Below are 57,671 nucleotides of genomic sequence, written 5' to 3'. Positions count from 1 at the left end.
TCGCGATACGTCAGGCGCTGTTCGCCGTGGACGACCGCAAGAGCCTGCGGCGTAAGCTCGACTTGTGCTTCGAACAGCCCGTGAATGGTCTGCTGCTGCGGGTAATCCAGCGCGGTGTCGTTGAAATCCACCAGCAACTGATCACGTTCGACAGCTGGCAGAATCGACAAACCTTGCAACGGCGTTTCTGGCGTCTGCTCCAGTGCCGTCAACAGGTTTTCCAGCGCTGTGTGCATATAGCCGCACACACGTTGAGCACCGATTGACGAAGCCACCAACGCCGTCAGGCTGAACCCATCGGCCAGATCATCGACGTTCAACGTCAATGGGTAGTTGGTGCGTTCTTCGCCGCTGAGGACCGCAATGCCCTGCCATGCCTGCATGGCCTGGTCGGACACACTGCCGACCCCGCTGTGGCGATAGTTGAGCAGCGCGCTGAACAGCGGCGCGGGCGCGGCAACACCGCTGCAACGCTGGGCCAACGCCAGCGAGGCATGTTCGTGACCGAGCAAGGCAGTCAAGCGCTTATGAGTGGCCTTGACCCCGTCGCGTACGCCCTGCTCGCCTACCGAAACCCGCAGCGGCAAGGTGTTGATGAACATCCCCAAGGCTCGCTCGGTACCTTCGCCCCCCTGCATCCGGCCCATCAGGACGGTACCGAAGACCACATCCTGCTTGTTTGATACCTTGCCCAACACCTGAGCCCAGGCCAGGTGCACCAGACTTGCGGCACTCACCCCTTGTTGGCGGGCTTGAGCACGCAGGCGCAGGTTGAGTTGAGGATCCAGCGCCAGGCTGGCTTCCTCGATGTCACGACCTTCACCCTGCACGTCCAGCAGGCCGAACGGCAGCGTCGGCTCGTCGATATCGCCGAGCATGTCGCGGAAAAACGCTTCGTGATCGGCCTGGCTGACACCCAGGCGTGCCTGGGCCACATAGTTGCGATACGGCACAGGCACCGACGCTGCCAGGCTGTCTGCCTCGCCCGCCAGCCAGGCCTGCATTTCATGCTTCACCACTTCCAGCGCCACGTGGTCCAGCGCCATGTGGTGGAACAGCAGCATCGCGAAGATGCGCTGGTTGAGCGGGTCTTCGGCATAGGCCACGCGCATCAGCGGCGCCTGGCCGATGTCCAGACGGTAATGGCGCGGGTCAAAGCGGCTGTGCAGTTGTGTTCCTATATCGCCGTCTGCCGGATCAAACTCAAGCGCGTCCAGGTGCAACCGGGCCTGACGCCAGACCACTTGCACAGGTGAGTCCAGACCGTCCCAGACCACGCTGGTGCGCAGAATGTCATGGCGGTCGATGACCGCCTGCAAAGCCTGAACGAAGGCATTCAGACGCTCGCCGTCAGCAAAGGCGAACTGCGTCTGTAACACATAGGGGTCGCCGATTTCGGCGGCCAGGTGGTGATAAAGAATACCTGCCTGCAACGGCGCCAGCGGGTAGATGTCCTGCACATTGGCCACGCCGCCCGGCACGGTTGCCACGACTTGATCGATCTGCGACTGAGTCAGGTCCGCCAGTGGCAGCAGCTCAGGCGTAATGCGTTGGCAATCCTCGGTGATCAGGTTGGCTGGCACCACGATCTCGGTGCCACCGCCCACGGCTGCGGCCAGTGCTGCCAGCGTCGGCTGGCTGAACAGCACGCGTACATCGGCGCGAAGACCCAACTGGCGCATACGCCCGATCAGGCTCACCGCCAGCAACGAATGACCGCCGAGTTCGAAGAAGTGGTCGTGACGCCCGACCTGTGCGACGCCCAGCAGGTCTTGCCAGATAACCGCGATCTGCTCCTCGATTTCGCCTTGCGGCGCTTCGTAGCCACGGCTGATCAGCGCATCACCGTCCGGTGCGGGTAGCGCCTTGCGGTCCAGCTTGCCGTTCGGCGTCAATGGCATGGTATCGAGCAGTACGTAGATGGCCGGAACCATGTATTCAGGCAACTGCTGCTGCAGGTGACTGCGCAGGGTTTCGATATCGACAGCAGTGTGCTCGGCAGACTGCGTGTAGTAAGCCACCAGACGTTTGTCACCGGGTATGTCTTCACGAGCCGTGACCACGGCTTCATGGACCGCCGGGTGTTTGGCCAGAGCGGCTTCGATTTCGCCGATCTCGATACGCAAGCCGCGGATCTTCACCTGGAAGTCATTACGGCCCAGGTATTCCAGCGCACCATTGGCCAGCCAGCGACCCACGTCGCCGGTTTTGTACAGGCGGGCCTGCGGATCGCTGGAAAACGGGTCAGCGATGAAACTCTCGGCACTCAGCTGCGGCTGGTTAAGGTAACCCCGCGCCACGCCGATGCCGCCAATGTGCAGCTCACCGGCCACGCCCAGCGGTTGCAGCTGGCCCAGGGCATCCAGTACGTGCATCTGAATGTTGGCAATCGGACGGCCGATGGGCACGCTTTCGCCCGGATCTGTCGGACGGCATTCCCAGGCGGTAACGTCGATGGCCGCTTCGGTAGGGCCATAGAGGTTGTGCAGTTCGACGCCCTTGAGGTGTTGCTCGAAGCGGCGCTGCAACGCGCGCGGCAAGGCTTCGCCGCTGCACAGCACTCGACGCAATTGCGGGAAGTCGCGGGTTGAGCGGTGCTCCAGAAATACATCGAGCATTGAAGGCACAAAGTGCAGCAGGGTAATGCCCGCGTCACTCATGACCTGCGCCAGATAGTCAGGGTCCTGATGGCCACCGGGACGCGCCATGACCAGTTCGGCACCGGCCAGCAGCGGCAGGAAAAACTCCCAGACCGACACGTCGAAGCCGAACGGGGTCTTTTGCAGTACCCGATCCTGACTGTTCACTTTATAGGCGTCGCGCGCCCAGAGCAGGCGGTTGACCACGCCCAAGTGTTCATTCATCACGCCTTTGGGCGTGCCGGTGGAACCGGAGGTGTACAGCACATAGGCCAGATGATTGGGCTGCAGACCCAGGACCTTGGCATCCGTGTTGCCGCTCGGCTGCTTAGCCAGTTGCGCGAGGTCATCGCGGTAATCGAGCACCAGCACCGGAACGCTTAGGGCTGGCAGATCTGCAAGCAGATCGTTGCTGGTCAGCACCGCACGAGGGGCGCTGTCGCTGAGCATATAGGCCTGGCGAGCACTCGGCAGGTCCGGGTCAATCGGCACATAGGCACCACCGGCCTTGAGAATACCCAAGAGCGCCACGACCATTTCCGCGCCGCGACGCAGGCTTACTGCGACCCGCGTATCCGGTTCCACGCCCAGTTCGATCAGGCGATGGGCGAGCTGGTTGGCCTGTTGGTTGAGTTCGGCGTAGGTGAGCAGCGGTCCGCTGTCGCCGCGTACGGCGCAAGCACCCGGACGCTGGGCGGCCTGTTGTTCGAACAGTTGGTGAATCAACACGTCGCGAGGATAAGGATGGGCAGTGTCATTGAAACCCGCCAGCAACAGCTCGCGCTCGTCATCCGGCAGTATCGGCAGGCTGTTCAGCGCTGCTTGCGGGGTGTGTTCCAGTGCTTCCACGAGGCTGCGCAGTGCAACCTGCATGTACTCGCCGATGCGCTGAGCATTGATTTGCTGGACGGCCTGAATGGTGAGCATGAAGTCATCGCCCAGGTCATCGACGTTCAGGCACAACGGATAGTTGGTGCGTTCCTCCATGCTCAGGGTCTGAATGCCCTGCCAGGCTGACAATGTGTCGGCCGAGGCCGCACCGTTGTTGCTGTGGCGGTAGTTGAGCAAGGTGCTGAACAGCGGCAGCGAACTCGGCACGCCGCTGCAGCGCTGGGCCAGCGACAGCGAAGCATGCTCATGCCCCAGCAGTGCCGACAGGCGTTGGTGAGTGACCTTGACCGCCGCCAGAGCGCTCTGGCTACCGACGCTGATGCGCAGCGGCAAAGTGTTGATGAACATGCCCAACGCACGGTCGGCACCGTTGCCGCCCTGCATCCTGCCCATCAGTACAGTGCCGAACACGACTTCTTCGCGCCCCGAGACCCAACCAGCCACCTGAGCCCATGCCAGGTGGGCCAGACTGGCAGCGCTGACCCCCAACTGCCGCGCAATGCTGCGTATACGGCTGCTCAGCTGGCTGTCGAGTAACTGATTCACTTCCTCGATGCCACTGCCATCGCCCTGCACGTCCTGTATGCCGTAAGCCAGAGTCGGTTCGTCGATGTCGCCGAGCATGTCGCGGAAAAACGCTTCGTGTTCAGCCTGGCTGATACCCAGGCGCGCCTGTGCCACATGGTTGCGATAAGGCACGGGGGCCGGCAATTGCTCGATCTGACCCTGCAGGCTGGCCTGCATTTCCTCCACTACCACTTCCAGAGAGGTGTGATCCAGCGCCAGATGGTGGAACAGCAACATGCCGACCAGACGCTGGTGGGTGGTGTCCTCGGCATAGGCGATGCGCATCAGCGGCGCCTGGCCGATGTCCAGGCGATAGTGCCGTGGGTCAAAGCGCTCGCGCAGTCGTGTCAGCACGTCACCGTCGAGCGGATCGATGGCCACCTCTTCCAGACTCAGTTTCGCGTTGCGCCATACCACCTGCACCGGCTGCTCAAGCCCTTCCCAGACCACGCTGGTGCGCAGGATGTCGTGGCGTTCGACCACGCTCTGCAAGGCCGCGGCGAAACCGGCCAGGCACTCGCGATCATGGAACGCGAAGAGCATCTGCAAGACATAGGGATCACCTTCATCCGCAGCCAGATGGTGATAGAGAATGCCTTCCTGCAAGGGGGCCAGGGCATAGATGTCCTGAATGTTGGCCAGGCCGCCCGGCACGCTCGCAACGACCCGATCAATCCCTGTCTGATCGAGGTCAGCCAGCGGCAGCATGTCCGGAGTAATACGCTCGCAGCCCGGCACGATCAGGTTATCCGGCACTTGCACGTCGGTGTACCCGCCCACCGCCGCAGCGAGTGCGGCCAGGGTCGGCTGGTTGAACAGCACGCGCACGTCAGCCGACAGGTCGATCTGGCGCATGCGCTCGATCAGTTTGACGGCCAGCAGCGAATGCCCGCCCAGCTCGAAGAAATGATCGTGGCGGCCAACCTGCGGCACTTGCAGCAGGGACTGCCAGATCTGCGCGATGGCGATCTCGACATCGCCCTCTGGCGGCGCGTATTCGCGCATTGCCAGTGCCTGCGCATCCGGAGCAGGCAATGCCTTTTGGTCGAGCTTGCCGTTGGTGGTCAGGGGGACGCTGTCCAGTGCCACAAAAGCACTGGGCACCATGTAGTCGGCCAGAGACAGCAGCAACCGCGCACGCAAGTCAGCCGCGACGATCTCGTGGCCCGGCTCGGCGATCACATAGGCCACCAGGCGCTTGTCACCCGGTTGATCCTCGCGGACCAGCACCAGCGCTTCGCGGACCGTATCGCAGGCAGCCAGCACCGCCTGAATTTCTCCCAGCTCGATACGGAAGCCACGGATCTTGACCTGGTCGTCGTTGCGGCCCAGGTAATCGAGACTGCCGTCAGCCATCCAGCGACCCAGGTCGCCGGTTCGGTACAGGCGCGCTTGAGGATCCTTGCTGAACGGGTTCGCCAGGAAACGCTCGGCGGTCAGCGCTTCACGGTTCAAGTAGCCCCGCGCGACACCGGCACCGCCGACATACAACTCGCCGACAACACCCACCGGCACCGGCTCGCGGCGTGCATCGAGTACATACAACTGCAAATCGGGAATGCGCACACCGATAGGACTCACGCCCGCACGCTGCGCATCTGCCGCCACCAGGGGCTGATAGGTCACATGCACCGTGGTTTCGGTGATGCCATACATGTTCACCAATTGCGTACCGGCGTTGATCACCCTGGCGTACCAAGGCTTGAGCATCCCGGTGTCCAGCGCTTCGCCACCAAAAATCACCTGGCGCAAGGAATGTCGCTGATCGCTCTCGCCCTGGGCGTTGAGCAACTGGCGGAACGCGCTCGGGGTCTGGTTGAGCACCGTCACTTCGGCGCTGCACAACAGCGCGTAGCAGTCTTGCGGGGAGCGGCTGACCAACTGCGGCACGATCAACAAACGCCCACCGTGCAACAGCGCACCCCAGATTTCCCAGACCGAGAAGTCGAAGGCGAATGAATGGAATAACGCCCAGACATCCTGCTCGTTGAAACCAAACCAGCTCTGAGTGGCCGAGAACAAACGGGCCACGTTGCGATGCTCGACCATTACGCCCTTGGGCAGGCCGGTCGAACCGGAGGTGTAGATGACGTACGCCAGGTGGCGCGGGCTGAGCCCGGTCAGCTGTGGATTGTGACCCGGTTGGGCCTGCAACGCCGGACTGTGCAAATCCACGCGTGGGCCATCGAACGTGCCCAGCAGCGCCAGCCCTGCAGCATCGGCCAGCACCGCCATCGGTGCGCTGTCCTGCACCTGGTAGGCGATACGCTCGGACGGATAGGCCGGGTCAATCGGCACGTAACCCGCACCGGCCTTGAGCACCCCGAGCAGACCGACGATCATTTCCAGGCTGCGCTCGACACAGATCGCTACCCGGTCATCTGGCTGCACGCCCAGGCCCAGCAGATAATGGGCCACCTGATTGGCGCGAGTGTTCAGCTCGGCATAGGTCAGGGTGCGGTCTTCGTAATGCAAGGCCACGGCATTCGGCTGCGCCACCACCCAGGCTTCGAAGGTACGGTGAATCAGGGTGTCGTCGGCCTGCAGGGCATGCGGAGTGTTCCAGCTTTCCAACAGTTGCTGGCGCTCGATCGCGGGCAGGATATTCAGCGCTCCCAGCGCAGCGTCCGGGGTCTGTTCCAGTGCTTGCACCAGATTTTCCAGCACACAGTGCATGTAGGTACACACACGTTTGGCACCGATCTGCCCTTCGGTCATGACGGTCAGGGCGAAACCTTCGCCCAGATCATCCACGCACAAGGTCAGCGGGTAGTTGGTGCGTTCTTCGCCATGCAGCGCCTGAATGCCTTCCCAGGCGACCAGCGCCTGGTCACTTGCGTCGAGATCACCGGTATGGCGGAAGTTGAGCAGCGAGCTGAACAATGGCGTCGAAGCGGGTACACCACTGCAACGTTGGGCCAGTACCAGCGAGGCGTGCTCATGGGCCAGCAGCCCGCTGAGTCGTGCGTGGGTGGCTTTCAGACCGCTGCGCACGCCCTGCTCGCCCAGCGTGACACGCAACGGCAAGGTGTTGATGAACATCCCCAGCGCCCTGTCAGACCCGGCACCGCCCTGCAGACGACCGAGCAATACGGTGCCGAACACCACATCGTCCTTGCCGGATGCAGCGCCCAGTACACGGGCCCAGGCCAGGTGATAAAGGCTGGCGGAGCTGACCCCGAGCTGTCGGGCCTGCACGCGCAGGCGGCGGCTCAGGTCGATGTCGACCACCTGGCGTACTTCCTCGATACCGCTTCCGTCGCCCTGCACGTCCTGCAGGCCGAATGGCAGCGTCGGTTCATCGACGTCACCGAGCATGTCGTGGAAAAACGCCTCGTGCTCTTCACGGCTGACACCGAGCATGGCCTGGGCCACGTAGTTGCGATAAGGCACGGACGGTGGCAGCGAGGCTTGCTGCCCGAGCATGTACGACTCGATTTCGCTGGTGAGAATGCGCAGCGAGGTGGCATCGTCCACCAGGTGATGGAACAGCAGCATGCCCAGCCAGCGATTATTCGCCGCGTCCTGTGCATAGCCGATACGCAGCATCGGCGCCTGACGGATGTCCAGACGCGTGTGACGAGGGTCCAGGCGCTTGATCAGTTGTTCGGTGATGTCGCCTTCGGTCGGGTCCAGCACCTGCTCATCCAAGCCCAGGGTCGCTTCACGCCAGACCACCTGCACGGGTGCGTCGAGACGCTCCCAAAGCACCGCGGTGCGCAGGATATCGTGGCGGGCGATCACGCCTTGCAGGGCCTGAGCGAAACTGTGCAGCCGCTCGAGGCTGTCAAAGGCAAACAGTGCATATTGCAGGTACGGGTCACCTTCGACTGCGGCAAGGTGGTGATACAAAATCCCCTCCTGCAACGGTGCCAGGGCATAGATGTCCTGCACGTTGGCCAGGCCGCCGGGCACGCTTGCCACCACGCGGTCGATATCGTCCTGGCTCAGCGACACCAGCGGCAGCATGTCCGGGGTGATGCGCTCACAGCCGGCGGGAATAAGGTTAGCGGGGGCTTCTACAGCACCCTTCCCGCCCACCGCTGCCGCCAGGGCAGACAGGGTCGGCTGGCTGAACAGCACGCGCACATCGGCAACCAGATCGATCTGGCGCATGCGCTCGATCAGTTTCACGGCCAGCAGCGAGTGGCCGCCCAGCTCAAAGAAATTGTCATGACGACCAACCTGCTCCAGTTGCAGCAGGTCTTGCCAGATACGCGCAATGGCCATCTCGGTATCGTTTTCAGGTGCTTCATAGCCGCGACTGGCCACCGCCGAGCGGTCGGGTGCTGGCAAAGCCTTGCGGTCGAGCTTGCCGTTGGCGGTCAGCGGGAAACTTTCCAGGCTGACAAAGGCGCTTGGCAGCATGTACTCGGCCAGCGACAGGCGCAGTTGCTCGCGCAGTTGCGTAGCGTCCGGTTCCAGTCCCGCCGTACCGATGACGTAGGCCACCAGACGCTTGGCACCGGGCTCGTCCTCACGCACCAGCACCAGCGCATCCTGTACAGCGTCACACGCGGCCAGTTGTGCTTCGATCTCGCCCAGTTCGATACGGAAACCGCGAATCTTGACCTGTTCGTCGTTACGGCCCAGGTATTCCAGGCTGCCATCGGCCAGCCAGCGCCCGAGGTCGCCGGTGCGATACAGTCGCGAATCCGGCGCAGTGCTGAACGGGTTATCAAGAAAGCGCTCTGCCGTCAGTGCTTCGCGGCTCAGATAGCCCCGTGCCACACCTGCCCCGCCCACGTACAACTCGCCGATCACGCCTACCGGCACCGGTTCGCCATGAACATCGAGCAGATAAAGCTGCAGGTCCGGGATGCGTTTGCCGATCGGGCTTGCACCGACGCGCTGTGCGTCTTCAGGTCGCAACGGGTGATAGGTCACATGCACCGTGGTTTCGGTAATGCCGTACATGTTTACCAGTTGTGTACCGGCATTCATGTTACGGGCGTACCACGGCTTGAGCATCGCCGTTTCCAGCGCTTCACCACCGAAAATCACCTGACGCAGCGAATGCGCCTGCGCGTTCTCGCCCTGGGCAGCAATCAGTTGCCGGAACGCGCTCGGCGTCTGGTTGAGTACCGTTACCCCAGCGCTGCATAGCAATGTGTAGAAGTCTTCCGGCGAGCGGCTGACCAGTTGCGGCACGATCAACAGACGTCCGCCGTGCAGCAGCGCGCCCCAGATTTCCCAGACCGAGAAGTCGAAGGCGAACGAGTGGAACAGCGCCCAGACATCCTGCTCGTTGAAGCCGAACCACTCTTCCGTGGCCGAAAACAGCCGTGCAACGTTGCGGTGCTCGACCATTACGCCCTTGGGCAGACCGGTGGAGCCGGAGGTATAGATCACATAGGCCAGGTCGCTGGACTTGACCGCTACCTGCGGATTGCACACGGATTCGTCCTGCAAGTCGGCATCGTCAAGACTGATGATTGGCAGTTCCGTCACTGGCAAGGCTTGCTGCACGGTCTGCTGGCTCAACAGTGCGACCGGCGTGCTGTCGCCGAGGGTATAGGCCAGGCGTTCTAGCGGGTAAGCCGGGTCCAACGGTACATAACCGGCACCGGATTTGAGGATGCCCAGCAAGCCGATAATCATCGCCGGGCCACGCTCGACGCAGATCGCCACGCGATCATCAGGGAGCACACCCAGCGCGAGCAAGCGATGCGCGACCTGGTTGGCGCGGGCGTTGAGTTCGCCGTAGCTCAGGGTTTGATCTTCGAATACCAGCGCCACGGCGTCTGGTCGTTCTGTAGCGCGGGCTTCGAATTGCTGGTGGATCGGTGTTTCGTGTGCATAGGTGTTGCCGGGCTCGTTCCACTGTTCGAGCAACTGCTTACGCTCGCTGAGCGGCAATATTGAAATAGCATGCAGCGGGGTTTGCGGTGCCTGTTCCAGCGCATCGATCAGCCCCTCTACGGCCAGTTGCAAATAGTCACACACACGCTGCGCGCCGATGCTCGCCGTGACCAGCGAGGTGAACAGAAAACCTTCACCTGTATCGTCGACGTTGACGGTCAGTGGGTAGTTGGTGCGTTCTTCATCGGCCATCCCCAACGACTGCATGCCACTCCACGCCGTCAGTGCCTCATCGGTTACGGCAACGTTGCTATGTCGATAATTGAGCAAGGCGCTGAACAGCGGCGTCGGTGCGACCACGCCACTGCAACGCTGGGCCAGCGCCAGGGACGCATGCTCGTGGCCGAGTAAGCCGGTCAAGCGCCGATGCGTGGCCTTGACTCCTTCACGCACGTCCTGCTCGCCCAGGTCCACGCGCAGCGGCAGGGTATTGATGAACATGCCAAGGGCTCGCTCGGCACCCTGACCGCTCTGCATCCGACCCATCAGGATGGTGCCGAACACCACCTGTTCACGTCCGCTGAGACGACCCAGCATTTGCGCAAATGCCAGGTGGATCAGGCTTGCCGCGCTGACCCCGAGCTGCCGCGCCTGAACTCTCAGGCGTTGGTCCAGCGCGCCGTCCAGCTGCAGACGGGCATGATCGAGCGCGCTGCCGTCGCCTTGCACATCGTGCAGCCCGAACGGCAGCGTCGGCTCGTCGATGTCGCCGAGCATGTCCTGGAAGAACTGCTCGTGATCCTGCTCGTTCAGGCCTTGTCGGGCTTGAGCGACATAATTGCGGTAGGGAATGGAGTCGCCAAGTTGCTCGGCCTGACCGAGCAGGCAGGCCTGCATTTCATGCTTCACCTGATCCAGCGCGGTGTGGTCGAGGATCATGTGGTGGAACATCAAGATCGCCACCCAGCGCTGGTTAACGGTGTCCAAAGCACACACCATGCGCATCAAGGGTGCCTGACGGATGTCCAGGCGTATCTGGCGTGGGTCAAGGCGCTCCTGCAACTGACGGGTTACATCACCTAGCCTGGGGTTGAGTTGAACTTCTTCGACGCCTAGCTCGACCTGGCGCCAGACCACCTGCAACGGTTCATCAAGGCTTTCCCAGTGCATGGAGGTGCGCAGAATGTCATGGCGGTCGATGACCATTTGCAGCGCTTTGGCGAAGGTGTCAACGTGTGCGCGGCTGTCAAAGGCAAACTGCGCCTGCAACACATAGGGGTCGCCCCGTTCGGCGCTGATGTGGTGGTAGAGAATGCCTTCCTGCAACGGCGCTAACGGATAGATGTCCTGCACGTTCGCTGCGCCGCCGGGCACGCAGGCCGTCACCTGGTCGATCTGCTCCTGACTCAGGTCGATCAACGGCAGCATGTCCGGAGTGATTCTACGGCAGTCCGCAGGAATGCCGTTGGCCGGAATAACCAGATCGTCGACCGCGCCTGCCGCTGCCGCCAGTGCCGCAAGGGTCGGCTGGCTGAACAGCGTACGCACGTTGGCGCTCAGGCCGGCCTGGCGCATACGTTCGATCAGGCTTACCGCCAGCAATGAATGCCCGCCCAGTTCAAAGAAATGGTCGTGGCGACCGACACGTTCGATCTTGAGCAAGTCGCTCCAGATTTTCGCCAGAGTGATTTCTGCTGTGCCTTGTGGCTCCTCGTAGCCGCCACGGATCAGTGCATCACCGTCCGGTGCTGGCAGGGCCTTGCGGTCGAGTTTGCCGTTCGGGGTCAGCGGCATTGCGTCGAGCAGCACATAGGCCGCCGGGATCATGTGGGCCGGCAGTTGCTCCTGCAGCCAGCCGCGCAGGCTATCGATGTCCACCGAAGACTGCCCTGCATTCAGGGTGTAATAGGCCACCAGACGCTTGTCGCCGGGAATGTCTTCTCGGGCAGTCACTACGGCTTCGTGGATCGCCGGGTGTTTGGCTAGGCGTGCATCGATCTCGCCCAATTCGATACGGAAGCCGCGGATTTTCACCTGATCGTCGTTACGGCCCAGGTATTCGATATTGCCGTCTGGCAGGTAGCGACCGAGGTCGCCGGTGCGGTACATGCGTGCCGCAGGCTGTTGACTGAACGGGTCTTTGAGGAAACGTTCGGCAGTCAGGTCGTCACGGTTCAGATAACCGCGCGCCACGCCATCACCGCCGATGTAGATTTCACCGGCAACGCCCAGTGGCACAGGCTGTTGCTGTTCATTCAGCAGGTAGAACTGTGTATTGCCGACCGGTTTGCCGATGTGTGGAGCGAAGCCGTCTTCGCGATCCATCGCCACCCAGCTTGAGTAGGTGGTGGTTTCAGATGGGCCGTAGAGGTTGCACAAGCGCTGCACGTCAGTTTTTTCGAACAGCGATTCAACCAGGCTGCGTTTCAGTGCTTCACCCGCCACGTTCACGGTGTGTACAGATTCCGGCAGGCCGTTAACTTCCAGCAGTGCTTTCAGCGCCGACGGCACGGTGTTGATCAGGCCGATATCGTGGTCGCCGTGTTGCAGTTCCAGCACGTTCCTGACGACTTCGATGCTGCCGCCCGAGGTCAGCGGTGCAAAGCACTCGTAGACCGCGAGGTCGAAGTTCAGCGAAGTGGAGAACAGCGTTTTTTCCAGTGCTGCCCCGTCAAAAGCCGTGTGTGCCCAGCTCAGGAAGTTCACGGTGTTGCGGTGTTCGATCATTACGCCTTTTGGCAGCCCGGTTGAACCCGAGGTGTAGATCAGGTACGCCAGATGCGCTGAAGTCAGCCCCGGCACCTGCGGATTCTGGACGGATTCGTCCTGCCAATCGTTCAGATCAAGATTGATAACAGGCACCGAAACGTCGGTCAGCAGCGCTTCAGTTGCCGACTGCGCCAACACAGCGGCAGGCACGCTGTCCTGCAACATGTAAGCAATACGTTCCGCTGGATACGCCGGGTCGAGCGGCACATAACCGCCGCCCGCCTTGAGGATCGCCAGCAAACCGACGACCATCTCCACACCGCGTTCCACACAGATCCCGACCCGCGAATCCGGCTGCACGCCCTGCTTGCGCAAGGCATGCGCCAGGCGGTTGGCCTGCTCGTTAAGCTCGCGATAGGTCAGATGTTGTTCGCCATGCACTACGGCCACATCATCTGGCGTGCGCTCGACTTGTGCTTCGAACAGCCCATGAATGGTCTGTTGCTGCGGGTACTCCAGCGCGGTGTCGTTGAACTGCACCAGCAACTGCTCACGCTCGGCAGCAGGCAGGACCGGCAGGCTGCCGAGGGCCGAGGACGGTGACTGTTCCAGCACATCCACCAGCTGCTCCAGCACGGTCTGCATGTAAGCGCAGACCCGTTTGGCACCCACGGTACTGCTGACCAGCACGTTCAGGTTGAAGCCTTCACCGGAGTCATCGACGTTCAAGGTCAATGGATAGTTGGTGCGTTCTTCGCTGTTCAGCGTATGAATACCCTGCCAGGCCTGGGTAGCCCGCTCGGATACGCTGCCAGGCGCACTGTGGCGATAGTTGAGCAGCGAACTGAACAGTGGCGTCGGTGCGGCAATGCCGCTGCAACGCTGAGCCAGCGCCAGCGAAGCATGTTCGTGACCCAGCAAGGCAGTCAGACGCTCATGGGTGGCCTTGACCCCGTCACGCACGCTCTTTCCGCCCACTGAAACCCGCAGCGGCAAGGTGTTGATGAACATCCCCAAGGCCCGCTCGGCGCCTTCCCCGGCCTGCATCCGGCCCATCAGCACGGTGCCGAACACTACGTCCTGCCTGTTGGAAACCGTGCTCAACACCTGAGCCCAAGCCAGGTGCACCAGACTGGCGGTGCTCACGCCCTGTTGTCGGGCCTGAGCGCGCAGTCTCAGGTTCAACCGAGGGGCCAGCGCCAGGTTGGCTTCCTCGATATCAAGGCCATCGCCCTGCACATCCAGCAGGCCGAATGGCAGCGTCGGCTCGTCCACATCCCCGAGCATGTCGCGGAAAAACGCTTCGTGCTCGGCCTGGCTGACACCCAGGCGCGCCTGGGCCACATAATTGCGGTATGGCACCGGTGTCGACAGGTTTTGAGCTTCGCCCAACAGCCAGGCCTGCATTTCATGCTGTACCACGGCCATCGCCATGTTATCGAGGACCATGTGATGGAACAGCAGCATCGCGCAGATACGCTGATTCAGCGGATCTTCGGCATAGGCCAGGCGCATCAGCGGTGCCTGAGTGACATCCAGGCGGCGGTGACGCGGGTCGAAGCGGCTGTGCAGTTGCGCGCTGACATCACCGGCTGCGGGGTCGAGTTGCAACGCCTCAAGAGGCAATTGCGCGTGGCGCCAGACCACTTGGACGGGTGAGTCCTGGCCTTTCCAGACGACACCGGTGCGCAGAATGTCGTGACGATCGATAACCGCCTGCAAAGCCTGGACGAAAGCATCCAGACACGCGTGGTCGTCAAAGGCGAAATGCGCCTGCAGCACATACGGATCGCCCTGCTCGGCGGCGATGTGGTGATAGAGAATGCCTTCCTGCAACGGCGCCAACGGGTAGATGTCCTGCACATTCGCCACGCCGCCCGGCACGCTGGCAACCACTTGGTCGATCTGTGCCTGGGTCAGGTTGGCCAGTGGCAGTAGTTCAGGCGTAATGCGTTGGCAATCCTCGGTGATCAGATTGGCTGGCACCACGATGTCCGTGCTACCGCCGACTGCGGCAGCCAGTGCAGATAACGTCGGCTGACTGAACAGCACGCGTATATCGGTGCTCAGACCCAACTGGCGCATGCGCCCGATCAGGCTGACTGCCAGCAGCGAGTGACCGCCGAGTTCGAAAAAGTTGTCGTGACGACCAATCCGGGCAACGCCCAGCAGCTCTTGCCAGATGGCCGCGATCTGCGTTTCGGTTTCACCTTGTGGAGCTTCGTAGCCACGGCTGATCAGTGCATCGGCGTCCGGTGCTGGCAAAGCCTTGCGGTCGAGTTTGCCGTTCGGGGTCAGCGGCATGGCCTCAAGCCGCACATAAATGGCCGGCACCATGTACTCAGGCAGCTTTTCCTGCAAATGCCTGCGCAGGTTATCGATGTCGACCACGGTGTTTCCGGTCGCCAAGGTGTAATAAGCCACCAGACGCTTGTCGCCCGGCACATCTTCGCGGGCTGTCACTACGGCTTCGTGGACGGCCGGGTGTTTGGCCAGACGCGCATCGATCTCGCCCAGTTCGATACGGAAGCCGCGGATTTTCACCTGATCGTCGTTACGGCCGAGGTATTCGATATTACCGTCTGGCAGATAACGGCCAAGGTCGCCGGTACGGTACATGCGTGCCGCTGGGTTTTGGCTGAACGGGTCTTTGAGGAAACGCTCGGCAGTCAGGTCGTCACGGTTCAGGTAGCCACGGGCCACGCCAGCACCGCCGATGTAGATCTCACCGGCAACGCCCAGTGGCACAGGCTGTTGCTGTTCGTCCAGCAGGTAAAACTGTGTATTGCCGACCGGTTTGCCGATGTGAGCTGCGAAGCCATCTTCACGATCCATAGCCACCCAGCTTGAATAGGTGGTGGTTTCGGATGGGCCGTAGAGGTTGCACAGGCGCTGCACGCCGGTTTTTTCGAACAGGTTTTCCACGAGGCTGCGTTTCAGCGCTTCACCGGCGACGTTGACTGTATGGACCGATTTCGGCAGTCCATCGACTTCCAGCAAGGCCTTGAGCGCCGATGGTACGGTGTTGATCAGGCCGATATCGTGCTCGCCGTGTTGCAGTTCCAGCACGTTTTTGACGACTTCGATGCTGCCGCCCGAGGTCAGCGGTGCAAAACACTCGTAGACCGCGAGGTCGAAGTTCAGCGAGGTGGAGAACAGCGTTTTTTCCAGCGCAGAGGCGTCGAAAGCACTATGCGCCCAGGTCAGGAAGTTAACGGTGTTGCGGTGTTCGATCATCACGCCTTTCGGCAGACCTGTGGAGCCCGAGGTGTAGATCAGATACGCCAAGTGCGCCGAGGTCAGCTCAGGCACCTGCGGATTCTGGACGGATTGGTCCTGCCAATCGCTCAGATCAAGATTGATGACAGGTACTGCAACGTCGGCCAGCAGCGCTTCAGTTGCCGACTGCGCGAGCACGGCAGCAGGTGCGCTGTCCTGCAACATGTAGGCAATTCGTTCTACCGGATACGCCGGGTCCAGCGGCACGTAACCGCCGCCCGCCTTGAGGATCGCCAATTGACGACTTCGATGCTGCCGCCCGAGGTCAGCGGTGCAAAACACTCGTAGACCGCGAGGTCGAAGTTCAGCGAGGTGGAAAACAGTGTTTTTTCCAGTGCAGAGCCGTCAAAAGCCGTGTGCGCCCAACTGAGGAAGTTCACAGTATTGCGGTGTTCGATCATCACGCCTTTCGGCAGGCCGGTGGAACCCGAGGTGTAGATCAGGTAGGCCAAGTGCGCCGAAGTCAGCCCCTGTACCTGCGGATTCTGGACGGATTGGTCCTGCCAATCGCTCAGATCAAGATTGATGACAGGTACTGAAGCGTCGGCCAGCAAGCCCTGAGTCGCGGTTTGCGCCAGCACTGCGGCCGGAGCGCTGTCCTGCAACATGTAAGCGATACGTTCCGCTGGATAAGCCGGGTCGAGTGGCACGTAACCGCCGCCCGCCTTGAGGATCGCCAACAAGCCGATGACCATCTCCACGCCGCGTTCTACACAAATGCCTACCCGCGAATCCGGCTGAACGCCCTGCTTGCGCAAGGCATGGGCCAGGCGGTTGGCCTGCTCGTTAAGCTCGCGATACGTCAGGCGCTGTTCGCCGTGGACGACCGCAAGAGCCTGCGGCGTAAGCTCGACCTGTGCTTCAAACAGCCCGTGAATGGTCTGCTGCTGCGGGTAATCCAGCGCGGTGTCATTGAAATCCACCAGCAAATGATCACGCTCGACAGCTGGCAGAATCGACAGACTTTGCAACGACGCTTGTGGCATTAACTCAAGCGCGTCCACCAGTTGTTCCAGCGCCGTGTGCATGTAGCCACACACACGCTGCGCACCGACCGTGCTCGCCGCCAGCGCGGTCAGTTTGAAGCCGTCACCAAGGTCATCGACGTTCAAGGTCAATGGATAGTTGGTGCGTTCTTCACTGTTCAGGGCTTGAATACCCTGCCAGGCCTTGGCAGTTTGTTCTGCAGCGCTGCCCACCGCGCTGTGGCGGTAATTGAGCAGTGCGCTGAACAGTGGCGTTGGTGCGGCTACACCGCTGCACCGCTGGGCCAACGCCAGTGAGGCATGTTCGTGAGCGAGCAACGCGGTAAGTTGCGCGTGTGTTGCCTTGACCCCGGCGCGTACCCCTTGCCCGCCTACGGCGACCCGCAGCGGCAAGGTATTGATGAACATTCCCAGCGCCCTGTCAGCGCCCTCGCCGGCCTGCATACGGCCCAGCAGTACAGTACCGAACACCACATCGCGACGATCGGAAACCTTGCCCAGCACCTGAGCCCACGCCAGATGCACCAGACTCGCGGCACTCACACCCTGTTGTCGGGCCTGAGCACGCAGTCGCAGGTTCAACTGGCTGTCCACGACAAGAGCGGCTTCTTCGATATCACGGCCATCGCCCTGCACATCCTGCAGGCCGAAAGGCAGCGTCGGTTCGTCGATATCGCCCAGCATGTCGCGGAAAAACACTTCATGATCCGCCTGGCTGACCCCCAGACGCGCCTGAGCCAGGTAATTGCGATAGGGCACCGGCGCCGACAAGGATTCTGCCTCGCCCAACAGCCAGGCCTGCATTTCATGCTGCACCACTTCCATGGCCATATGGTCCAGGGCCATATGGTGGAACAGCAGCATCGCGATAATTCGCTGGTTGAGCGGGTCCTCGGCATGGACCAAGCGCATCAGTGGCGCTTGAGTCATATCGAGGCAGTAGTGACGCGGATCGAAGCGGCTATGCAGTTGCGCGCCAATCTCACCGTCAGCCGGGTCAAGTTCAAGCCCCTCAAGGTGCAATTTCGCTTCACGCCAGACCACCTGCACGGGTGAGTCCAGACCGTTCCAGACCACACCGGTACGCAGAATGTCATGCCGGTCGATAACCATCTGCAAGGCTTGAACGAAGGCGTCCAGGCGCTCGCGGTCATCAAAGGCAAACTGGCTCTGCAGCACATAGGGGTCGCCCTGCTCGGCTGCCATGTGGTGATAGAGAATGCCTTCCTGCAACGGTGCCAGCGCGTAGATATCCTGAACATTTGCCACGCCGCCGGGTACGGTAGCGACCACCTGGTCGATCTGCACCTGGGTCAGATTCGCCAGTGGCAACAGCTCCGGGGTGATGCGCTCGCAGCCTTTGTCTATCAGGTTGGCCGGTACCTTGATGTCATGGCCTGCGCCGACGGCTGCGGCCAGTGCGGCCAGCGTGGGCTGGCTGAACAGCACGCGTACATCGGCGCTCAGGCCCGCCTGACGCATGCGTTCGATCAGGCTGACGGCCAGTAGCGAATGCCCGCCGAGCTCAAAGAAGTGATCGTGGCGGCCGACGCGTTCAACGTTGAGCAATTCGGACCACAAGCGCGCCAAGGTGATTTCCACTTCCCCCTCGGGTGCCTCGAATTCACGGCTGGCATAGGCGTCAGCGTCCGGTGCCGGCAAGGCCCGGCGATCCAGCTTGCCGTTGGCGGTCAGCGGGAAAGAATCCAGCACCATAAAGGCGCTTGGCACCATGTATTCGGCCAGAGAAGCCGCCAGTTCGCGGCGCAGTTCGACCGCTGACAAGGCGCTGTTGTCTTCGCCGACCACGTATGCCACCAGGCGCTTTTGCCCAGGTTCGTCCTGGCGGGCCAACACCACGGCCTCCCTGACGCCAGAGCATTCGGCCAGACATGCTTCGATTTCACCCAGTTCGATACGGAAACCACGGATTTTCACCTGGTCATCGTTACGGCCCAGATACTCGATAACCCCGTCTGCGTTCCAGCGGCCGAGGTCACCCGTGCGGTACAACAGGGCTCCAGCGTCGTCGCTGAAAGGATTGTCGACAAACTGTGTGGCGTTCAGCTCAGGACGGTTCAGGTAACCCTTGGCCACGCCCTGCCCGCCGATATACAGCTCCCCGCCCACGCCCACGGCCACCGGTTGGCGCAGGGTATCGAGCACATAAACCTGGCTGTTGCCAATCGGGCGACCGACAGGAATACCGCCGGTGCCGACCGAGGTGATCTCATGGGTCGTGGAAAAGGTCGTCGCTTCGGTCGGGCCGTAGCCGTTGAGCAAGTGTCGCGGAGCGCCTTGTTTCAATACCCGGGCGATCACCGCCGGGTCCAGCACATCACCACCGACGATCAGGTAGCGCAATTTCGCGAAGGCCTCCATCAGGCCGTCGGCATACTGATGGAACAGGCCCGCGGTCATCCACAGCACGCTGACCGACTGGGACAACAGCAGCGCGCGGAGCTCGTCCAGAGACAGCAACACCGACTGCTCCACCACAACCACGCAGCCGCCATTGAGCAGTGGCGCCCAGACATCCAGGGTGCTGGCGTCGAACGCCGGGTTTGAGGCGAACGCCACACGATCCTGTGCATTGAAGTCAGCGTAACCGTTGTTGATGACGAGGCGGCTGACAGCACGGTGCGGCACCAATACGCCTTTGGGCATACCGGTGGAACCGGAGGTGTACATGATGTAGGCCACCGATTCGGCGGACGCTGATGATGCCGGGTTGTGCGCATCGCTTGGCAGTTGCAGCAGGTCGAGGTCAATCCGCTGGATGCCTTCAGGCAGGTCGTGGCGAGCCAGCGTCAACACCTGCCGCGCGCCGCAGTCTTGCAGCATGAATGCCTGACGCTCGGCGGGAGCGTTGATGTCCAGCGGCACGTATGCCGCCCCGCATTTGATAATCGCCAACTGACCGGCCAGCAGATCGAGGGAACGCTCCAGCAGCAATGCCACCCGCTCGCCCGGTTGCACGCCGAGGTCGACCAGGTGACGAGCCAGCGCGTTGGCGCGACCGTTCAATTCCCGGTAGGTCAGGCACTGGTCATTCTGTACAGCAGCAAGTGCATCAGGCTGCGCCGCCACTTGCTGTTCGAAAAGTTCCTGCAGGCTGCTGTTGCGTGGGTAGTCGCGTGCCGTGTCATTGAAGTCATGCAGCACTTGCTGGCGTTCGGCTGAAGAGAGGACTTGCAGACGCTGCAAAGGGGTTTGCGGCTGCTGCTCCAGCGCCTCTACCAGCGCGCCGAGTGCCGTCAACATGTACTCGCCGATGCGCTGTGCACCGATCTGCGCCAGGGCCTGAACCGTCAGGCTGAAGCCCTGGCCCAGGTCGTCCACCGACAGAGTGATCGGGTAAGTGCTCTGCTCCTCGCTGCCCAGGCTCTGCAAGCCATTCCAGGCCTGGAGCGCTTCGGCCGAAGCCACCGATTCGCTGGCACTGTGACGGTAATTGAGCAGCGAATTGAACAACGGCGCCGGTGCGGCCACGCCGCTGCAACGCTGGGCCTGGGCCAGGGACGCATGTTCATGACCGAGCAAGGCAGTCAGTCGAGCGTGGGTGGTTCTGACCCCTTCACGCACCGCGTGCCCTTCCAGCTTGACCCGCAACGGCAAGGTGTTGATGAACATGCCCAGTGCCCGATCGGCACCGTCGCCGCCCTGCATCCGGCCCATCAGCACTGTGCCGAAAACCACATCCGATTTGCCCGACAGTGCACCCACCACCCGCGCCCAGGCGAGGTGATGCAGGCTCGCGGCACTGACCCCAAGCTGCCGGGCCTGTGTGCGCAGGCGCGCGCTCAACGCTTCATCGACGGGCAGGTGCACATCTTCGATCAGTTGCTCGCTGCCCAGCGTTTCGACCACGCCGAACGGCAGCGTCGGCTCGTCGATGTCGGCCAGCATCTCGCGGAAAAAACCTTCATGAGCATCAGCCCCGACACCCAGCCGAACCTGTGCCACGTAGTTGCGATACGGCACTGCTTCGGGCAAGGCATGGCCTTCGCCGAGCAGAAAGGCCTGCATCTCGTGTTTCACCAGCTCAAGCGCGGCGTGGTCAATGGCAATGTGGTGGAACAGCAGGATAGCGACCCAGCGAGCGTTGGCCGGATCTTCAGCACAGACCATGCGCATCAACGGGGCCTGGCGTAAATCGAGGCGGAACTGCCGGGAATCATAGCGTTCGTGCAACTGGGTTTCGATGTCGCCGTCAGCCACGTCCAGCGTCAGTTCATCCACGGCCAGCGCCGCATCGCGCAACACCACTTGCACCGGTTCGTCTAGGCCTTCCCAAACCATCGCCGTGCGCAGGATGTCATGGCGTTCGATCACCGCCTGCAGTGCCTGGGCGAAGTCGTCGAGACGTTCGCGGCTCTCGGCCCCGAACAACGCCCGCAATACATACGGGTCGCCCTGCCCGGCCGCCAGGTGATGATAGAGAATCCCTTCCTGCAGAGGCGCCAGCGGATAGATGTCCTGCACATTGCCAGCCCCGCCCGGTATCGCATCGACGATTCTGTCAATCGCCTCTTGGCTCAGATTGGCCAGCGGCAGCATGTCCGTGGTAATGCGAAACGCCGGACTGAGCCAGTCACCGCCCATTCGAGCTACCAGCGTCAGCAGTTCTGCCTTGTGCACGCTCAGGCTTTCAAGAGTGGCACTGTCCAGCCCCTCGTCGTCTCCGAGAATCACCAGATCATCTTCTTCCTGTTGAAGACGGATCGGGTGCGTGGAAAGAACTGCCATCAATTCGCTGAAGTGCATCGAATAACCTGCTGTTTTTCATTTCGGAGAGGGTTGACGACTCCGGGGCACGGTGTCGCAAACAGTGTTTCGCACGATAAATACGGAGGGGCTTCGAAACTCGAAGACAGAACGGGATCCGGGCGCAGGTATGATTGGAGCCGCAGCAATAAAGGGCTGCGATCCTATGACACACACGAAACTTCCCATTCGCCGTGCTTCCCACACGCCGCAAAAATTAGAGCATCCACAGGCGACTGTCTGTCGTGGGAAGCTGGGACAAGACTTGAGGGTGACGTCAACGCAGCGGTGTGCGAGCGCTTGGCTGAACAAGCAGGGGGGATGTTGGGAAAGCGTTGGGAAAGCGTTGGGAAAGCGTTGCGAAGGGCTTCAGGGTGGAAGGCAACCACTCGACCGTTTGCAAACCGGTCGGGTGGTTGCCGTGGCTTCAGATACGGCGTTTGCGCTTGAACGTCGGAATTTTCGTCTCCGGCACCTCCAGCCGCTTGACCTTGCCCACTGAGGCCGCCACCTGAATAAGCGTCGGATGACCGAACAGCACTCTAACGTCAGCTTCGAGGTCCGCCTGACGCATGCGCTCGATCAGGCTCACCGCCAACAAAGAATGCCCGCCCAGCTCGAAGAAATGGTCATGACGCCCGACCTTTTCGACATTAAGCAGGTCCGCCCAAAGCGCTGCCAGTTTGATCTCGACGTCACCCACCGGGGCTTCGTAAGCGCGCGAGACAAGTGCGCTGCTGTCCGGTGCCGGCAGGGCCTTGCGGTCGAGCTTGCCGTTCGGCGTCAGCGGCCACGCGTCAAGCGGCATATAAGCTGCCGGGAGCATGTAGTCCGGCAGCAGCCCTTGCAGGTACGTGCGCAGATCGCTGCTTTCCGGTAGCCGTGCAGGGTCGGACGCTGTGAAATACGCCACCAGACGGGTTTCGCCTGGTACGTCCTCACGGGCGACAACCACCGTTTCCTGTACCCCTGGGTGCTTGGCCAGACACGTTTCGATCTCGCCCAGTTCGATACGGAAACCACGGATTTTCACCTGATCATCGTTACGACCCAGGTATTCGATATTGCCATCCGGCAGATAACGGCCAAGGTCACCCGTGCGGTACATGCGTGCCGCGGGCTGCTGGCTGAACGGGTCTTTCAGGAAACGTTCTGCGGTCAGATCATCGCGGTTCAGATAACCACGGGCCACACCTGCCCCGCCGATGTAGATTTCACCCGGCATACCTCGCGGAACGAGCTGTTGCTGCTCGTCCAGCAGATAGAACCGGGTGTTGCCCACCGGCCTGCCGATATGCGGAGCGAAGCCGTCTTCGCGGTCCATCGCCACCCAGCTTGAGTAAGTGGTGGTTTCGGACGGCCCGTACAGGTTGCAAAGGCGCTGCACGCCGGTTGTCTCGAACAGTGATTCGACCAGACTGCGCTTGAGCGCTTCGCCAGCGACGTTGACGGTGTGAACCGATCCTGGCAACCCGTTGATTTCCAGCAGCGCTTTCAGCGCTGACGGCACGGTGTTGATCAGGCCGATATCGTGTTCGCCGTGTTGCAGTTCAAGAACGTTTTTCACCACGTTGATGCTGCCACCCGATGTCAGCGGCGCAAAGCACTCGTAGACCGCGAGGTCGAAGTTCAGCGAGGTGGAGAACAGCGTTTTTTCCAGCGCAGAACCGTCGAAAGCCATGTGCGCCCAGGTCAGGAAGTTAACGGTGTTGCGGTGTTCGATCATCACGCCTTTCGGCATACCGGTCGAACCCGAGGTGTAGATCAGGTACGCCAGATGTGCCGAGGTCAGGCCCTCGACTTCCGGGTTCTGTATGGATTCGTGTTGCCAGGCGCTCTGATCATCAAGGTCGATGGTCTGCACCGAAACGCCTGCCAGCAAATGCCGAGTGGCTGCCTTGACCAACACCGCCGCTGGCTCACTGTCCTGCAATATGTAAGTAATTCGTTCGGCCGGATAAGCCGGGTCCAGCGGCACATAGCCACCGCCCGCCTTGAGGATCGCCAGCAAGCCGACGATCATTTCTGCCCCGCGTTCTACGCAGATCCCCACGCGGGAATCCGGCTGAACGCCCTGTTTACGCAAGGCATGGGCCAGGCGGTTGGCCTGGTCGTTGAGCTCGCCATACGTCAGGCGCAGTTCGCCATGCACCACCGCCAAAGCCTGCGGCGAGCGCTCGACCTGCGCTTCGAACAGGCCATGAATGGTCTGCTGCTGCGGGTAATCCAGCTCGGTAGCGTTGAGCCCGAACACCAGTTGCTCACGCTCTGCTGCCGGCACAACCGACAAACCTGCCAGAGGCATCTCGCTGGACTGCTCCAGTGTGCTGACCATGCTCTCCAGTGCCGTCTGCATATACGCGCAGACCCGTTGCGCATCGATACTGGCGATGGTTTGGACCGTGAGGCTGAAGCCCACCCCTTCATCGTTGACCGAAAGGGTCAACGGATAGTTGGTGCGTTCTTCACTGTGCAGATGTTCAATGCCCTGCCAGGCGTCGAAAGCCTGCTGATTGACCTCTGCGTCGACATGCCGATAGTTAAGCAAGGCACTGAACAGTGGCGTTGACGCGGGCACCCCGCTGCAGCGCTGGGCCAGTACCAGTGAGGCGTGCTCATGGGCGACCAAGCCACTGAGCCATGCGTGAGTGGTTTTCAGGCCACTGCGCACGCCCTGCTCACCCAGCGTGACGCGCAGCGGCAAGGTGTTGATGAACATTCCCAACGCCCTGTCGGAGCCGACACCGCCCTGCAAACGACCGAGCAACACGGTGCCGAATACCACATCGTCTTTGCCTGACACCGCGCCCAATACACGGGCCCAGGCCAGGTGATACAGGCTGGCGGAGCTGACCCCGAGTTGACGAGCCTGCGCCCGCAAGCGCTGACTCAGGTCGATATCGACCCGCTGGCATGCTTCCTCGATACCGCGCCCGTTGCCCTGCACGTCCTGCACGCCGAATGGCAGCGTGGGCTCGTCGATGTCACCGAGCATGTCACGGAAAAACGCCTCATGTTCCTCGCGGCTTACACCGAGTCTGGCCTGGGCCACGTAATTGCGATAAGGCACGGACGGCGGCAGCGAGGCTTGCCGGCCGAGCATGTGCGCCTCGATTTCGCTGGTGAGAATGCGCAGCGACGTGGCGTCGTCAACCAGGTGGTGGAACAACAGCATGCCCAGCCAGCGATTATTTACCGCGTCGTGGGCATAACCGATGCGCAGCATCGGTGCCTGACGGATGTCCAGGCGCGTGTGACGCGGGTCGAGACGCTTGAGCAACTGTTCGGTGACCTCGCCATCGGCCGGGTCTATTATCAGCTCATCAAGCATCAGAGGCGCTTCACGCCAGACCACTTGCACCGGAGCCTCGAGACGCTCCCAAAGCACGGCGGTGCGGAGGATATCGTGCCGCGCGATTACAGCTTGCAGTGCTTGGGCGAAACTGTGCAGACGCTGGTTATTGTCGAAGGAAAATAGTGCGTATTGCAGGTACGGGTCACCCTCGACCGCTGCAAGGTGGTGATACAAAATCCCCTCCTGCAGCGGCGCCAGGGCATAGATGTCCTGCACGTTGGCCATGCCGCCGGGCACGCTGGACGCCACGCGGTCGATGTCGTCCTGGCTCAGTGATGCCAGCGGCAGCATGTCTGGAGTGATGCGCTCGCAGTCGGTGGGAATAAGGTTGGCGGGCACCTCGACGGCCCCCTTGCCGCCCACCGCCGCCGCCAGGGCTGACAGGGTCGGCTGGCTGAACAGCACGCGTACATCGGCAATCAGATCGATCTGGCGCATGCGCTCGATCAGTTTCACGGCCAGCAGAGAGTGGCCACCCAGTTCGAAGAAGTGGTCATGCCTGCCGACCTGCTCCAGTTGCAGCAGGTCTTGCCAGATATGCGCAATGGCCATCTCGGTATCGCTTTCGGGCGCCTCGTAGCCACGGCTGATCAGCGCATCACCGTCCGGTGCTGGCAGCGCCTTGCGATCCAGCTTGCCGTTCGGCGTCAGTGGCATGGTATCGAGCAGTACGTAAATGGCCGGAACCATGTATTCAGGCAACTGCTGCTGCAGGTGACCGCGCAGGGTTTCGATATCGACAGCAGTGTGCTCGGCAGACTGCGTGTAGTAAGCCACCAGACGTTTGTCACCGGGTATGTCTTCGCGAGCGGTGATCACCGCTTCATGGACCGCCGGGTGTTTGGCCAAGGCGGCCTCGATTTCGCCGATTTCGATACGCAAGCCGCGAATCTTCACCTGGAAGTCATTACGGCCCAGGTATTCCAGCGCACCATTGGCCAGCCAGCGACCCACGTCGCCGGTTTTGTACAGGCGGGCCTGCGGATCGCTGGAAAACGGGTCAGCGATGAAACGCTCGGCACTCAGCTGCGGCTGGTTAAGGTAACCCCGCGCTACGCCGATGCCGCCAATGTGCAGCTCACCGGCCACGCCCAGTGGTTGCAGCTGGCCCAGGGCATTCAGTACGTGCATCTGAATGTTGGCAATCGGACGGCCGATGGGCACGCTTTCGCCCGGATCTGTCGGGCGGCATTCCCAGGCGGTAACGTCGATGGCCGCTTCGGTCGGGCCATAGAGGTTGTGCAGTTCGACGCCCTTGAGGTGTTGCTCGAAGCGGCGCTGCAACGCGCGGGGCAAGGCTTCGCCGCTGCACAGCACTCGGCGCAGTTGCGGGAAGTCGCGGGTTGAGCGGTGCTCCAGAAATACATCGAGCATTGAGGGCACAAAGTGCAGCAGGGTAATGCCCGCGTCACTCATGACCTGCGCCAGATAGTCAGGGTCCTGATGGCCACCGGGACGGGCCATGACCAGTTCGGCACCGGCCAGCAGCGGCAGGAAAAATTCCCAGACCGACACGTCGAAGCCGAACGGGGTCTTTTGCAGTACCCGATCGTTGCTGTCCACGTGATAGGCGTCGCGCGCCCAGAGCAGGCGGTTGACGACTCCCAGGTGTTCGTTCATTACGCCTTTGGGCGTGCCGGTGGAACCGGAGGTGTATAGCACGTAGGCCAGATGATTGGGCTGCAGGCCCAGGGCGTTGGCATCCGTGTTGCCGCTCGGTTGCTTAGCCAGTTGCGCGCTGTCCTGGTGGTCATCGAGCACCAGTATCGGCAGGTTTATGGCTTGCAGGTTTGCATGCAGGTCGTTGGTGGTCAGCACCGCCTGCGGGGCGCTGTCGTTGAGCATATAGGCCTGGCGCGCGCTCGGCAGGTCCGGGTCGATCGGTACATAGGCACCACCGGCCTTGAGAATACCCAAGAGCGCCACGACCATTTCCGGGCCGCGACGCAGGCTTACTGCGACCCGCGTGTCCGGTTCCACGCCCAGTTCGATCAGGTGATGGGCGAGCTGGTTGGCCTGTTGGTTGAGTTCGGCGTAAGTGAGTAGCGGTCCGCTGTCGCCGCGTACGGCGCAAGCACCCGGACGCTGGGCGGCCTGTTGTTCGATCAGTTGGTGAATCAACACGTCGCGAGGATAAGGATGGGCAGTGTCATTGAAACCCGCCAGCAACAGCTCGCGCTCGTCATCCGGCAGTATCGGCAGGCTGTTCAGCGCTGCTTGCGGGGTGTGTTCCAGTGCTTCCACGAGGCTGCGCAGTGCAACCTGCATGTACTCGCCGATGCGCGTTGCACTGATTTGTTTGACGGCCTGAATGGTGAGCATGAAGTCATCGCCCAGGTCATCGACGTTCAGGCACAACGGATAGTTGGTGCGTTCCTCCATGCTCAGGGTCTGAATGCCCTGCCAGGCTGACAATGTGTCGGCCGAGGCCGCGCCGTTGTTGCTGTGGCGGTAGTTGAGCAAGGTGCTGAACAGCGGCAGCGAACTCGGCACGCCGCTGCAGCGCTGGGCCAGCGACAGCGAAGCATGCTCATGCCCCAGCAGTGCCGACAGGCGTTGGTGAGTGACCTTGACCGCCGCCAGAGCACTCTGGCTGCCGACGCTGATGCGCAGCGGCAAGGTGTTGATGAACATGCCCAGCGCCCGGTCGGCACCGTTGCCGCCCTGCATCCTGCCCATCAGTACGGTGCCGAACACGACTTCTTCGCGCCCCGAGACCCGACCAGCCACCTGAGCCCATGCCAGGTGGGCAAGGCTTGCAGCGCTGACCCCCAACTGCCGCGCAATGCTGCGTATACGGCTGCTCAGTTGGCTGTCGAGTAACTGATTCACTTCCTCGATGCCACTGCCATCGCCCTGCACGTCCTGTATGCCGTAAGCCAGTGTTGGTTCGTCGATGTCGCCGAGCATGTCGCGGAAAAACGCTTCGTGTTCAGCCTGGCTGATACCCAGACGCGCCTGTGCCACATGGTTGCGATAAGGCACCGGGGCCGGCAATTGCTCGATATGACCCTGCAGGCTGGCCTGCATTTCCTCCACTACCACTTCCAGAGAGGTGTGATCCAGCGCCAGATGGTGGAACAGCAACATGCCGACCAGACGCTGGTGGGTGGTGTCCTCGGCGTAGGCGATGCGCATCAGCGGCGCCTGGCCGATGTCCAGGCGATAGTGCCGTGGGTCAAAGCGCTCGCGCAGTCGTGTCAGCACGTCACCGTCGAGCGGATCGATGGCCACCTCTTCCAGGCTCAGTTTCGCGTTGCGCCATACCACCTGCACCGGCTGCTCAAGCCCCTCCCAGACCACGCTGGTGCGCAGGATGTCGTGACGTTCGACCACGCTCTGCAAGGCTGCGGCGAAACCGGCCAGGCACTCGCGATCATCGAACGCGAAGAGCATCTGCAAGACATAGGGATCACCTTCATCCGCAGCCAGATGGTGATAGAGAATGCCTTCCTGCAAGGGCGCCAGGGCATAGATGTCCTGAATGTTGGCCAGGCCGCCCGGCACGCTGGCGACGACCCGATCAATCCCTGCCTGATCGAGGTCAGCCAGCGGCAGCATGTCCGGGGTAATACGCTCGCAGCCCGGCACGATCAGGTTATCCGGCACTTGCACGTCGGTGTACCCGCCCACCGCTGCGGCGAGCGCGGCCAGGGTCGGCTGGTTGAACAGCGCACGTACGTCGGTACTCAGGCCGACCTGACGCATGCGTTCGATGAGCATCACTGCCAGCAGCGAATGGCCGCCCAGTTCGAAGAAGTGATCATGACGACCGACCTGTTCGACCGTCAGTACATCCGCCCAGATCGCTGCCAGCAGGGTCTCGACTTCGCCTTGCGGTGCTTCATAACCACGGCTGATCAGCGCTTGCGCATCCGGCACTGGCAGCGCCTTGCGGTCGAGCTTGCCGTTGGCGGTCAGCGGCAGAGCGTCAAGCTGCACGTAGGCTGCCGGCACCATGTAGTCTGGCAACGTGCCTTGCAGATGGTTGCGCAGGTGTTCGATGTCGACAGGCTGCTGTGCGGTGAAATAAGCCACCAGACGCTTGTCGCCAGGCGCGTCCTGACGGCACAGCACTACGGCTTCGCGAACAGCGGAGTGTTCGGCCAGGCGCGCTTCGATTTCACCCAGTTCAACGCGGAAACCACGAATCTTCACCTGCTCGTCATTGCGGCCGAGATACTCCAGGTTGCCGTCGGCGCGCCAGCGCACCAAATCGCCGGTGCGGTACATCAGTGCGTTTTCCGACGGATTGAACGGATCGAAGACAAACTGCGTGGTGCTCAATTCATCACGGTTCAAATAGCCCTTGGCAACGCCTTGCCCGCCGATATACAGCTCGCCGGGCACGCCCAACGGCACGGGTTGACCTTGGCTATCGAGCACATACAGGCGGCTGTTGCCTACGGGTTTGCCAATAGGAATAGGGCCATTGCCGACCGAAACAATCTCGTAGGTCGCGGAAAAGGTCGTCGCCTCGGTCGGGCCATAACCGTTGAGCAGATGCTGTGGCGGATTATTCGCCAACACCCGGCCGATAACGGCCGGGTCCAGCACGTCGCCGCCGACAATCAGGTAGCGCAGGCGCGAAAAGGCCTCGCCCAGCCCCGAAGCGTATTGATGGAATAAACCGGCGGTCATCCACAGCACGGTTACGGATTGCTCCAGCAGCAGGCGCTGGAAATTCAATGGGGAGAGCAAGTCGTTCTGCCCGATCACCACCACACAGCCGCCATTGAGCAGCGGTGCCCAGACATCCAGCGTACTGGCATCAAACGCCGGGTTGGAGGCAAATGCCACACGATCCTTTGCATTGAAATCGGCATAACCGTTGTTGATCACCAGACGGCTTATGGCCCGATGCGGCACCAGCACACCTTTCGGAACACCCGTCGAACCTGAGGTGTACATGATGTAGGCAACACTTTCGCTTGACTGCGGCAACGCCAGATCAGTGTCTTTCAGATCGTTCAGGGGCAAACCGTCGAGATCGACACGCTGGGCAGCGGTTTCCAGCGACACTTGGCTGTGAGTGAGCAGTACACGCGCCTGGCTGTCCTCAACCATGAATGCCTGACGCTCGACCGGGGCATTGATGTCCAGCGGCACATACACCGCCGCGCACTTGAGCACTGCCAGCTGACTGGCGAGCAGGTGATGGCTGCGCTCCAGCAAAATCGCCACGCTGTCACCCTGCTGTACGCCAAGACCCAGCAGATGCCGCGCCAGACGGTTGGCCCGAGTGTTGAGTTCGGCATAGCTCACTGCAACGCCGTCGTGGATTGCCGCACAAGCCTCGGGGGACGCCCGCACCTGAGCTTCAAACAGGCCATGCACGGTCTGTTGCTGCGGATAGTCCCGCGCGGTGTCATTGATCGTCACCAGCAACTGCTCACGTTCGGCAGCGGGCAGGATCGGCAGGCTGTCGAGGGTCGAGGACGGTGATTGCTCCAGGGCATTCGACAGATGCTCCAGCACGGTCTGCATGTAGCCACAGACGCGTTTGGCACCGACGGTGCTGCTGACCAGTACCGTCAGGTTGAAACCGTTGCCTACGTCATCGATATTCAGGGTCAACGGGTAGTTGGTATGGTCTTTGGCACCGAAGGACTCGATCCCCTCCCAGGCAGTGGCGGTTTCCGCTGAAACGTCGCTCACGACACTGTGTCGATAGTTGAGCAACGCACTGAACAGTGGCGCCGGGGCATCCACGCCGCTGCAGCGTTGGGCGAGTACCAGTGGCGCGTGTTCGTGGCCCAGCAAAGCCGTTAGTTGCCCGTGGGTCGCTTTCAATCCCTCGACCACCGTCGTCGCGCCGATATCGACGCGCAGTGGCAAGGTGTTGATAAACATGCCCAACGAGTGGTCTGCACCCTCGCCGGCCTGCATACGGCCCAGCAGTACCGTGCCGAACACCACCTGTTCACGGGCCGAGACGCTGCCGAGCACCCGTGCCCAGGCCAGATGCATCAGGCTCGCGGCGCTGACGCCTGCCTGTCGAGCCTGAGTCCGCAAACGCAGGTTCAGTTCAGCGGGCAGGATCACGCTCGCCTCTTCGATGTCACCGCCGCCGTCCTGCACATCCTGCAAACCGAACGGTAGCGTTGGCTCGTCGATATCACCGAGCATTTCACGGAAGAAAGCTTCGTGCTGCGCATCGCTGACACCCAGCCGGGCCTGGGCCACGTAGTTGCGATACGGCACGCTCTGACCCAGAGAAGCACCCTGACCTAGCAAGTGCGCCTGCATTTCATGCAGCACCACGTACAGCGAGGTTGCGTCATTGACCAAGTGATGGAACAGCAGCATCGCCAGCCAGCGATCGTTGAGCGGGTCATGGGTAAAGACAATCTGCATCAAGGGCGCTTGACGCACATCGAGGCGGTAATGCCGGGGATCGAAGCGCTCGTGCAACTGCTCATCAATCGGGCCGTTTACCGGATCGAGGCACAACTCGGTGACGTGCATTTCAGCTTGGCGCAGCACCACTTGCACCGGTTCGTCGAGACCTTCCCACAGTACAGCCGTACGCAGGATATCGTGACGATTGATAACCGCTTGCAAGGCGTGGCTGAAATCGTCCAGTCGTGCGCGGTCGTGCAGACTGAACAGGGCTTTCAGGGTGTATGGATCGCCCTGCTCGGCACTGATGTGGTGATAAAGAATACCTGCCTGCAAAGGCGCCAGCGGGTAAATGTCCTGCACGTTAGTAGCACCGCCGGGCACATGCTTTACCACGCAGTCGATCTGCGCCTGAGTCAGGCTGATCAGCGGCAGCAGGTCCGGGGTGATGTGTTCGCAGCGTTCCGGAATCAGATTGGCTGGCACCACGACTTCCGTGCCACCGCCGACCGCTGTCGCCAGTGCCGCCAGCGTAGGCTGGCTGAACAGTACGCGCACATCGGCACTCAGACCGACCTGACGCATGCGCTCGATCAATTTCACTGCCAGCAGCGAGTGGCCGCCCAGTTCGAAGAAGTGGTCATGGCGACCGACCTGTTCGACCGTGAGTACATCAGCCCAGATCGATGCCAGTTGGATCTCAACCTCGCCCTGTGGTGCTTCATAGCCACGACTGATCAGCGATTGCGCATCCGGCATTGGCAGGGCCTTGCGGTCGAGCTTGCCGTTGGCGGTCAGCGGCAGCGCATCGAGCTGCACGTAGGCTGCCGGCACCATGTAGTCCGGTAATGTGCCTTGCAGATGGCTGCGCAGATGTTCGATATCGAGCACCGTTTCAGGCTGCTGCGTCGTGACATACGCCACCAGACGCTTGTCACCAGGAACATCCTGGCGGCACAGCACCACGGCTTCACGAACATCGGCGTGTTCGGCCAGGCGTGCTTCGATTTCACCCAGCTCAACGCGTAAGCCGCGGATTTTCACCTGATCATCGTTACGCCCCAGGTAGTCGAGAGTGCCATCGGCGTTCCAGCGTGCCAGGTCGCCGGTGCGGTACATCCGTGCGTCAGCGTGGAACGGATCACGCAGAAAGCGCTCGGCGGTCATCTCCGGTCGGTTCAGATACCCCCTCGCCACGCCTTCTCCGGCGACGTACAGCTCGCCCGCCACACCCAGCGGCACCAGTTGTTGATGCTCATCAAGCAGATACACGCGGGTATTGGCAATCGGTGTGCCGATGTCGAGTCTGCCGTCGGGCAGCAAACGCCCCGACGTGGCGACCACTGTGGCCTCGGTCGGGCCGTAGTTGTTGATGACGGTAAAGCCCGGATCGCGCTGGAACTGGCGCAGACGGTCGCCACCAATCAAGAGCGTACGCAAGGTGGGGTGAGACAGGTCGCGGCTGAAGGCATATTCGGCGACCGGCGTTGGCAGGAAAGCCACCTGCAGCGGTTGAGCGATCCACCAGTCGAGCAGTGCATCAATCTGTTCATTACCCAAGTCCGCAGGCGGCAGGTGCAGGGTCGCCCCGGCACACAGCGCCGGCCAGACTTCCCAGGCCATGGCGTCGAAGCCGAAGCCTGCGACGCTGGCGGTATGGCTGCCAGCCTGGAGATCGAAGGCCTGGCAATGCCAGTCGATCAGGTTGCCGAGGGTGCGGTGCTCGACCATCACGCCTTTTGGCTGGCCAGTGGAGCCGGAGGTGTAGATTACGTAAGCCAGATGCGTGGGGTTGAGCCCCGCCACTTGAGGGTTTTCCAGGCGTTGCGGCCATTCAGGGCGGTCAAAGGCGATGACCGGTGCAGACGTTTGCGGCACACGGTTCATCAGGGCCTGTTGGGTCAGCAGTACTTTGGGTGCGCTGTCGGCCAGCAGATAGGCAATGCGTTCGTCAGGGTGTGACGGATCGACCGGGATGTAGCCGGCGCCTGCCTTGAGGACGGCGAGCATGGCCACCAGCGTGTCCAGCCCGCGACGGGCCATGACCGCCACGCGATCATCGACACCTACGCCGAGACTGATCAGGTGGTGGGCCAGTGCGTTGGCGCGTTGATTCATCTCGCCGTAGTGCAGGCAATGCTCGCCCACCTGAGCCGCTACACCTTCTGGCGCGCTGGCGGCCCGGGCTTCGATCATGGCATGCACGGTCTGCTCGTCATTAACTTGCGCCAGCGCCGTCGTGTTGAGCGTTTCCAGCAGGTAACGGCGTTCCTCTTCGCCGACCAGCGGGATGCGATCAAGATGCGTCTGCTCATCAGCCGCCAGGGCTTCGAGGATCTGCATGAAATAGTCGAGATACCGTTGCGCCGTGGTTTCGTCGAACAGCGCCGTGGCGTAGTCCAGCGTCCCTGCCAGCGTCTCGCCCTGCTCGCTCAGGTTCAGCGAAAGGTCGAATTTGGACACCTGACTGTTCTGCTCGACCGGCTCCACTCTCAGGTCGCCAAGCGAATCGGCAACGTTTTTTCCCGGCATCCAGTTCAGCGTGGTCTGGAACAAAGGAGGATGGGCCAGGCTGCGTGTCGGGCGAACGACTTCCACAACCTGTTCGAACGGCAGGTCCTGATGCTCCTGTGCTTCCAGTACGCGGGCCTTGACCCGGGCCAGCAGCGCCTCGCCGCTCGGATTGCCCGAGGTGTCGATGCGCACCGCCAGGGTGTTGACGAACAGGCCGATCAGGTCTTCAAGTTCGGTATGACCTCGCCCTGCCACCGGGCTGCCAATCACCACGTCGGCCTGACCCGAAAGGCGCGTGAGTGTCGTCGCCCAGGCGGCCATCAGCGCCATGTACAGCGTGACGCCCTGACGTTGTGCCAGTTTGCGCAGGTCTGCTGCCAGATTTGCATTCAGTTGCACGGCAAGGCTGGCACCGGCGAAGTCCTGCTGCGCCGGACGTGGCCGATCAGTCGGCAGCGTGAGCAGCGTCGGCGCTCCCTCCAGTGCCTGATGCCAATAGGCGGCCTGGTGTTGCAGGCGTTCGCCGGACAGCCAGCGACGTTGCCATACCGCGTAATCGGCGTACTGGATCGCCAGCGCCGGCAGTGGATCGGGCTGTCCCTGGCAGAACGCCGGGTACAGCTTCAGCAGTTCCTGGCTCAGTACAGCCATCGACCAACCATCGGCGACGATATGGTGCACAGTCATCAGCAGCACATGACGGTCGTCGGCCACTTGCAGCAAATGAGCGCGAATCAGCGGGCCGTTAGCCAGATCGAACGGTGCTACCGCCTCGACCCGAATAAACTCTTCCAGGCCATGAGGCGCATGACGAATGTCTTCGACAGACAGCCCGGCGTCTGCGCAGGTGGGCACGAACAGTACTTGCGCAGCGCCTTCACAGGTCACAAATCGGCTGCGCAAGGTTTCATGGCGTTCGACGATACGTGCCAGGGCTCGGGCTAAGGCGGTGACGTCGAGCGCCCCCACAAGGCTCAGTGCCATCGGGATGTTATAGGCTTCGTTACCGCCGTCCATCTGTGCCAGGAACCACAACCTTTGCTGGGCGAAGGACAATGGCATTGGCTGATCACGCTTAACCGGCAGGATCGCTGTCAGTTCACTGCGCGCCACGCCATTCAGCGCTGTGGCCACCGCTGCCAGTTCACCGAGTGCAAACAGCTCGCCCAGCGGTAATTCAACGCCCAGCTGTTGGCGTACTTGAGACACCATGCGCATGGCCAGCAGAGAGTGCCCGCCCAGATCGAAGAAGTTATCGTAGCGACCAACCCGCTCGACCTGCAGTACCTCGGCCCAGATCTCGGCCAGCACCACTTCGACCTCACCTTTCGGTGCTTCGTAACCACGGCTGATCAGCGCTTGCGCATCCGGCACTGGCAGCGCCTTGCGGTCAAGCTTTCCATTGGCGGTCAGCGGCAGCGCATCGAGCTGCACGTAGGCTGCCGGCACCATATAGTCCGGTAACAAGCCTTGCAGATGGTTGCGCAGGTGTTCGATGTCCAGCGCGGTTTCAGGCTGCAGCGCGGTTACATAAGCCACCAGACGCTTGTCGCCAGGCTCATCCTGACGGCACAGCACCACGGCTTCACGAATATCCGAATGCTCGGCCAGGCGTGCTTCTATTTCACCCAGTTCAACGCGGAAACCACGGATTTTCACCTGATCGTCATTACGACCCAGGTATTCCAGATTGCCATCGGCACGCCAGCGAACCAGGTCGCCGGTGCGGTACAAGCGTGCCTGTGGGTCGCTGTCGAACGGGTCGGCAACAAATTTCTCAAGGGTCAGTTCATCCCGATTCAAATACCCCCTGGCGACACCCTGCCCGCCGATATACAGCTCGCCGGGCACGCCCAACGGCACGGGTTGGCCTTGGCTACCGAGCACATACAGGCGGCTGTTGCCCACGGGTTTGCCAATAGGAATCGAGCCATTGCCGACCGAAACAATCTCGCAGGTCGCGGAAAAGGTCGTCGCCTCGGTCGGGCCATAGCCATTAAGCAGATGCTGTGGCGGATCATTCGCCAACACCCGGCCGATAACAGCCGGGTCCAGCACATCACCGCCAACAATCAGGTAGCGCAAGCGCGAAAAAGCCTCGCCCAGCCCCGAAGCGTATTGATGGAATAAACCGGCGGTCATCCATAGCACGGTTACGGATTGCTCCAGCAGCAGGCGCTGGAAGTTCAATGGGGAGAGCAAGTCGTTCTGCCCGATCACCACCACACAGCCGCCGTTGAGCAACGGTGCCCAGACATCCAGCGTGCTGGCGTCAAATGCAGGGTTGGAAGCGAACGCCACGCGGTCCTGAGCGTTGAAATCGGCATAACCGTTGTTGATCACCAGACGGCTTATGGCCCGATGCGGCACCAGCACACCTTTCGGAACACCCGTCGAACCAGAGGTGTACATGATGTAGGCAACACTTTCGCTTGACTGCGGCAACGCCAGATCAGTGTCTTTCAGATCGTTCAGGGGCAAACCATCGAGATCGACACGCTGTGCAGCGGTTTCCAGCGACACTTGGCTGTGAGTGAGCAGTACACGCGCCTGGCTGTCCTCAACCATGAATGCCTGACGCTCGACCGGTGCATTGATGTCCAGCGGCACATACACCGCCGCGCACTTGAGCACTGCCAGTTGACTGGCGAGTAGGTCATGGCTGCGCTCCAGCAAAATCGCCACACTGTCACCCGGCTGCACACCAAGCCCCAGCAGATGCCGCGCCAGACGGTTGGCCCGAGTGTTGAGCTCGGCATAACTCAAGGCAACGCCGTCGTGGATTGCCGCACAAGCCTCGGGGCACGCCCGCACCTGAGCTTCAAACAGGCTATGCACGGTCTGTTGCTGCGGATAGTCCCGCGCGGTGTCGTTGAACGCCACCAGCAGCTCCGTCCGTTCGGCTTCCGGCACCACTGGCAGATCGCGCACTGCTGAGTCCGGTGCCGATTCAAGGGCTTGAACCAGATGGCTCAGGGCGGTCTGCATATAGTCGCAGATCCGCTGGCCATCGAAACCGGCTGCTACCTGTACGTTCAACAGGAAGCCTTCGCCTTGATCGTCCACCGACAGGGTCAACGGGTAATTGGTCCGTTCGAGTACGCCGAGCACCTGGGTATCCGCCCAACGATCGCCACCGCTGGCTTCACGTGCCGGGCTGTGGCGATAGTTGAGCAACGCGCTGAACAGCGGCGACGCTGCATCCACCGCGCTGCAACGTTGCGCCAGCACCAGCGGCGCGTGTTCGTGGCCGAGCAATGCGGTCAAACGGGCGTGGGTCTGACGCACGGCCTGACGCACTGCACACGTACCGACATCGACCCGCAGCGGCAAGGTGTTGATGAACATGCCCAAGGCGCGGTCGGCACCCAGGCCGCTTTGCATGCGCCCCAGCAACACCGTGCCGAATACCACGTCTTCACGCCCGCTGGCGCTGCCCAGCACTCGCGCCCAGGCCAGGTGATGCAAGCTTGCTGCACTCACCCCCAGTTGCCGAGCCTGAGTGCGCAGACGCTGACAAAAATCAGCCTCAAGCGCGTGGCGAACCTCCTTGATGCCCTGCCCGTCACCCTGCACCTCAAGCAGACCGAACGGTAGCGTCGGTTCATCGACATCGCCGAGCATCTCGCGGAAAAATGCTTCATGTTGTTCGCGACTCACGCCAAGATGGGCCTGCGCCACATAATTCCGGTAAGGCATCGCCGCCGGCATTTGCGCCGCGCTGCCTTGCACGTGAGCGAGCATTTCTGCGCTCATCACGTCCAGCGCGGTGTGGTCGAGGGCAATGTGATGGAACAGCAGGATCGCCACCCAGCGCTGATTCTCCGAGTCCTGCGCAAAGGCCAGGTGAACCAGCGGGGCCTGGCTGAGATCGAGGCGGTACTCGCGGGGATCAAAACGGCGTTGCATCTGGGCGACGATATCGCCGCCGCCCGGTGCCAGGGTGATTTGCTCAATCGACAGCTCGACCCGGCGTAGAGCCACTTGCAGCGGTTGTTTCAGACCTTCCCAGACCAGCGCCGTGCGCAGGATGTCATGGCGATTGATCATTGCCTGCAAGCCTTCGGCAAAACGTCGTACGTGCGCCGGATCATGCAGGGCGAAGGTTGCTTGCAGCAGATACGGGTCGCCCTGCTCCGCGGCGAGATGGTGATAAAGAATGCCTTCCTGCAACGGTGCCAGCGGGTAAATGTCCTGCACATTGGCCGCACCACCGGGAACGCCGGCGACAATGCGATCGATAGTCCCTTGGTCCAGCGAAGTGAGGGTCAGCATGTCCGGGGTGATGTGCTCGCAGCCGTCGGGAATGCCGTTGGCCGGAACCTCGATCTCGATACCGCCGCCCACCGCCGCCGCCAGTGCGGCAAGGGTGGGCTGGCCGAACAGCACGCGTACATCGGCACTCAGGCCAACCTGACGCATGCGCTCGATCAGCTTCACCGCCAACAGCGAGTGACCACCCAGCTCAAAGAAATGGTCGTGCCGACCGACGCGTTCAACACTCAGCACGTCGGCCCAGAGCTCAGCCAGCATGATTTCGGTGTCGCCGATCGGGGCCTGATAGTCGCGACTGACGAAGGCATCGGCTGATGGCTGCGGTAGTGCGCGACGATCCAGCTTGCCGTTTGGCGAGACCGGCAGTTTTTCCAGGTGCACATAGGCTGCCGGGATCATGTAATCAGGCAGCAGCGCCTGTAAATGCAGACGCATCTGGTCGGCCTCGGGCACCACCTGCCCGGCGTGCACGCTGAAATAAGCGACCAGGCGCTTTTCACCGGGAACGTCTTCGCGGGCCAGCACTGCTGCATCGCGCAGACCTGGAAATCGACCGAGACGCGCCTCGATTTCGCCCAGTTCGATACGGAAACCTCGGATCTTGATCTGATCGTCGTTACGGCCCAGATAGACGATCCTGCCGTCGGCCTGCCAGCAACCCAAGTCGCCGGTCTTGTACAGGCGCGCGTGTGGGTTGCCGACATCGCTGGCGGCAAACGGATCAGCGATAAAGCGTTCGTTGGTCAGTTCATCACGGTTCAAGTAGCCACGCGCGACACACGCACCGCCGATGTACAGTTCACCCGCGACGCCCACCGGAACGGGGCGCATGTGTTCGTCGAGCAGGTAAATGCGGGTATTGGCCACCGGCTGACCGATGCTTGGTAAGGTCGGCCAGGCCTGCGGGTCACCCTCAAGGGTCAGCGCCGTGACCACATGGGACTCCGTCGGGCCGTAGTGGTTATGCAGGCGGGCGTCGTTCAAACGGGCGAATAACTGCCGCATCGGTTCGGTGATTCGCAGTTGCTCACCGGCAGTGATTACGTCCTGCAACAGGCAATCAGTCTGTTCGGCTTCAGCGATCACCGCCTCGGCCAATGCCTGCAGGGCAATACACGGCATGTACAGGCGTTCGATACGCTGCTCGCAAATATGTTGGAACAGGCGGCGGAAATTCAGACGGGTATCACCGTGGATAAGAGACAGTTCGCCACCTGCACACAAGGTGCTGAAGATTTCCTGAAAGGCCACATCAAAACCCAGCGCGGCGAACTGCAAGGTGCGTTGCCTCGGGCGACCGTGCTCGACAGTCTGGGCGATCTGCCAATGCATCAGATTGACCAGCGGCGCATGGGGCATGGCCACGCCTTTGGGCTGTCCGGTAGAGCCCGAGGTGTAGATCAGGTAAGCCAGGTGCTGCGCGCCAAGCCTCGCAAGCTGCGGATTGGTCGTCGGCGTGCGGTCAATATCACTCTCGGCGCGGGCATCAGCCTCCAGCAGCAACACCGGCATGACGGCCTGCGCAAAGCGCTCACGCAAACCGCGTTGGGTCAGCAGCATTTTCGGTGCGCTGTCCTCAAGCATGTAGGCCAGACGTTCCGCAGGGTAAGAAGGGTCGAGTGGTACGTAGCCTGCGCCGGCCTTGAGAATGCCCACCAGGCCCGCGATCATTTCCAGACTGCGTTCCGCACAGATCGCCACCCGGTCATCAGCACCAATGCCTTCGGCGATCAACCGATGGGCAATCTGGTTAGCCCACTGATTGAGCTCGAGGTAACTCAGTTGCTGGCCTTCGTAGGTGACTGCCACCGAGTCGGGTTGCGCAGCCGCCTGGGCCTCGAACAGCTGGTGCAGCAAAACGTCTTGCGGGTAGCCGCAGTCGAATGCGTTGAAGTCTTCCAGCAATTGGCGACGCTCGTGCACGGGCAACCAGTCGAGGCTGTGCAAGGGTGCATTTGGCCGACTGTCCAGCGCGTCGGCCAGTTGCTCCAGCACGGTGTGCATGTAACCGCAGATGCGCCGGGCACCGATTCCGGCCACTGCCTGAACGGTCAGGCCGAAGGATTCGCCGAGGTCGTCCACCGACAAGGACAGTGGGTAGTTGGTGCGCTCTTCACCGCCGAGTACCTCGACACCGCCCCAAAGCCTGGTCTGCCCTGCCTCTTGAGGTGTCTGGGCGCCGACCGCGACATGGCGGTAGTTCATCAGTGCACTGAATAACGGTGTCGGTGCCGCCACGCCGCTGCATCCCTGGGCCAGTGACAACGGTGCATGCTCATGACTGACCAGCGCCGCCAACCGTGCGTGGGTGGTACGCACTGCAGCCTCAATGCCCTGCTCTCCGGCCGCGACGCGCAATGGCAAGGTATTGATAAACATGCCCAAGGCCCGTTCGGCGCCTTGACCACTGAGCAGGCGGCCCATCAGCACAGTACCGAAGGCCACGTCCTGACGCCCTGACAGGCGCCCGATCACCTGAGCCCACGCGAGGTGATGCAGGCTGGCGTTGCTGACGCCGAGGCGTCGGGCATGGGCGCGCAGACGTTCGGCCAGCTCCGGGTCAACCGGTAGCAGGGCTTCGTCGACTCCGCTGCCGTCGCCTTGCAGGTCTTGCAGGCCGAACGGCAGGGTCGGCTCGTCAACATCGGCGAGCATGTCGCGGAAGAACGCTTCGTGCTCCTCGCGGCTCATGCCCAATCGCGCCTGAGCCACATGATTGCGATACGGTACCGACGCTGGCAGATGGTTGCCGCGCCCTTGTCTGAACGCCTCGATCTCTGCGCCCAGCAGGGCCAGCGAGGTGGCGTCATCGATCAGGTGATGGAACAGCAACACCGCCACCCAGCTTTGGTTGACGGGATCCTCTGCGTAATGCAGGCGCATCATCGGTGCCTGATGCAGATCCATGCGTATCCGCCGTGGATCGAACTGTGCCTGCAATTGGGCCGCGACATCACCCTGCTCCGGATGCGGCAAAAACGCCTCGACGCGCAGCCGTGCCTGACGCCAGACCACCTGCACTGGCTCGTCGAGCTCTTCCCAGGCTACCGCCGTGCGCAGAATGTCGTGACGGTCAATGACTTGCTGCAAGGCCTCCGTGAAGTCCAGCAGTTGCTCGAAGCTATTGACCCGCAACAACGCCTGCAACAGGTACGGATCACCCTCCTCACTGCTCAAGTGGTGATAAAGAATGCCCTCCTGCAACGGCACCAGCCCATAGATATCCTGCACGTTGCCCACACCGCGCGGCACTGTGGCGACCAAACGGTCGATCTGTGCCTGGGTGAGTCGGGCCAGAGGCAGCATGTCGGGGGTAATGTGCCGACAGTCGGCGGGAATCTTATTGGTGGGCGCCTGCACGTCCGTGACATTGCCGCTCGCTGCCGCCAGCGAGGCCAGGGTCGGCTGGCCGAACAGCACGCGCACGTCGGCATTCAGACCGATGTCGCGCATGCGTTCGATCAGTTTCACCGCCAGCATCGAATGCCCACCCAATTCGAAGAACTGGTCATGACGGCCTACCTGCTCGACGCCCAGCAACTCGGCCCACAACCCGGCCAGGCGGGTTTCCGTCAGGCCTTGCGGTGCCTCGTATTGACGCCGGGCATAGGCCTCGGCCACGGGCAGCGGCAGTGCCTTGCGATCAAGCTTGCCGTTGGCGGTCAGCGGGAAAGCCTCCAGGCTGACAAAAGCGCTCGGCAACATGTGCTCGGCCAGCGACAGGCGCAGCTGTTCACGCAACCAGGTAGCGTCCGGTTCCAGGTCTGCCGTGCCGATGACATAGGCCACCAGGCGCTTGTCGCCCGGTTCGTCTTCACGCACCACGACCACCGCTTCACGCACGCCTTTGCAAGCGCTCAATCGAGCTTCGATCTCGCCCAGTTCGATACGGAAGCCACGAATTTTCACCTGTTCATCGTTACGGCCCAGGTATTCCAGGCTGCCGTCCGGCAACCAACGACCCAGATCGCCAGAGCGGTACATTCGCGCCCCGGGTTCCGGGGCGAATGGATCATCGAGAAAGCGCGTCGCGTTCAATTCATCGCGATTGAGGTAGCCACGGGCCACGCCTGCCCCGCCCACGTACAACTCGCCCGCCGCGCCTGGTGGCAGCGGATGGCCATAAGCATCCAGCAGGTACAGCTGCAGGTCGGGAATGCGCTTGCCAATCGGGCTGGCGCCAACGCGCTGCGCGTCTCCAGGCTGCAACGGATAATAGGTCACATGCACCGTGGTTTCGGTGATGCCGTACATGTTTACCAGTTGTGTTGTGGCGTTGACTTTGCGGGCGTACCACGGCTTGAGCATCGCCGTTTCCAGGGCTTCGCCGCCAAAAATCACCTGGCGCAGCGAATGCGCCTGCTCTTTTTCGCCCTGAGCCGCAATCAGTTGGCGGAACGCACTTGGCGTCTGGTTGAGCACCGTGACACCGGCACTGCACAGCAGCCTGTAGAAGTCTTCTGGCGAGCGGCTGACCAGTTGCGGCACGATCAACAGGCGGCCGCCGTGCAGCAATGCGCCCCAGATTTCCCAGACCGAGAAGTCAAAGGCGAACGAGTGGAACAGCGCCCACACGTCCTGTTCGCTGAAGCCGAACCAGTCTTCCGTGGCCGAAAACAGTCGTGCAACGTTGCGATGCTCGACCATTACGCCCTTGGGCAGACCGGTGGAGCCGGAGGTATAGATCACATAGGCAAGGTCGCTGGACTTGACCGCTACCTGCGGATTGCACACGGATTCGTTCTGCAGGTCGGCGTCGTCGAGATAGATCAGCGGCACTTCAGATAACGGCAACGCTTGTTGTACTGACTGTTGGCTCAATAATGCCACTGGCGTGCTGTCGCCGAGGGTATAGGCCAGGCGCTCCAGCGGGTAAGCCGGGTCCAGCGGCACATAACCGGCACCGGATTTGAGGATGCCCAGCAAGCCGATAATCATCGCCGGGCCACGCTCGACGCAGATCGCCACGCGATCATCAGGGAGCACACCCAGCGCGAGCAAGCGATGCGCGACCTGGTTGGCGCGGGCGTTGAGTTCGCCGTAGCTCAGGGTCTGCTCTTCGAATACCAGCGCCACGGCGTCTGGTCGTTCTGTAGCGCGTGCTTCGAACTGCTGGTGGATAGTCAGGTCATCGGCGAAATGTGGCTGATCGGCATTCCACGCCTGAACCCGGGAGGTGTCGGTCTCGCTGATCAGCGAGAACCCGTTCACCGGGAGTTGTTCATTCGTCAGCCCCTGCTCCATAACACGCTGCAAGCGCTCGGCAAGGAGGACAATCTCGTCGTGCTGAAAAAACGCCTCGTTGTAGATGTAGTGCATCCACGATTCAGTTTCGCAGGCGTTGGTGCGCAGGTAGATAGCTAGCGGCGTCTGTTCGTGGTTGTTCGAACACTTGGTAGTGCTGGCGGCTGCCTGATTGAAATGCAGCGGAAGGTTCTGGCGCTCATAGGAGAACGTCAGATCGAACAATTGGGTACGCTCGGTACGGCGCAATTCCAGCAGCCGGTTGAGGTCGCTGACCGGGAACCGCTGGTGGCGGTAATCCTGCTTGACTGCCCGACATATACCCTGGACCAGTTCTGCGAACGGCAGGTCTGGACTGAATTTCAGGCGCACCGAACTGAGTTGGGTAAAAAGCCCCAGGGTCTTCTTGTAGCCGGCATTGGAGCGGTTGAGAATCGGCAGGCCGATGACCAGTTCATCACGCTGGTAGACGCGGGTGAAGTACACGTACAGCACTGCCAGCAAAACATGGAACGACGAGGCTTGCAGTCGAAGCGCCAGATCGTCGATCTGCTGCTCCAGACCACGGTCAAGACCGGAGCTGATGTGGCCGCTGCGGCTGTGTGCTGTCTGGTTCTGAATAGAGACCTGGCGCGGGCGCGCTGTCAGCAACGGATCGGGGATCTCACGGTATTTGTCCAGCCAGTAGGCTTGATCGAGCGAAAAACGTCGCGACCCGCGATACTTGAGGTCGTCCTTGATGAAATCGACATAGGACGGCGCCGCAACGTCAGGCGTGCGCTGATTGAGCAGCGCATTGTAAATCTCACTGAGGTACGTACAGACACCGTCGATGCTCCAGCCGTCGAGCACGATGTGGTGGGTATAAAACACAAAGTAGAAGCGCTGCTCTTCGAGTTTGAGCAAATGCATTCGGTAGAGTGGCCCACCCTCGAGCCTGAACGCTTTTTCAAGCCGGGTCTGCACCCAGTGTTCGGCTGCCTGACGCGGGTCGTCATGCCCTTGCAGGTCGATCGGAGTCATACACTGCGGCATGCTCGAGGCGAAGGCCTGTAGCGGCAAGCCCTCCTCGTCACGTTCGTCAAGCAGGACCATGCGCAGAGCATCGTGTTCTTCAATCAACAGGTCCACGGCCTGCTGGAACAACACGGAATCGACGGCACCATCGATCTCCATATAGCCGCCGATGTTGTATAACGGCGAGTCGCCCTGGGTCATCTGATCCAGCCAGATATTGCGTTGCGCAGCGGTCAGGGCAAATGCCATACATTTCTTCTCGCAAAGGGTCGGCCTGGCCGCATACAAAAGGCAGCGATAACCGGTAGTCGATTCGGAGCCCGGGACGAGCCTGCTTCATGCAGTTTTGTGAAGGACCATCCCTGGGAATTTGGACTGCGCTTGAGTTCAGGCGCGCTTGCCCTGGACCTCGCACTTCACGTCGGAGACGATGCAACCGTCGGCCAACTTGATGATGCGGTCGGCCAACTGGAAGTACTGATCGTCGTGAGTAATGATCAGGATCGTCTTGCCGCGACGTTTGAGGTCCGGCAGCAATTCCTCGTAAAAGAAACGCTTGAACGGCGGGTCCTGGTCGGCGGCCCACTCGTCCAGCAGGTAAATCGGACGGTCCTCCAGGTAGGCGCAAACCAGTGCCAGGCGTTTCTGCTGGCCGTACGACAAGTCCGTGGTGGTCGAGTAACCAAGTCCCTCGATCTTGACCTTTTCTTCCAGGCCCAAAGTCGACAGGTATTTCTGCGCCTGATCGGTGCTGGGATGTTCTTTCTCGTCAGGACCTATCAATCGGTTGAACACATGGAAGTCAGAGAACACCGCCGAGAACAGATCGCGATAGTTGCCGCGCGAGTCGTCTGTGACCGCCGTACCGTCGAGCAGTAGTTGACCCTCTTGCGGGATGTACAGGCCGCAAAACACTTTGGCCAGGGTGCTTTTGCCACAACCGTTGCCGCCGACGATGTAGACCAGTTCACCGGAGTGGATCGTCAGGTCGATAGGTCCCAAGGCAAAACCGGAACTGCTCTGCGGGTCCTTGTAGTTCATGTGTACGTTCTTCAGCTGGATACTGCCCCATGACTTCTTGTGATCGAGGAGCAGCACATTGTCGGCATCGCTGGTTTCCGGTTCTGGGTGCGGTTCGTTGATGGAGAATCCGAAATCCGCCAGGCGCGTGCAGGCAATACGTCCCTGGGCCAGCATCGGCATGGCGCTGACCAGCATTACCAGCGGGCCCATGATGTACAGCACCGCCAACACACTGGCACTCATGGTCCTGGCATCGATAACAGCGAACATCGGCGCAACGAACAGCAGGCAGCCGACCAGCAACGACAGGGTCAACTGGCCAACGTTTTCGGCGCCAGTGAACCAGAGCCGTTCAATGTAGTTGTACTTCGCGACCCGCACCGAAGACTCCTGGATCGCCGAGCGGCTGAACCAGCGGCGGCGAATACCGTTGAGTTTCAGTTCCTTGAGGCCGAACACCAGCGCGTGTGTGTATTCGTTGAAGGCCGTGAACTCGTCGCGCACCTTGTGGGTGAACTTCATGCCACCCATGAAAAACAGCATGTACATTGCAACGCCCAGCACCATCAGCGAGATGGTTATTGCAAACACCACCCAGGACAGGTAGGCCAGGTAGGCAATACCGAACAGGAACACCGCCGACTCCACCAGGATCGTTGGCATGACCAACAGCGTAGCGTTGAGTTGCGGCATATCACTGGTCAGCAGGGTCAGCACATTCGGCGCACCACGGCGGTCGATTTCCTCAAGCGGCGTGCCGAGGATCTTGCGGCACAGGGCAATGCGCATACGGGTCATGATGCGCATGCTGGCGTAGGCCGGAAACAGCGACGCACCGTTGCGGAAAACCAGGGCAACCAGGCTCAGGCCAACGAACCAGAACAACGACTCACGCTGAAAGGTCTCCTCGTGAATCGCCTGGTTGATCACATTGACCACGGCAATGGACGCAACGCCGCTGATGAGCCCGGTCAGCAGCGTAAAGAACGTCAGCCAGGGATGGCTGCTCCACAACAGACGCATGATCGAGCCTGGTCTGGCCTTCTTTTCTTGCTTGGTTTTCATTAGCTGCTGCCCTTGAATTCATTAGCCAGCGCGGGCGCCGGTGGTTGAAAGTCCTGGCTTGATAACGGGATGTCGGTCATTCAGGCCGGTTGCCAAACGTCGCCGCGAGCGGTCATTTCGCCCATGGCGACAACGATCAGCCGGGGTTCCTCATAAGGGTCACGGGCGTGTGCGGCAAGCATGTTGTCAAGCATCACCACATCACCCTTGCGCCAGTCGAAACGCACAGCGCAAGCCTCGTAGGCTTTACCGATCAAGGCCATCACCGAGTCCTCGATGGCTGAGCCGTCGCCATAGCTGACCAACCGTGGCAGGCGCTCGGGGCCGAACATGTCGAGCAGGTCCTCACGCAGTTCCTCGCCCATGCAATACGGGTGATGCAATTGCACCTGATTGAAGAAACAACGCTCGCCCGTGAAGGGATGGGTGATCACTGCCGGGCACTGGGTGCGCAGCTGCAGGGTGTCGCCGTCAAGCCACTCGAAGTCTGTACCTTGCTCGCGGCAACGCTGCTCGATAACGCTGCGTTCGGACGTGCCGAAGAACGATTCCCAGCTCGGCTCGACACCGGCGGTGAAGGTCCGGCTGTAAAGCAGACCTTTGCTCTCGAAGCGCTCGACCACCTCTTGCGGCAGGTACGCGAGCACTTGACGGATATCCGCCAGCGGCGTTGCTCCACCCACCCGCGATGGCTGCTCGCAAAAGAAAAATTGCTTGCGTGGCCAGCTTTCCAGGTGCGAACTCTCGTTGTGATAAAGGATCATCTCGCGCTCTGGATACGGCGTTGAGCGATAGACATTGCGCCCGCCTTCCTTTTTCGGAAGGTCGCCGTACGCGCCGTGCAGGCCAGGTGAAAGCGCCTCGGCAAAGCCTTCGAAGGCAGCGACCGAAGGCAGATCAAATCCCCGAAACAAGACCGCGCCGTGACGGCACAGCAGCGTCTCGATCGCTTCGCGCCGGGCGCTGGCCCACAGCACCGGATCCAGTCCGTCAACTGTTGGCTCGATCACCACAGGCAAACGGGTACCGGTAGCCAGCAAGGACAACCGCACCGACGGGTCAGCGGCCCTGTCAGGCCAGGTTGGCGCATCCGTTTGCTGTTCATCAGCGAAAACGGGCGCAGTGTTAGCTTGAAGACTCATGAACAAACTCCTGGACCTCAGCCCTTCACATCCACTTTTTGTATGGAGCCAGACCAGTACGCTCCGGCACCGCGCAAGAATAAAAACACTGATGGCCAGAGGCGTCTGTCACCGCAATCCGGGACATCGGTCGCGAAGAGTGTCGATGCGTACTGATCAGAATCGGCAGGCTTTGTCCCCATTTCCCTCGACAGACGCAGCCCGGCAGTCGGTGCTGAAATGCGCCAACTGCGGATCATGCCGGCCCATTGACGGATTCGTCAGGCCGCAGGGATGTCTCGATTGCAGCGGATTTGAACGCTGCGTCTGGTTATTACACAGGAGCCTTGGTCATGCCGATTACGAACACTGACGAATCGCTTAGCGCCGCGTCAGCCCCTCTCAAACCCGGTGCTTTCCTGCACGAGATATTCAGTGACAGGGCGCGACAATTTCCTGAGCGCACCGCCGTCAGCGATGCCGCCCGGACGTTGAGCTACGCACAGCTCGACGCGTTGTCGACAAAGCTGGCTGCACGCTTACGCGATGAAGGTGTGACCTATGGCACGCGTGTGGGCATGTACCTGCCGCGCAGCGTCGATCTGGTCACCAGCCTGCTGGGTATTCTCAAAGCCGGTGGCACCTATGTGCCGGTCGACCCGCAATACCCTGGCAAACGCGTCGAGCACATCGTGCGTGACAGCGAGCTGAGCCTGATCATCGGTGATGCCACCAACCTGCCGAAAATACCGTCGCTGCGCGTATTGGCACTCGACGAGTTACTGTCCGCGCCGGCGCTGCAATCGGCCGCTGAAGACACCCGTATCGACCCGAGTACTGCCACTGCCTACATCATCTACACCTCGGGTTCCACCGGTGAGCCCAAGGGCGTACAGGTTTCCCATGGCAACGTCAGTCGCCTGCTGGAAAGTACTCAACGCGTCTATGGCTTCAACGCCCAGGACGTCTGGTCGATGTTCCACTCCATCGGTTTCGACTTCTCGGTCTGGGAAATCTGGGGTGCCCTCGCCCATGGCGGCCAGGTGGCCGTTGTCCCGTATGACGTCTCGCGTTCTCCTGCCGCCCTGCGTCAATGGCTCGCCGATCAGCGCATCACCGTGCTCAGCCAGACGCCATCGGCTTTCCGTGGTCTTGATGAAGCCGATCGTGGCAACACTGCTTCTCTGGCGCTGCGCTATGTAGTGTTCGGTGGCGAAGCGTTGCCCGCCAGCGTGCTGCGTCCCTGGGTCGAGCGCCATGGCGACCAGAAGCCTGCGCTGATCAACATGTACGGCATCACCGAGGCCACCGTTCACACCACCTTCAAGCGAGTGTTGGCGCAGGATCTGGAAACAGCGGCCATGGTGTCTCTCGGCAAGCCGCTGGACGGCTGGCGCCTGCACCTGCTTGACGCGAGTCAGACTCCGGTCGCGGCAGGCACTACTGGCGAGTTGTACATCGAAGGCGCGGGCGTGGCTCAGGGCTACCTGAACCGTGAGGCGCTCAACGTCGAGCGCTTCATCGAGTTGCCCGGTGCTGTACGCGCCTACCGTACTGGCGACCTGATGACTCTGGAGGGTAATGGCGAATACCGTTACGCCGGTCGCTGCGACGAGCAATTGAAAATCAGCGGTTTCCGCATCGAGCCCGGCGAGATCGAAGCCTCTCTGCAAACCAGCCCGAGCGTGGCCGCTGCCCATGTTGGCGTACATGATTACGGCGATGGCGACCTGCGCCTGGTGGCTTACGTGGTGCCAGCCCAGGGCTTCGAAGCCTGGACCGAACAGGCCCGCAGCGAAGTTGCTGCATTGATGGCCGAAAATTTGCCAGAGTACATGCGTCCCTCGCTGTATGTGCCACTGGCAGAGCTGCCGGTGACCCCCCACGGCAAAATCGACAAGCAACAACTGCCCTCGCCAACCGCTGCCGCGACGACTTCACAAACGACTGACGTCAAAGGCCTCAGTGAACAGGAGCACTTCGTGCTCAAAGTCTGGAGCGAAGACCTGGGTCTGAAAAACATCGGTGTCAATGACGATTTCTTCGATTCCGGCGGCACTTCTCTGGCATTGATCCGCTCGCTGAGCAAGCTCAAGACACATTACAAAATCAACCTCGACCCCGGGATCCTGGCGGATGGCGCAACGGCCAAAGTCCTGGCCGACCACATCTCCCGTAGCCTTGTTCAAGCCCATTGACCGAAAAGGAAAAGCTCATGAGCAAAAAATTCGCTTTAACTGCGGAACAGCGTGCCTCGTTCGAGAAAAACGGCTTTATCGGTCCGTTTGACGCCTATTCGCCAGAAGAAATGAAGGAAACCTGGAAGCGCACCCGTCTGCGCCTGCTCGACCGTAGCGCTGCCGCCTATCAGGACCTGGACGCCATTTCCGGGGGTACCAACATCGCCAACTATGACCGCCATCTGGACGATGACTTTCTGGCCAGCCACATCTGTCGCCCGGAAATCTGCGATCGCGTCGAAAGTATCCTCGGCCCTAATGTGCTGTGCTGGCGCACCGAGTTCTTTCCCAAGTATCCGGGCGATGAAGGCACCGACTGGCATCAGGCCGATACGTTCGCCAATGCCTCCGGCAAGCCGCAGATCATCTGGCCGGAAAACGAAGAGTTCGGCGGCACCATCACCGTCTGGACGGCGTTCACCGACGCCAACATTGCCAATGGCTGCCTGCAGTTCATTCCTGGCACCCAGAACAGCATGAACTACGACGAAACCAAGCGCATGAGCTATGAACCCGACGCCAACAACTCGGTGGTCAAGGAAGGCGTGCGTCGCGGTTTCTTCGGTTACGACTATCGGCAGTTGCAGATCGATGAGAACTGGAAGCCCGACGAGGCCTCCGCTGTGCCCATGCAGATGAAAGCCGGGCAGTTCATCATTTTCTGGTCGACCCTGATGCATGCGTCCTATCCGCACAGCGGCGAATCACAGGAGATGCGCATGGGCTTTGCGTCACGCTACGTACCGTCGTTCGTGCACATCTATCCGGATTCGGACCACATCGAAGAGTACGGCGGCCGCATCAGCCTGGAGAAATACGGTGCGGTGCAGGTGATCGGTGACGAAACACCGGAATACAACCGCCTTGTGACTCACACCACACGCGGCAAGAAATTCGAAGCGGTCTGACCCACATACGTCAGACGACAGTAGCCTCGCGCAATGTGCCTGAAAAAAGCGCCCGACAAAGAGTGACGATCCATGACTATTTCCTCCGATGCAGCGATGCGTCTGTGCGAGACGGTGAGGATGCTCAGGCACCTTGCCCTCAATTTGCCCGATCCCGTGTGCCTGAGCTTTCTCGCCCGGGACGACGGTCCTCTGCCAGAGCCGGCGTGCTCCAGCGTGCGAGCCACCGAGCGGGCGATCAATGCGGCGTTTGCGCGCATTGGTGTGCGCACCCTCCAGTACTTGCATGGGGGCGAGGCACAACTGTCGTCGTTCGAATACCTTATAAGCCGCAAAATCTGCGAAGCGCTCGACTATACCTACGAGCACTTCGACGATGCTGAAGACGTCACCGCCTTCAATCGACTACTCAAGCATTTCGAATTCAGTGGTGCAGTGCCGCACATCGAGACACTGCACCTGACCACCCGTGACCATGCGCCTTTGCTGGTGCATGCCAGTACCAACCGCGAGCTGCCTCCTGTGGTTCTGGCATTACCCTGCGGCATTCCGTTCGATCTCTGCCGCGACTGGTTCAATGCCTTGAGCGAGCGGTTTTTTGTCGTGACCTGGGAGACCCGGGGGCTGTTCGGTGCCTGCGAGGCGTTCGACCAGATCGCGGTGGACACCGATGCTCAGGTTGCGGACATGATCAGCGTAATGAATCACTTCAGGTTATCCAACGCGCATCTGATGGGCATCTGCGGCGGCGCGGTCATCGCCCTGAGCGCCGCTGCAGCCCATGCCGACCGAGTCAACTCCCTGAGCCTGTGGCATGGGGATTACAACCTGGGCGATAACGACCTGCGCACCGCTCATCAGCAAAACTTCGAATGGCTGATGGAAAGCGCAGCTCAGGATCGCGGCGAGGCTGCTGACCTGCAAGCGATGTTCCTGGACCAGTCGACGCTGGCCACCACCCCCGAGTCCATTGCCCACGTGGTGCTTTACCCCTATGTCAATCCCGAGTTGTTCTATCGCTATGCGCGTTTGAATGACGCACTGAACAAGACCGAGCTGGCATCACGACTGGCGCGCATCAGCGCGCCAACTCTGGTCGTGGCTGGCGATGCCGATTCAACGACGCACATCGGTGGCTCACGGCATATCGCTGCGTCGATCAAGGACGCCACGCTGCACATAGAACACAACGGCAGCCACCTCGCGTTCTTTGTCTCCAGCCCGCAATCGAAACACACCGCCTTCAGCTTCCTGGACGAAGTTCTTCAGCCCGCTGTCGCCTGACAGTCGCGCGATACCTCGGCGAATAAAAGGGCGGGGGCTCAGGCCCCCGACTTCACTCTGCGCTGCGGCCTTGAGCGCGGCGGTAACCGGCTCACCTTCCAGGCGGCACACTGGCGCAGCACCAATCAACAACCTTCCCTTCACCACCCCGCTCCACAAGCCAGTCGAATCGGTCCGGGCCTTTATACCGAACAGTCTTGAATCATTGAACACCCAGCCCGGAAGCCCGCAGTTGTCCCAGCTTCCCACGACAGACATCCCCAAGGGGATGCTCTATTTTTTTTTCAATGTTTTTAGTCCTCCCTCCGACTGGCAGTCGTCCAGCCACATGCCGCGCCGCCCTTCGACCGGAGACGAGCCAATTGATTTCGCAAACAGGTGCTTTGAGATGAATTCGTTGATCGACAATCTGTGCACGCAAGAACAAGAACCCCTTTCGCTGGCTTCGGTTCAGCAAGGTATCTGGCTCGATCAGCTCACACACCCGCACCTGCCTTACTACAACATCGGCATGACTCTGGAGATCAAGGGCGAGATCGATATTGTGTTGTTCGAGAAAGCCATCCAGATGGTCATCGACAGCCATGACGCGTTGCGCCTGAGTTTCAGCCACGAGAGGGGCATGGGCGGCCAGCGTGTTCTGTCCGAGGCGCCGTTCAAGCTTGAAGTGACCGACTTGCCTGAGGTCGACGGCGACGCCGAGCATGCCATTGCGCATCTGCGCGAGTCCTTCCGCCAACCCTTTGAGTCAATGACCGGACAACTCTGGGAGTCGCGTCTGGTTCGTTGCGGTCCGCAACTTTATTACTGGTTCAATCGCTTGCACCACCTGGTCGCCGACGGTATCGGTGCAGTGCTGATCGCGCACGCCGTAAGCGATGCCTACTCAGGCTTGCTGGAAGGCAAGCAAACGCTTGCTGAGGGGCCTTCTTACCTCTCGTTCCTTGAAGAAGACAAGGCCTACATGACGTCTTCTCGCTACGAGCGTGATCGACTGTTCTGGGAGCAGACCTACGCCCAACTGCCGCCGGTTCTGCTGCAACGCAGAGCAGATTTCAAGGCAGGCGTAACCAACGGTCCAGCTCCCAGTGACCAGGTTCAAGCCATGTTGCCCCGCGCGCTTTACAACGCGCTTACGCAGTTTGCCAGCGAATGCAACCTGTCCGTGGCTCATGTACTGGTCGGAGTGATCAGCACCTATTTCTGCCGTACCGTAGGCGTCGATGAGATCGTTGTCGGAATGCCGGTGCATAACCGCACCAATGCTCGTCAGAAAGCCACCATCGGGATGTTTTCCTCGATCAGCCCGATTCGCGTGGGCTTCGATCCGCATGCAACGCTGGTCGACCTGATGAATAACATCGGTACGCAACTACGCCGCACTTACCGTCACCAGCGTTTCCCGATTGCCGAACTCAACCGTAGCCTGCGGCTGGCGCAAACCGGACGCCATCAGCTGTTCGATGTTTCACTGTCATTCGAAAGCTTCGATGGTGATGTCACGTTCGGCTGCGAAGACCCGGCGCGGGTGCTGATGCTGGACAACGGCTACGAACAGACGCCCATGGCGATCTTCGTACGCGATTACCATCCCTCTGAAGACATCCACCTGGACTTCAACTTCAACACGGCTTACTTCACCTTCGAGGAAGTTCAGCGCATACAGCAGCGCATTTTCGCCATGCTTGAAGCTGTGCTGAATCAACACGACAACCCTTTGGCACACTTCCCGCTGATGAGCCAAAACGAGCATCAGCAACTGGCAACTTTCAACCAAACCGCCCTCGCCTATCCTCGCGACATCCTGATTCACCAACTGATCGAACAACAGGCCGCCCAGCGTCCGGATGCCTGCGCCGTGCGCAGCGACAGCGGGCCGTTGCTCACTTACGCCGAACTCAACCAACAGGCCAACCAGCTCGCCCATCGCCTGATCGAACTGGGCGTGGAACCGGATACGCGGGTTGCGGTAAGCCTGCGTCGCGGTCCGGAAATGGTCGTGGCGCTGTTGGGTATTCTCAAGGCCGGTGGCGCCTACGTGCCGATCGATCCGGACCTGCCCAGCGCTCGCCAGACCTATATGCTCGAAGACAGCTCGCCAAGGGCGGTGCTGACCACTCAGGATCTGCACGACAACCTGCCGGCCCTGGACCTTCCGGTGCTGGTGCTCGATGACCGCGATGACAGTGCGCAATTGACCAGGCAGCCGAGCGTTAATCCGGATGCCAAGGCCCTGGGTTTGCAGCCAAATCACCTGGCCTATGTGCTGTACACCTCCGGTTCCACCGGCACGCCCAAAGGCGTGATGAACGAACACCTGGGTGTGGTCAACCGCCTGCTCTGGGCGCGCGACGCCTATCACGTGGACAGCAACGATCGGGTACTGCAAAAGACCCCGTTCGGCTTCGACGTGTCGGTCTGGGAGTTTTTCCTGCCGCTGCTGGCCGGTGCCGAACTGGTCATGGCCCGTCCCGGTGGCCATCAGGACCCTGACTATCTGGCGCAGGTCATGAGTGACGCGGGCATTACCCTGCTGCACTTTGTGCCCTCGATGCTCGATGTATTTCTGGAGCACCGCTCAACCCGCGACTTCCCGCAACTGCGCCGCGTACTGTGCAGCGGCGAGGCTTTACCTCGCGCGTTGCAGCGCCGCTTCGAGCAACAGCTCAAGGGTGTTGAACTGCACAACCTGTATGGCCCGACCGAAGCGGCCATCGACGTTACTGCGTGGGAATGCCGCCCGACGGATCCGGGCGAAAGCGTGCCCATCGGCCGTCCGATTGCCAATATTCAAATGCACGTGCTGGATGCGTCAGGTCACTTGCAACCGCTGGGCGTTGCCGGTGAACTGCACATTGGCGGCATCGGCGTGGCCAGGGGTTACCTGAACCAGCCAGAATTGAGTGCCGAGCGTTTCGTCGCTGACCCGTTTTCCAGCGACCCGCAGGCCCGCCTATACAAAACCGGCGACGTGGGCCGCTGGCTGGCCAATGGCGCGCTGGAATACCTGGGCCGTAATGACTTCCAGGTGAAGATCCGCGGCTTGCGTATCGAGATCGGCGAAATCGAGGCCGCTCTGGCTTTGTGCACCGGTGTGCGTGAAGTGGTAGTGGTTGCCCGCGCAGACGACCCGGCACAACCTGACAGCAAGCGTCTGGTGGCCTACCTGTGTGGCGAACCGGTCCCCGCCGAAAACCTGCGCAAAGAGTTGCTTGAACACCTGCCCGAATACATGATTCCCAGCGCTTTTGTGCAGCTGGACAGCCTGCCCTTGACGCCCAACGGCAAGCTGGATCGCAAGGCACTGCCTGCTCCGGATGCGCAATCGCTGATCAGCCGTGGTTACGAAGCGCCGCAAGGCGAAGTGGAAACGCTGCTGGCGTCGATCTGGGTCGACGTGCTCAAGGTTGAACAGGTGGGTCGTCATGATCACTTCTTCGAGCTGGGCGGCCACTCGCTGCTGGCGGTGAAATTGATCCAGCAAATGCGCGATGTCGGTCTGAGTGCCGATGTGCATGTGCTGTTCGGCCAGCCGACCGTGGCGGCGCTTGCCGCAGCAATCGATGGCGGCACGGACGTCGTGGTGCCGGCCAACCTGATTCCCGAACGTTGCGAACACATCACCCCTGATTTGCTGCCGCTGATCAGCCTCACTCAGGCGCAGATCGACCGCGTGGCGAAGGACGTGCCCGGCGGTGCTGCCAATGTGCAGGACATCTACCCGCTGGCACCGTTGCAGGCGGGGATTCTTTACCACCATATCAGTGCCGAACAGGGCGACCCCTATACCCTGAAAGCACTGTTTGGCGTGTCAGACCGGGCGCGGCTGGACGCTTTCAGCGGCGCTTTGCAATGCGTGATAAACCGCCACGATATCCTGCGCACCGCAGTGCTGTGGGAAGATCTTGATGAACCGGTGCAAGTGGTGCTGCGCCAGGCTGAACTGCAAGTCACCGAGTTGTTCCTCGACCCTGCAGACGGCCCGGTTGACGAGCAATTGCACCAGCGCTTCGACCCTCGGCATTACCGCCTTGATGTGCGTAACGCGCCATTGATGCGCATTGTCTATAGCCATGACCCGGTCAACGACCGCTGGCTGGCGATGCTGCTGTCCCATCACCTGGTCAGCGACGCCACTTCCCTGTCCGTGGTCCTGCATGAAATTCAGGCGCACCTGCTCGGTCAGGGCGATGCGTTGGCTGAGACGGTGCCGTATCGCAACTATGTCGCCCAGGCTCGCCTGGGGGGCCGTGATGCTCAGCACCAAGCGTTCTTCCGCGAGATGCTCGGCGACATCGTCGAGCCGACCCTGCCATTCGGTGTGCAGGATGTGCAGGACGGCGGCCGTGACCTCAAAGAGGCCAGCGTGCCCCTGGCCGCCGAGCTGAGCCTGCGTTTGCGGGCTCAGGCTCGACAGGCAGGCGTCAGCGTCGCGAGCCTGATGCACCTGGCCTGGGCGCGGGTGCTGGGCAATGTCTCGGCCTGTGAAAAAGTGGTGTTCGGCACGGTACTGCTGGGCCGTATGCAGGCCGGCGACGGTGCCGACCGTGCGTTGGGCATGTTTATCAATACCTTGCCGCTGCGCGTCGATATCGACGCGACGACAGTAGCCGAGGGATTGAAAACGACCCACGAGCGGCTGACATCCTTGCTGGGGCATGAGCATGCTCCGCTGGTGCTCGCCCAGCGTTGCAGCGGCGTGGCCGCACCGACGCCGCTATTCAGTGCATTGCTCAACTACCGGCACAGTGTCGTGGGCGATGTTTCGGCACAAGCTGCCGCCGCCTGGGAAGGGATCGAGTCTTTCGGCACCGAAGACAATACCAACTACCCGTTGACCCTGAACGTCGATGACCTGGGCGATGCTTTCACGCTCACTATTCAGGCCGTCCAGCAAATCAATGCCCAGCGCATCGGCGAGTACATGCAGGTTGCACTGCACAGCCTGGTGGAAGCGCTGGAACACACCCCGCATGCCGCGTTGAACAGCCTGCCGATACTGCCGGATGACGAGCGCGAGCTGTTGCTGGCGGGCTTCAATAATACCGCTCACCCTTATCCACGCGATGTGTTGATTCACCAACTGATCGAACACCAGGTCAACCAGCGTCCGGATGCCTGCGCCGTACGCGGCGACAGCGGACCGCTGCTCACCTACGCCGAACTCAACCAACAGGCCAACCAGCTCGCCCATCGCCTGATCGAACTGGGCGTGGAGCCGGATACGCGAGTTGCGGTCAGCCTGCGTCGCGGACCGGAAATGGTCGTGGCGCTGTTGGGTATTCTCAAGGCCGGTGGCGCCTACGTGCCGATCGATCCGGACCTGCCGAGCGCGCGTCAGGCCTATATGCTTGAGGACAGCTCGCCGCAGGCAGTGCTGACCACTCAGGATCTGCACGACAACCTGCCGGCCCTGGACCTTCCGGTGCTGGTGCTCGATGACCGCGATGACCTCGCGCAATTGACCAGGCAGCCGAGCGTTAATCCGGATGCCAAGGCCCTGGGTTTGCAGCCAAACCACCTGGCCTATGTGCTGTACACCTCCGGCTCCACCGGCACGCCCAAAGGCGTGATGAACGAACACCTGGGTGTGGTCAACCGCCTGCTCTGGGCGCGCGACGCCTATCACGTGGACAGCAACGA

At 61.2% G+C, this 57,671-nt stretch carries 7 protein-coding genes and 1 pseudogene (1 of these 8 only partly in view); 4 read left to right on the top strand and 4 right to left on the bottom strand.

Annotated features, from left to right (window positions below; genetic code table 11):
* From BT119_RS19075 to BT119_RS19060, 4 genes and pseudogenes are all read right to left on the bottom strand, one after another.
* Window positions 1-21,640 (bottom strand): annotated as a pseudogene (locus BT119_RS19075) (amino acid adenylation domain-containing protein) (its annotated part extends 69 nt beyond the left edge of the window); the annotation flags it as partial.
* Window positions 21,641-22,067: 427 nt separating this feature from the next.
* The gene (locus tag BT119_RS19070; protein ID WP_072366650.1) at window positions 22,068-44,636 is read right to left on the bottom strand and encodes a non-ribosomal peptide synthetase; all 22,569 of its coding nucleotides are present in this window, start codon (window positions 44,634-44,636) and stop codon (window positions 22,068-22,070) included.
* 138 nt (window positions 44,637-44,774) lie between these two features.
* Window positions 44,775-46,475 carry a cyclic peptide syringomycin export ABC transporter SyrD gene (gene syrD / locus BT119_RS19065; RefSeq protein ID WP_003433908.1) on the bottom strand — a complete coding sequence of 567 codons (1,701 nt, stop codon included), beginning with the start codon at window positions 46,473-46,475 and terminating at the stop codon, window positions 44,775-44,777.
* An 80-nt stretch (window positions 46,476-46,555) separates the two neighbouring features.
* Window positions 46,556-47,617, bottom strand: a complete 1,062-nt coding sequence (locus BT119_RS19060; RefSeq protein WP_003433909.1) for a TauD/TfdA family dioxygenase — start codon at window positions 47,615-47,617, stop codon at window positions 46,556-46,558.
* Window positions 47,618-47,949: 332 nt separating this feature from the next.
* Between BT119_RS19060 and syrB1 the strand changes: the two genes are divergently transcribed.
* The 4 genes from syrB1 to BT119_RS19040 form a co-directional block, all read left to right on the top strand.
* A complete protein-coding gene (syrB1, locus tag BT119_RS19055; RefSeq protein ID WP_072366648.1) occupies window positions 47,950-49,794 on the top strand; it encodes a syringomycin E biosynthesis L-threonine--[L-threonyl-carrier protein] ligase SyrB1 in 1,845 nt (614 codons plus the stop codon).
* A gap of 17 nt (window positions 49,795-49,811) precedes the next feature.
* Window positions 49,812-50,744 (top strand): syringomycin E biosynthesis L-threonyl-[L-threonyl-carrier protein] 4-chlorinase SyrB2, encoded by a 933-nt coding sequence (gene syrB2, locus BT119_RS19050; protein ID WP_072366646.1) that lies wholly within the window; start codon window positions 49,812-49,814, stop codon window positions 50,742-50,744.
* 72 nt (window positions 50,745-50,816) lie between these two features.
* Window positions 50,817-52,028 (top strand): syringomycin E biosynthesis aminoacyltransferase SyrC, encoded by a 1,212-nt coding sequence (syrC, locus tag BT119_RS19045; RefSeq protein ID WP_060707777.1) that lies wholly within the window; start codon window positions 50,817-50,819, stop codon window positions 52,026-52,028.
* Window positions 52,029-52,416: 388 nt separating this feature from the next.
* Window positions 52,417-57,671, top strand: a 5,255-nt coding sequence (locus BT119_RS19040; protein ID WP_175550594.1) for a non-ribosomal peptide synthetase, incomplete at its 3' end; no start/stop codon positions are given.

Source organism: Pseudomonas sp. NFACC10-1 (assembly GCF_900119195.1).
Lineage (GTDB): Bacteria > Pseudomonadota > Gammaproteobacteria > Pseudomonadales > Pseudomonadaceae > Aquipseudomonas > Aquipseudomonas cerasi.
Note: the sequence above shows the minus strand (reverse complement) of the source record. Positions and strands in the feature narration are given on the sequence as shown.

Excerpts from the sequence above, each read along its gene's own strand:
- syrC (WP_060707777.1), top strand. The coding sequence starts at position 50,817 with ATGACTATTTCCTCCGATGCAGCGATGCGTCTGTGCGAGACGGTGAGG.
- syrB1 (WP_072366648.1), top strand. The coding sequence starts at position 47,950 with ATGCCGATTACGAACACTGACGAATCGCTTAGCGCCGCGTCAGCCCCT.
- BT119_RS19060 (WP_003433909.1), bottom strand. The coding sequence starts at position 47,617 with ATGAGTCTTCAAGCTAACACTGCGCCCGTTTTCGCTGATGAACAGCAA.
- syrB2 (WP_072366646.1), top strand. The coding sequence starts at position 49,812 with ATGAGCAAAAAATTCGCTTTAACTGCGGAACAGCGTGCCTCGTTCGAG.
- syrD (WP_003433908.1), bottom strand. The coding sequence starts at position 46,475 with ATGAAAACCAAGCAAGAAAAGAAGGCCAGACCAGGCTCGATCATGCGT.
- BT119_RS19070 (WP_072366650.1), bottom strand. The coding sequence starts at position 44,636 with ATGGCATTTGCCCTGACCGCTGCGCAACGCAATATCTGGCTGGATCAG.